This window comes from Pseudoalteromonas sp. BDTF-M6 (genome assembly GCF_018334135.1).
Taxonomy (GTDB): Bacteria; Pseudomonadota; Gammaproteobacteria; order Enterobacterales; family Alteromonadaceae; genus Pseudoalteromonas.
In genome coordinates this window covers 288,357-346,027 of the sequence record NZ_JAGXTQ010000002.1, presented here as the reverse complement: position 1 = coordinate 346,027, position 57,671 = coordinate 288,357, and the positions used below count along the sequence as shown (strand labels likewise).

Here is a 57,671-nt window from a genome sequence, read left to right as displayed (position 1 = left end):
CCTATTGCCCGCCCTGGTGCGCAGCGTATCCGACAACTACGATAAAATTGCCGTCAGCATAGACGTTCGCAACCTCCCCAAAGAAGAACAAGAATTTAGCGATATCCTCGGCTACTTGCCGGAATTCTCGCAACCGACCCTGTTTTATCTCGACAGTGACGAGCAAACCCTGATCAAACGCTTCTCGGAAACCCGACGCCTGCATCCGCTGTCGATGCAAAATCTGCCTCTGGATTTGGCCATTCGGGAAGAAAAGCAGTTGCTGGATGTCTTAATCACCCATGCCAACTTTATCATTGATACCAGTGAGTTAAGCGTGCATCAGTTGGCGGAGATGATCCGCGAAAAGGTACTGGGTAAAAAAGACAAACAATTATTGATCACCTTCGAGTCTTTCGGCTTTAAACACGGCATCCCAAAAAATGCCGACTATGTCTTCGATGCCCGTTTTTTGCCTAACCCGCATTGGGAGCCCGAGCTCAAGCCCCTGACAGGCCTCGACCAACCGGTTAAAGACTACCTGGCCAGCCACAGCATAGTGCAAAAATTTACCTGGCAAATTCAAACCTTTGTGCAAACCTGGTTACCCCATTTAGAGCGCAATAACCGCAGTTATCTCACCATCGCCATCGGCTGTACCGGTGGTCAGCACCGCTCCGTCTATCTGGCACAAACCCTGGGCGAGCGCTTTATGGACACCTACTCTAACGTGAAAATTCGCCACCGCGAGCAGGAGGGCTAGACTTGATGGAAGCCACCTTTGTTATTCAAAACAAGCTAGGATTGCACGCCCGCGCCGCCTCACAACTGGCGCAATTAGCAATGAACTTCGACGCCAAGATCACCCTCTATCAGGGCGAGAAAAGCGCCGAAGCAGACAGTGTTCTGGCCTTGTTGCTACTTGAAAGCGGCCAGGGCAAGGAAGTTAAAGTCGTATGTGAAGGCAGTGACGAAGAAGGCGCGCTCGCCGCCATTGGCCAGCTCATCGCAGAAAAATTCCACGAGCAAGAGTAATTCACCACGCTGTAATACGAAATAAGCACTCTCGGTTCAGGCCCTAGCGGTTATTTACTTTGGTAACTTAAGGGGAGTTAAGGTAAACTAATGTGGCGCCTGTAAGTGCCTGCTTATCAGGACGTTATCCATCCGCAGAAATATTTTGATAAGGGATGCCTATGCCTGAAGCCTTTGAACAAGAAAACCCGCTCCAACCACTTCAAGAGATCACTGAAGCACTCAATAGCGGTCAATTTGTTCATGTACGTCGGCTTCTAGCAAAAACGGCTCCCTGCGACACCGCCCTTTTACTCGAATCATCGCCCCATAAGACGCGCTCTAAACTCTGGACCTTAGTCGATCCCGACGTTCAGGGTGACGTACTCGAAGAACTGTCCGAAGACGTACGACTTAGCATCATTGCGCGCATGGAGCCGGAACACATTGCCGCGGCGACCGAGGATATGGACGACGATGACCTCGGTGAAGTACTACGAAGCCTGCCGGAGCCCGTATATAAAGACGTAATCGACGCCATGGATAGCCAGGATCGAGACAGGGCAACCACGGCGCTTTCCTATCAGGAGCGTTCTGCCGGGGCTTTGATGAACACGGATACCGTGACCATCCGTCCCGACGTATCCATCGATGTGGTGTTGCGTTACCTGCGTTTAAAGGGCGATCTGCCCGAGGGCACGGATGAACTCTATGTGGTCGACAAAGACAATTGCTTTTTAGGCTCACTGCCGCTTACCTCGCTACTCACCACCATGCCCGATGCCATAGTGCGCGAGGTGATGGACGAGGAATGCGAAGTCATTCCCATTACCATGGACGAGTCGGAAGTGGCGCAACTGTTCGAACGTCATAACTGGATCTCAGCCCCGGTAGTGGATGATCAGGCGCACCTGCTGGGTCGTATTACCATCGATGATATCGTTGACGTCATCCGCGAAGGCGCCGAGCACAGCATGTTGAGTCTCGCCGGTCTTGACGATGAAGAAGATACCTTTGCCCCGGTTGTGAAAAGTACCAAGCGACGCTCTATCTGGTTGGGGGTCAACCTGCTTACCGCCATGTTGGCGGCCTTTGTGGCCAGCTTTTTCGAAACCACCCTGGGTATTTTACCCTTCTTAGCCGTGCTTAACGGCATAGTGCCGTCCATGGGTGGCGTTGCCGGCTCGCAGACCCTGACCCTGGTTATTCGTGGTCTGGCCCTGGGTCATATCAACGACACCAACCAAAAGTTCCTCTTGACCAAGGAGCTGGCCATCGGTGCTCTTAACGGCGTGCTGTGGGCGATACTCATAGGCAGTGCCATTGCCCTGTGGAAATGGGATATCACCATAGGCCTGGTGATTGCCTTTGCCATGTTTATGAACCTGCTGGCCGCCGGTATCGCCGGAGCGGTGATCCCGCTGATTCTCAAGCGCATGAATATCGACCCGGCCCTGGCGGGTAATGTGGTCCTTACCACGGTCACGGATATCGTCGGTATCTTCGCCTTCCTCGGCACCGCGACCTGGTTCCTGATCTAGCATATAGAGCCTAAGCCCAGACATGCTGGGCTTTTTTGTGCGAGTTCACAGTTCATTATTACGCAGCTCTGGAATATCCGTCAGGTATTGCACAAACTCCACTTCAAAACCCGCGGGGTCGATAAAATACACATTGCGACGATAGGGGTTATCCATCCCGTCTTTGGCGATAGCAAAGCCCGCATGCTGCAAGCGCTCTATCACCCCTTCGATATCCTGAGTGACATAGGCGAAATGCGCCAAGCCGGGCTGGTGCCCCGCTAAGTCACGATTTTCACCCTCACCGTTATTGCTCAAGGCAATGTAGTGATACTCATCGCCAAAGTGCAGCCAGTTGCGCGGCTTACCGGACCAAGTCCCTTCGCCCTTGCTGCGTACCAGCCAGTGCGGGAAGGCAGCGCGATAAAAGCGCAGCGATTCATTGATATCCGTGACCACTAAATTCACATGTTCTAAATACATCACTCTCTCCTAATTTGGTTTTCATTATTTAACTTAGGAAAGACTGTAAAACCTCAACTTAAGTTAAGGTAAAGCATAAAATGAAAAAAAGCGCCCATCAGGCGCTTTAAAGCTATTCGAGAAATAGATGCTGGGATTATTCGCCGGCTATCTGCATTTGCTCAATCAGCACTGAGCCGGTGAGTACCCCACCGCGCGGGTCGATGTCGCCACCTATGCCGACGATACCCTTAAACATGTCTTTAAGGTTACCGGCTATGGTAATTTCACTCACCGGATACTGAATTTCGCCGTTTTCAACCCAGAAACCGGCAGCGCCGCGGGAGTAATCACCGGTCACTGTATTAACACCCTGACCCATCAACTCGGTCACCAATAAACCGCGTCCCATCTGTTTCAGCAGTGCCTTTAAGTCCTGGTGAGTTTGTTCCACCAGCCAGTTATGAATGCCACCGGCGTGACCGGTTGCCGTCATACCCATTTTGCGAGCTGCATAGCTGGCCAGGAGATAGGTTTTTAGCTCACCGCCGTGAATAATTTCACGGTCCTGAGTTTTTACCCCTTCAGAATCAAAGGGTGAAGAAGCAAAGCCTTTAAGCAAGTGTGGGCGCTCACTAATATTAACTATATCGCTGAACACCTTAGTATTTAGGCTATCAAGCAAGAAGCTGGATTTACGATACAAGGCGCCACCACCTATGGCCCCAACGAGATGGCCAAACAATGAGTTGGCCACATCGGCACGGAAAATCACCGGTACCTTCATGGTGCCCAGCTTTTGACTATTTAAGCGGGCCAGGGTTTCGCTGGCCGCTTCCAGACCCACTTCGCTGGCCGCCTTCAGGCCGCTTTGCTCACGGGCTATGGTGTAGGCCGAGTCTCGCTGCATGTGCTCCCCTTCCTGACCTATCACCATGGTACTGATGCTATGACGGGTACGCGGGAAACCAGCCAACATACCATGGCTGTTGCCATATACGCGCAGGCCCTGATGGCTGCTGAAACTGGCGCCATCTGAGTTGACGATGCGCGCATCAAAGTTCAGCGCTGCGTGCTCCGCTTCCTGACAAATTTCAATGCCTTGCTCCGGCGTCACCTGCCAAGGATGGTAAAGATCCAGATCCGGCGGGCTCATCTCCAATAGCTCGGCATCGGCAAGGCCATTGCATGGGTCTTCCGAGGTGTACTTGGCAATTTCAATGGCCTTTTCTACCACCGAGCGCAAGGCTTGTGGGCTAAGGTCTGCGGTTGATGCCGAGCCTTTCTTGTTGCCCACATAAACACTCACACCCAAGCCGCCATCTTGGTTAAATTCGATGGTCTCGACTTCGCCCAAGCGGGTGCTCACAGACAAACCACTGGTGCTCGACATCGCCGCTTCGGCGGCCGTGGCTCCAAGCTTTTTGGCCTGCTCTAAGACTTCACTGACGGCGTCTTTTACTTCGTCGATTTGCTGGTAAATCGCCGCAGATTCGTTTTCTTGCATAATTCGTTTCGCTCTTGAATCCAATGACCCTAGCCTACCACAAAGCATCCCACTAATTTAGTGATATCATGCCTAACCGCCAGCACTTTGCTCACGGTGTTAACCAGCCTCGCGCAATTTTCCAACCACTTACCCAAACGAATTGGTATAATAACGACAAAGTGCATTAGTCGAGACCAGTATGGCCAAAAAACCGCAACCCGAAGAAGAGATTATTTACGTATCTAAAAGCGAGCTTAAGCGCGATGCCATGGAGTACCATGAGCTAGGCATAGAGATTGCTAATCTATCGAAAAAGCAACGCGAGAAGCTGCCGCTTAGTCCCGACTTGGAAGCTGCGATGGACCTGGCCGACCGTTTGAAGGATAAAAAGGACGCCTACCGTCGGCACTTAAACTATATTGCCAAAACCCTGCGTAGCACCACCAATGTCGAAGACATTCATCAGGCAATGGCCATTATTACCAATAAGAACAACCAAAAAGACGTGATCATCAATCATATCGAGCAAACACGTGATGATCTAATCGCCCAGGGCGATGCCAGTCTTAATGCCCTGCTAGAGGAATACCCGCAGCTGGAGCGCCAACGTATGCGCCAGCTTATTCGCCAAGCGGCAAAAGAGGTTAAACAGGAAAAGCCGGGCAAGGCCTTTAAAGAGCTATTCCAGATCCTTAAAGATTTAATGCTTTAGGCCTGAGGCCTAAACGAAAAAAGGCAGCCTAGGCTGCCTTTTTCTTTTTTATTATCTTAAGCCGTGCCGCCGACGGTAAGCTGGTCAATTTTCAGCGACGGCTGACCCACGCCAACCGGCACGCTTTGACCGTCCTTACCACACACGCCCACGCCCTTATCGAGCTCAAGGTCGTTACCGACCATGGAGATTTGCTTCATCACCTCCGGGCCGTTACCTATCAGGGTCGCGCCCTTAATCGGTGTGGTGATCTTACCGTTTTCAATTAAGTAGGCTTCCGAAGCGGAGAACACGAATTTACCCGAGGTAATGTCTACCTGACCGCCGCCGAAGTTAGGCGCATAGATGCCCTTATCGACCGAGGAGATAATATCCGCCTGTGAATGCTCACCGGCCAACATATAGGTGTTGGTCATACGCGGCATGGGCAGGTGAGCATAAGACTCACGGCGACCATTACCGGTAGGCGCTACCCCCATCAACTTGGCGTTATGCTTATCCTGCATATAGCCCTTAAGGATACCCTTCTCAATCAGCACGTTATAACCGGCAGGCGTCCCTTCATCATCGATATTCAAAGAACCGCGACGATCGGCCATGGTGCCATCATCAACCACGGTGCAGAGCTCTGAGGCCACCTGTTGACCTATCTTACCGCTAAAGGCCGACGCCCCTTTACGGTTGAAATCGCCTTCCAGGCCATGGCCTACCGCTTCATGCAGCAGCACGCCCGGCCAGCCTGCGCCTAACACTACCGGCATGGTGCCCGCAGGAGCATCTATGGCTTCAAGATTCACGCGCGCCATGCGCACCGCGTCCTCGGCGTAGTGCATCCAGCGCGGCTTACCTTCAACCAACTCTTTAAAGTAATGAAAATCTGTGCGACCACCGCCACCGGCACCGCCGCGCTCACGGCGTTCGCCCTTGGTCAGCAATACAGAGCAGTTCAAGCGCACCAGCGGACGAATATCCGTAGCAAAGGTGCCATCACTGGCGGCAATCAACACCTCTTCATAAACCGCCGACATGGAGCTAACCACCTGCTCAACCTCTGGCGCCAGTTGACGGATATAATCTTCCACTTCATGAAGCAGGGCTACCTTGTCCGCATCCTTCATGCTTTGGATGGGCTGCATGGGTTCAAACTGGCGCTTTACATCCTGCTCGCTAAAGACCTGCACCTTGCCATCCTGACCGGCATCGGCAATGCTGCGCGCGGCCATGGCGGCATTATTAATGGCCTCAAGATTAATGGCATCGGAATAGGAAAAACCGGTTTTTTCACCGCTGATAGCGCGCACGCCAACACCACGCTCTATGTTGTAGCTGCCTTCTTTTACCAGGCCATCTTCCAATACCCAGGACTCGTTATAACTCGATTGAAAATACAGGTCGGCATAATCCACTTTGTGCTGGTGAATATAGGCAAGGGCTTTGGCGAGATCATCACGGTCAATATGACTCTGGGTTAAGAGATTGTGCTCTACTTGGCTCATAAAATTACTTTTCTCGCTTGGCGGTGAGCGGCCATCGGCATACGCTCACGGCATTGATTTAATTCGTTGCTATCCAGGGTGGCGCTAATCCAACCTGGACCATGGTCGCGCTCGGCGATGATCTCGCCCCAAGGCGACACTATCACACTGTGGCCATAGGTTTCGCGGCCATTGTCATGATTGTGCTCGGTGCCATTACGACCATATAAACCGGCGGCCACCACATAGGCCTGGCTTTCAATGGCTCGGGCCCGCAACAAGGTATGCCAATGGGCACGGCCGGTGGGCACGGTAAAAGCACTGGGAATAAGCAGCACATCGGCGCCTTGTTGCACTTGCGCCCGATATAATTCACTAAAGCGCATATCATAACACACACTGAGTCCCAGCCGCGCAAAAGGCGTGTCGGCCACCACGACCTGCTCGCCGGGCTGGGTATGCTTAGACTCGCGGTAATTGCCTGTGCTGTCGGCGACGGTGACATCGAAGAGGTGGATTTTATTGTACTGGGCACGCTCAACGCCCTGCTCGTCAATAAGCAAAGAGGCGGCATAATAGCGACCGCTAACGCTCATCACGGGTAGGGTGCCGGCGGCCAGCCAAATACCTTGCTCTCGACACAGCTCAGCCAAACGTTGGCGCCAGGCTTGATGCTGTTCGGCCACGGCCAGAACCTGCTCGCTGTGTTTGGCAAAGCACAGCCAACTCTCGGGTAAACACACCAGAGCGGGACGCTGCGGCGGCAATTTGGCTATCAAGGTTTGCACCGCGGCGAAGTTCACTTCGGCGTCGCTTTGGGCGCATAGTTGCAGGGCATGAATAATCACTGTGGTTGAGGCTCCAGATCGCCATCTTCCGGCGGTTCGTTTTGGGCCGCCTGGGGTAAGGTCACTTCACGGCTCTTACGGTCAAGTTCGATCACCTGTGGGTCGCTCATGGGACCACTGATCTTAAACTTAATCTCGGAGATCACCCTTGCTGAGTGGATCACCTTATCCAGCGCTAAGGCCGCCAGGCCGGTCACCGGATTGACCATCCAGGCCACGATAACCGGCAGGCTGGATGTGACCTGGGGCGCCACAGAGAGATCATAATTAAGGGTTTGGCTGTTAAGATCGGCATAACCTTGAATCGTTAAATCCGCGGGCACACCGTCCATTTTAGTGTCCTTGGTATAGGCAATACCGCTGGCCAACTGCATGCTGCCTTCCATGCTGTTGTAGAAAAAGCCTTTGGCAAAGACATCACGGAAGTCCAGTTTCAGCTTACGCACCAGTGAGTCCAAGCTCAGCAGTGAAAAGACCCGAGCACCGCCATCACTGATCTCGCTTAAATGCCCGTCTCCGAGGCGCCATTCGATATTGCCACCCAAACTGGGGATATCGAAGTCATAGGGTGCACCTTGCCAATGCAAGGCAAAATCCATGCTGGCATTCGAGTCCTGAACCGTAGAGGTGATATCGAATTCATCGAACAACTCGCCGATATCATCGCTGTTAAACTCGCCTTGCAGTGCCGTTTGACCATCTCGCCAGATACCATCGGCACGTAAGATATGCTCGCCCTTATCAACGACTAGGCTTTTAATATTAAGCTGCTGGCCGTCGCCCTCGAAGGCCATCGTCACCTTATCCAGTTGATACTGATTGAGGCGACAGTCGCTGCACTCAAAGCGCACCGCCGGCAGGCGCCCCAGCCAGCTTAAATCTTGCTCAGGCTCTTCTGCGACCTGCTCGCTATCCGGCTCCTGCGCCGTAGGCACATTAGCGCGCAGGTAATCGGCTTGAATATGAATATCTCTGGGCTGCTCACCGGTTGGGATGTCCACTCGCCCCCGTAATTCCTTGGCGGTCAGCTTTAGATCCATCGCCCCTGGGGTCGGCACCAGGGTAAATTCCAGTTCGTTAAAGGGCACAGGACCTAACTGCGCCTGACCAATTTGTCCTGCCACCTTATGTAATTGAGGCATCACGGAGGCGCCGCTTGCAGGACGACTCGAGACGCTAATAATATTGTCTATCACCGGTTGCCACTGCAGCACATCCGCCTGCGGCAGGTTTATAGACACATCGAAACCTTGTTGATTCAGGCCCAGATTTTGCTCGCCGACGATCAGGTGAGCATTGCTCATCCGCCCGCTGCCATTATCTAAAATACCGTTGAAATACAGCTGACCATCGAGCTCGGCCATGATCAAATTGGAGATATCATCACCCTGGATCAGCGCATTAAGGGGTAATACCTCTTGCGCCTGTTTATTGTAAGGCGCAGGTAAGCTGCTGCTAATGCCAATAAGGTCGCTTTGCACATGGGCCTCGTAATTAAACCCCTGTTCGCCAAACCTCAGTTGTAGATGAGCATTCAATGGCGTTTTACCCTTAAGTTGCGGCGCCAGCAAGCCATTCAGGCTTTGCTCCAGCTTGGCCGTATCCGCTTCCAGGGTAAGCTCGATATCCGTGTTATAGCTGTCGCCTTCTTGCGCCCCCAGCAAACTAATGGTGAGCGGCATTCCCTGCCAACGAGCGCTGGCTTCTTTGATCTCGATACGATCGTTAGCAAAACTCAAACGACCGTGTAAGTCTTGCAGGTTCAAACCGGGCTGCGCCAGATACACCGGATTGCCGGCAAACTCAACATCGCCCTTTGCCAGCACACCACCGCCCTTAAGGTCGATTTGCAGTTGTAACTGCCCGGCTAGGCTGCCCTGGGCCTGGATCACCTCGAACACGGTTGCCAGCGGCTTGGCCAAGGGCGTGTCGGCAAAAAACGGTTGTAATTCGGGCGCGTCGACCTGCTCGTTAATATCGATAAACAGGGTCTCAGCATTGAGCAAGTCTTCCAGGTAGACATGCACACTGCTGTCCAGGCTTAAATTTAACAACTCCCCTTCCCGGCTGTAGATATCCATGCGCTGGTTGTCGAAGTTCAGGCTAACGCCTATTTCATCCAGCGCCGGCCATTGGGGAGCAAAAGCGAATTTGGCGTTATCGACCTCGGCCTTAACAATAAAGCGGCCCTGGTTTTCGGTGTATGGGAACTCGGCGATCGGCCCCTGCATCAGCAGCTGGGCAAAGCGCATGTCACCCCCCTTAATAGCGCCGTTAAGGTAGTCGATCAAATTTTTGTGCATATAGGGCACGGGGAAATAGGCCCCGGCACTGGCGGCACTGCCACCACTGATTTCCGCGTATAAGTCCAGGTTAGGCTGCGCCTCAAGACGCAAAGCAAATTCGCTCACCAGTTGCAGATCATCATTGCTTAAACGTACGTTGTCGCTTTCAATTGACCAATAATCACCATGGTTATAAAAGGCTATTTCCGCTATCAGTTGTTGATAGGCCAGAGGCTGGCTAAAGGTATCACCGGTGAGCAGGTGGTTGTCGCTCCCTTGCACACTTAAGAGCCCTTTTTCATTGGTGATATGTGCCGTCGCGCTAAGATCCTGCGCCCCGGGAATACCATGAATACCAGACCAGCCCAGATGCTCGGCAGCAAACCACAGGCGCCACTGATCGGTGTTTTGCCAGTGAAAGAAGCCCTCGTTGATAAAACCCTGAGGCTGGATAGACAGCAACCCCTGCAAGGCTTCCCCCTTGGCCAAACGGGCAAAGGTGGAGACCATGGAGATATCCAAATCCTGCACCCATACCTTTTGCTCATCGCTAAACAAGCCATCGAAGATCAGCGGTGACCACTGGAACTGCTCGTCACTGAGCTGTAACCCGGATGTGCGTACGCGCCACCCCTTAGCCTGAGGGTGAATTCGCACCATGCCTTGTTGCAACTCAAGGTATTCTTCTTGTTCACCGTTGCGCCAGGACAACTTGCTAGGATGGGTTAATACCTGCACGTCGGTCAGGCGTCCACCGGCAAAATGCAGCCAGGATTCAATATTCAAATCCGATTGCAGTTCCTCAAGCTCGGGGCGCAGGTAATCGTTTAGCCAACCCGAAACATCCAGGCTTTGCGCCTGCACATAGAGGTCACCGTACACCCCTCCGAGAGTTTCACCGGATAATTTGAGCCGCGCCTCCAAAGAGTTCTGCTCAATCCCGGGCAGGCTTACCTGCCCCTCGGCATAATGCCCATCGAGGCGGTTTTCCCACACCAGGTTTTCTAACAAAATGCGGTGGTTGCGGTTATCCAGGCTGATGATATTAAGTTCGCTGTCTTCTATGGCAAAGTGCCCGGAGGCACCGAGGAACAGGCTTTCTATCAACGCTTGTTGCTGAGAGTTATTACTGCTTTGCTCGTTAGTAAATAACTGTCGGGCGTCGATTTTGGCCTTAAAGCCATTCAAGACAAAATAATTAGAACGTAATTGTCTGTGCAGCAGGGATTGCCACAAATTGATATGGAGGCGGGTTTGCCCCACACTGACGCTGATCGGCGCTTCGGCGTTATCGGCAAAGCCCACTTCATTGACGACCAGGGCCGGGCCATTGCCCTGCCAACTGGCGCTCAGTGAACCTATAGAGATATCGGCGTTAAGCTGCTCGCCAAGAAACTGCTCGACCTGGACTCGGTAGTCATTGGCATAGGGCAAACTGTATTTTAATAGCGATACAAGCACGGCCAACAGCACCAAAATAATGGCGCTGAGTTGCCAAATTTTTGTGACGCAAAAAAAGCAAACCGACCTGGCGTTCACTACATCATCACCACATCGAACTGCTCTTGGCTATACAGGTTTTCGGTTTGAATAATCACTTGCTTACCAATAAAGAGTTCTAACTCGGCAAGATTGTGATATTCATCGTTGATTAGCGCTTCACTGACGGCCGCCGAGGCATACACCATAAATTTGTCGGCATCATAGGCGCGATTAACGCGCACAATCTCACGGAGGATTTCATAACACACGGTTTCCACCGTTTTTAACGAACCACGACCGGCACAGGAAGGGCACACGCCACAGAGAATATGCTCCAGGCTCTCGCGGGTGCGTTTACGGGTCATTTCAACCAGCCCCAACGCCGATAAGCCATTGATATTGGCCTTGGCTCTATCCTTAGACAACGCCTGCTCTAAAGAGTGCAATACCCGTCGTTTGTGCTCATCGGAGATCATATCGATAAAATCGATAATGATGATGCCGCCAAGATTACGCAACCGCAACTGGCGGGCGATAGCACTAGTGGCTTCAATATTGGTGTTGAAAATGGTTTCTTCGAGGTTGCGGTGGCCGACAAAGGCGCCGGTATTCACATCCACCGTGGTCATGGCTTCGGTCTGGTCGATAATAAGATACCCACCGGACTTCAGCTCTACCTTGCGGTGCAGTGCCTTTTGAATTTCATTCTCAACGTCGAACAAGTCAAAAATGGGGCGTTCACCGGGATAATATTCCAGTACCTTGTGAAGGTGGGGCACAAATTCTTCGGTAAAGTTCACCAACTCCTGATACGTCAGCTTGGAGTCGACACGAATGCGCTCCATGTCCTCGCCGACGTAATCACGCAAGGTCCGAAACGCCAGCTTTAAATCTTCGTGGAGTATGCTTTCTTTGCGCGTTTTCTTGCGCTTTTCAACGATCTTCTGCCAAAGCTTCTTGAGGAATTCGGCATCATGCTTAAGCTCATGCTCGCTCGCCCCTTCGGCAGCGGTACGCACGATAAAACCACCGTTTTCATCATTGTACTGGGCGACTATGTCTTTAAGACGCTGGCGCTCCTCATCGCTCTCGATGCGTTGGCTAACACCCACATGGGTAGCGTCCGGCATAAACACCAGGTAGCGAGAGGGTATGGTGATGTCAGTGGTTAATCGAGCGCCCTTGGTGCCGATGGGGTCTTTGACCACCTGCACCATAATATGCTGGCCCTGACGTACCAGCTCGCGAATGTCCTGCACCTTTTTCACCGGCTGTTCGTCGAGCCCGTCCTCAAAGGAGGCGCTGTTGACTATGTCCGATGCATGTAAAAATGCAGCCTTATCAAGGCCGATGTCGACAAACGCCGCCTGCATGCCGGGCAATACGCGGCTCACCTTGCCAAGATAAATGTTACCCACGATACCCAGGTTGCCAATACGCTCAACCTGGACTTCTTGCAGCACGCCATTTTCGATTAAGGCGACGCGACTCTCACTGGGAGTCACATTAATAAGTAATTCTGAGCTCATGCTAAAATTCAGCTAGTAATTTTTGTGTCTCATACAAAGGTAACCCCATCACCGCAAAATAGCTACCGCTAAGGTGGGTGACAAAAGCCCCCGCGCGCCCTTGAATGCCGTAGCCTCCGGCCTTGTCATGCGGTTCGCCACTGTGCCAGTAGGCGGCTATTTCCGCTTCGCTCAGTTGCTTGAAGGTGACCTGAGTGCCTACCACCACACTCCTAGTGTGCTCTGTGTCCGCCAGGGCCACCGCGGTCAGCACCTCATGACTGCGGCCACTGAGTTGGCCCATCATGCCTGCAAAGTCGTCAAAGTCACGCGGTTTACCCATGATTTGCCCGTCGCATACCACCACGGTATCGCTGCCCAGCACCGGGCGGTCGTGATAGCCAAGAGCAACGCCGGTTTCAGCCTTGAGGCGAGCCAGTCGCTCGGCCAGTGCCAAGGCGCTTTCGCCATTCAGGGGGCGCTCGTCGGCATCCACGGAAAACTGTTCAAATTCAACGCCCAGTTGCGCTAAAAGCTCGCGGCGCCGAGGCGACTGCGAGGCAAGATAGATTGGCTTCATGATTAACGGATCCGAAAATGACGTCGGTATTTACGCAGCAGCAAAAACAGCCAGGGCCAACAAATGGCACCGGTTAATATCGGCCACAGGTATTGTGGCGAAAAGTAGACATCCAAAAGAAAGTGATGGAGCCAGAACTGCAACAGGTGATGCAAGGCCAGGAATACGGCCACTAATAAGCCTTGCTGCCAAATCGAAAAATTACGCAGCTTTTGATAATTGCTGGCGGTGATGTAGATGGTCACCGCGTAGGTGAGCGAGTGCACCCCAAGCGGAGAGCCGGTAGCCAGGTCGATGATCAACCCAGTTACCCAGGCTGCACCGATATTGACGCGGTGTGGCAGGGCCAAAGACCAATACATCAAAACCAGAAGTACCCAGTCGGGACGAAACGATTCCATGGAAATCGGCAAGGGCATCAGCGCCATCACCAAGGAGAAAAAGACGCTTAAGACAATGAGCCCATACTGCTTACTCATCGATCTTTACCTCTTGCATCTGGGGTGTATCGGTTAACACCAGCAATAGTCGAATGCGATCGAGCTGCGCCACTGGCTGCGCGTAGATTTGCGCAAAGGGGCGACCCTCATCACGATTAATATGGGTTACCACAGCAACCGGATAGCCCTCGGGAAAGCGCTCCCCAAGTCCCGAACTTAACAGCACATCGCCAATGCGAATATCCAAGCTATGGGGGACATGAGAGAGTTTAACGCTGGAGATCTTACCCATGCCCTCAACCACGGTGCGCACATTGTTTCGCAGCACTCGCACCGGGGTAGCATGGGTGGTATCGGTGATCAGCAAGACGCGGCTGGTGCTAGCGCCGACCTGGATCACCTGACCAACCACACCCAGCTCATCGATAACAGCCAGGCCTTCGCGCAAACCATCCGAGGTCCCTTTATTGATCACCACCTGGTGACTGTAAGGATTCGAGTGTACGGATAACACCTGGGCAACCAGTTTACCTTGCTGCTGTCGTGGATTTGAACCCAATAAGGCGCGCAGCTTTTCGTTTTCCTGGGCCAAGAAGGCATATTGCTGCAACTGTTCGCTTTGCAATAATTGCTTGTTTTTTAGGGCTTCGTTTTCTTTTAGCAGTTGATCGCGGGAGGTCAGATTTTTAGCGCTGGTCGAAAGCAACTCATAGGGAAGATTGGCCAGATAAAGCAAAGGGCTGACCAGGGTATTAAGCGAGGTACGGACTGCGGTTCCGCCACTGGTGTAGCGATCCCCAAGGATAAGTATGACACTAAGCACAACTGCGATGGTTAATCGCAGTTGCATTGAAATAGTGCGACCAAATAATAGATTCATTAGTCGTAGCTAAATACGTCACCACCGTGCATATCGATCATTTCCAGGGCTTTACCGCCGCCTCGAGCCACACAGGTCAGAGGATCGTCGGCCACCACTACAGGGATGCCGGTTTCTTCCATCAGTAAGCGATCCAAATCTTTCAGTAGTGCGCCACCGCCGGTTAAGACCATGCCGTGTGCAGAAATATCCGATGCCAACTCTGGCGGCGATTGCTCCAGCGCCACCATCACGGCACTCACTATGCCCATTAACGGCTCTTGTAGGGCTTCTAGGATCTCGTGCGAGTTCAGTGTGAACGAACGCGGCACACCTTCGGCCAGGTTACGACCACGCACTTCTATTTCTTTCACTTCGTCGGTCTTAAAGGCCGAACCGATCTCATGCTTGATTTGCTCCGCCGTGGCTTCACCGATCAGGCTACCAAAATTACGACGTACATAGTTGATAATGGCTTCATCAAACTTATCACCACCGATGCGCACCGATGATGAATACACAACACCGTTCAATGAAATAATGGCAACTTCCGTGGTACCACCACCGATATCGACCACCATAGAACCCGTTGCTTCAGATACCGGTAATCCGGCACCAATGGCTGCCGCCATCGGCTCTTCGATAAGGTACACCTCGCGGGCACCGGCTCCCATGGCCGACTCGCGAATAGCACGTTTTTCAACCTGAGTAGCGCCACAGGGCACACAAATTAGGACTCGTGGGCTAGGACGCAAGAAATTATTGTTGTGCACTTGCTTAATAAAGTGCTGAAGCATTTTTTCGGTCACATAAAAATCGGCGATAACGCCGTCTTTCATGGGACGAATGGCTTTAATATTACCCGGAGTACGCCCTAGCATTTGTTTTGCTTCAGTTCCCACCGAAGCCACACTTTTCGGTCCACCAGCACGTTCTTGGCGAATGGCTACTACCGAAGGTTCGTTAAGGACGATGCCTTCTTCTTTTACATAAATCAGGGTATTCGCTGTACCCAAGTCGATCGATAGATCGTTGGAGAAAAGACCACGGAGTTTCTTGAACATGGGACTGGTTGACCTTTGAAAATTCTTATTATCTGAAAGCTTGGGACACTTTACCAATGCAACTGCGTCGCGGCAACATAAAGCTTGCTTTGGTTTCTAAAAAACAGCGCGTTAAGTGCCGTATGTGCACAACTTTGACGGCATCTGGCGACATACGCATAAAGTAGTATAGTGCTGACCCGCCTGCGACAAGCTGCGCAAAGCAATGCACGACAGCTCTACCTCTTCAGCGCAGGCGCCGCCATTGGGCGCCCATTGTCCACCTCTGCGCTTAACAGTAGCTGACTCTGGGATAAAAGTGTCGGATCCTAGGTTGAGACTGGCTTTTACCCTGGTTGCAACGGATAATAGCGCAGCATCCACATTGTAAATACCCATAGCGAGTAAACAGGGTTACCCATGAACCTGGTCGAAAATACAATCCCCGAATCCCCCCTGCAGCAGATTCAGGATGCGTTGCTAACCAAACACGGTGTTCGCTTAAGTATTAAACGTGACGATTTGCTGCACCCCATTATCCATGGCAACAAGTGGCGTAAGTTAAAGTACAACCTGGTCGCCTTCGCTCACTCCGGAAAATCGGAACTGCTGACCTTTGGCGGCGCCTTTTCCAATCACCTTTACGCCAGTGCTGCCGCCGGCAAAATATTCCGCCTTTCAACGAGAGCCATAGTGCGCGGCCCGCAATTGGATCAACGTAACCCGACGCTACGCTTCGCCAAGGCCTGCGGCATGCAACTGCATCCAGTCACTCGCATCGAATATCGCCAGCGCAATAGCCCGGAGTATCTAGAGCAATTACAGCAGCGCTTTACCAAGGCTTTTATCCTACCCGAAGGCGGAACCAATGCCGCTGCCTTAAAGGGGGTCGCTGAGCTGGCCAATAGCCTGCCGGAACATCAGTTTTTAGTCTGTGCCACCGGCAGTGGCGGCACCCTGGCGGGGTTGCTGTCCGGGCAAACACAGACCCAGGTCATGGGCATAGCGGTATTGAAAAATGCCGAATACCTAAAAACGCAAATCGCCAAGCTGCAACCTAGTCCCAACTGCGATTGGCGTTTACTCTGTGATCATCACGATGCTGGTTATGGACGTTTTAGCCCCGAGCTATGGCGCTTTTGCCAATGGTTTGAACGCACCCACAAGGTGCCCCTCGAGCCCATCTACAGCGGTAAAATGCTCTATGCCCTCTGGCAATTGATAGAGCAGGACTACTTTCCCAGTGGCAGTCATATTATTGCCATTCATACTGGTGGTTTGCAGGGCAAGGACGGGCTCAGGTATCGCGGTCTTATTGGGACAAATTGAAGGCGCTAAGTTGATTTATGGTACCGGTAAAATAAAAACCTTGCGCGCCTTGCACTCCCAGCTGTTTAAGTACCTCGGCCTGTTGATGGCGCTCAATGCCGACCGCGTAAACAGTGATCCCCAAACGCTGAGCATTGGCGACATAAGATAAAACCCGGCGCTGAATATGCCTGTCCGTATCCACATGACTGATCAATTCGCTGGCCAACTTAATCGCCTTAATGGGCACCTTCAGGGTGTTTAAAGCATCGGTGGGCCACTTGCTTAACTGATCAACAATAACGCCACGCTGGCAGGGCGGAGTACTTTTTAAACGCTTAGCGATCAGCCTGGGTTGTTTGGCCAACAAGGCCGCCGGGCATTCCAAGCAGACCCTGGGGTGTTGCTCTAAAAACTCCCCTAAACGCCGCCAAAAATCGTCATCAAGCCAGGAGCTGGGGTGAATATTTAAACTAATATCGGCCTGGAGCTGCTCGCTCTTAAGCATGGTTTCTAAACGCCTGAGTACGGCAATATCCACGCTGCGCGCGGCACTTTCGGGCGTGCTGTGACTGAGTAAATACTCGGGAGAAATAAGCCCAAGCTGAGGGTGGCGAATGCGCAGCAGGGTTTCGTGATGAATAATTTCCTCATTGTACAAGTCGAACACCGGCTGGAAGAAACACACGAATTGCTCGTTGTTGATGGCATCGACCAAGGAACACGACTTGGCGGCCAGTAACATGGAGTGATTATGACTAAAGGGAATGCGGTAACAATGTTTATGTTCACTCTGGCGAGCCAGTGCTAGTGCCGATTGGCAAAGCTGGTACACCACCGCCTGATCGGCACCACTGCGATAGTTACAGAGACCGACTTTGACCTCGGAACGACGTAGATCGGGCAATAGACTACGGCAGCATTTTAGCGCCATGGCACTGAAATTTTGCAGGTGACTCTCCAGCTGCTTATAGGCCACCTCTTTAACCGTAATGGCAAAGCAACCCGAATTAAGTATGCTCACCGACACCCGTTGCTGATGCTGCAACTGTTCTTGCAGCAGGGCTTCGAATAAACTGGCAATCCCGGACGCCACCGAGCTCAAACGCTGGCAATAAACAATGGCAAAAACGCTCTGATGAAGCTGGTTGACTCCCAACATATTGGCACTGGCCGGGGGCGTGTCTTTATCAGCGGCTTCTTTTTTCTGTCCGCCGTAACGAGTCAGCGCCCTGGCCGAACGCCACTCGGTCTCGCGCAGCCAATGTACCGTGCGCCATAAGAAAATAAGCAACAAGACATTAATGGCAATAAACCAATGGCTGTGCTGCAGCCACAATGGCTTACTGTAAACCTTGAGCGACCCTGAGCTCAATGCCAGATCAAATTGCACCGGCATCACAAAGCTGCCCTTTTGCGCCTTGCTCGATAAGCCATAAGGCGCCAAGGCCGAGGACACAACCTGCTCACTGACACTGCCCAATTGCTCAAGCCGTGTTTCCAGTTGCTGTAATTGTGATTGCCGTTCCTGCATCAAGGCCCACACCAAAATGGCGTTGATCAACACCATCACCAGCGCCCCAATCATGCAGGTTAAGCCAAGCCTTTGATACTTTGTAAAAATGGACAAACCCAAGGTCTATTAGTCTTAGTTACTCATGACTAAAGTGTTGTCCATGTATAGGGGAAGCTCAAGTGCGAGACCATAAAAAAGCCCCGTATTACGGGGCCTTCAGAAGAAACTATCTAGATTTCAATAAGCTTGCTTAAGCAAGCCGACTCACCTTAGAACGGAATATCGTCATCGAAATCGATTGGTGGTTCCATTGGGTTAGCAGCGCCACCTTGAGGAGCATTTTGTGGCTTAGGAGCAAAGCCGCCTTGTTGGCCACCTTGTTGGCCGCCCTGCTGGTTGCCATAACCACCGCCTTGTTGGCCACCTTGTTGTGGGGCAGCTTGCTGCATGCCTTGGTTACCCTGCTGTGCATAGCCTTGCTGTTGTGATTGGCCATAACCACCACCTTGCTGGCCACCCTGGTTTTGTGCCTGGCCGCCACCGAAGCCGCCTTGCTGTTGACCACCTTGGTAACCGCCTTGGCCGCCACCTGGATTCTCACCACGACCGCCCAGCATCTGCATTTTGCCGTCGAAACCGTCGACCACGATTTCCGTGGTGTATTTTTCCTGACCGCTTTGGTCGGTCCATTTACGAGTTTGTAATTTACCTTCAATATAAACCTGTGAGCCTTTACGTAAGTACTCGCCGGCTACCTCGGCCAATTTACCGAACAATACCACGCGGTGCCATTCGGTACGCTCTTGCATTTGACCCGTGTTCTTATCCTTCCAGCTGTCGCTGGTCGCGATGCTAATGTTAGCAACGCCATTGCCGTTAGGCATGTAGCGAACTTCAGGGTCTTGACCCAGGTTGCCCACTAAAATCACTTTATTAATACCGCGCGCCATGGATATATACTCCTACTTTTTACGCTGAGGCGACCAGCTCTTGAGCCGCCTGTAAATCAAATTTCTTCTCGTCTACCTTAAGGTAGCTACGGTTTTCATCACATACCACCGTGGCTTCAAGCACGCCCGGTAGCTCCACCAATTGCGCCGCTAATTGTTGTGCATCCTGTTCGCTGCCAACTGCACTTAGCAAACTGATAATTTTACTACGCGGCGGTACTCGCATTTTTACAGCAATGACGAACCATATTAACCCAACCAAGGCGGCGGCCGCAAACACCATCTCAGGGGTGCCACGCTGAGCCACAAAACCACCCAGAATACCGCCCAAAAAGGCCCCGATAAACTGGGATGATGAGAACACGCCCATGGCCGAACCCTTTTGGTTAGCCGGAGACTGACGCGATACCAGGGCAGGCATGGTCGCCTCTAAAAAGTTAAAGGCGATAAAATACAACACCATACACAGGGCTATCATATAGACAGAGCTGGCTCCAATCACCAAGCCCAGCATACTGGCAATCAACATCAGGATGGCCACCAAAAACAGTGTTTTTTCCTTTTGCTTGGCCACCGCTACTATCATCATAGGCACCATAAGCACAAAAGATAAAATAAACACAGGAATATACAGCTGCCAATGCTGAGCAGCTGGTAAACCGTCTTTAATTAGCTGCGGCGGCAAGGATACAAAAATGGTGGTCAGGGTTAGGTGCAAAAACAACACCCCCAAGTCCAAACGGGCCAGATCCGGATGACGGATCAACTTACCCACATCCGCCAAGGTCACCGAGGTTTCCCCCTTTGGTGCCCGGTTAACCGCACTCGGTACCAGCCACACAACAATGGCCATTCCCACCAGGGCCAGTGCTGCCGTTAACCAAAAAATACCGGAGACACCAAAGCTGGCCGCCACCATGGGACCGAGCAACATGGCTATCGCAAAGCTCATGCCGATGCTCATGCCAATCACCGCCATCACCTTGGGGCGCTGTTCGTCGCGGCTTAAATCGGCGGCCAAGGCCAATAAGGCACTGGCAATAGCACCCATGCCCTGCAGCGCTCGCCCCAGGGTCAGCATATACATGGACTCTGCTAAAGCCGCGATCACTGAGCCCAGGGTGAAGATAATTAATCCGGCAATAATAATGCGTTTACGACCGAAGCGGTCGGATAGCCAGCCCATAGGAATTTGCAGCAGCGCCTGCGTGAGGCCGTAAGCGCCGATGGCAAGCCCGATCCACAAAGGCGAAAAGCCACTGAGATCCTGACCATAAATGGCCAGCACCGGCATCAACATAAAGAGGCCAAGCATACGAAAGGCAAAGACGCTCGCCAGCGACAGCGCGGCGCGCTTTTCAACACTATTTAAATGGGATGCAGACATGACGGATTAATAATCAGCTGATGACAAATACTATCTTGGCCGGCGATGATAGCATAATCGCCCGCCATTAGGACATGCCTGGCAACGAATTTAGCCAGAGCCAAGGCATGAATAAGAGCCGCTTTGCGGCGCCTTAAGTTGCCACCCGGATCATTCAAGAGTGATCCAAATCTCCCGGACTTGCTTATAAGCTAAGCGCGTGTCGGCCAGACGAAAGGACAAGAAAGCGTCGCTAAGTAATGCCAAACTATGCGATACTTACAGGTTAATAAGCAGCTCGGGAAACAGGCGGAGAATGGATAATATCGAAGTTCGCGGTGCACGCACCCATAACCTCAAAAACATCAACCTAACCATACCTCGGGATAAGTTGATCGTCATTACCGGATTATCGGGCTCGGGCAAATCGTCCCTCGCCTTCGACACCCTGTATGCCGAAGGGCAAAGACGATATGTGGAGTCCTTATCGGCCTACGCGCGTCAGTTTTTGTCGCTGATGGAAAAGCCAGATGTGGATCATATCGAAGGCCTGTCGCCGGCTATTTCCATCGAGCAGAAGTCGACTTCCCATAACCCGCGTTCAACCGTGGGCACCATCACCGAGATATACGATTACCTGCGTTTGTTGTTTGCCCGCGTTGGCGAGCCACGCTGTCCAACCCATCACCTGCCGTTGGCGGCGCAAACCATCAGCCAGATGGTGGATCACGTCCTAGCCCTGCCCGAGGGCAGCAAGCTGATGTTGTTGGCACCCGTGGTGAAAAACCGTAAGGGTGAGCATGTTAAGCTGCTTGAGCAACTGGCAGCACAAGGCTATATCCGCGCTCGCATCGATGGTGAAGTCTGTGACCTGTCCGATCCTCCGCCGTTAGAGCTACATAAAAAGCACACCATAGAAGTGGTGGTTGACCGCTTAAAGGTGAAAGAAGGGCAGCAACAACGTTTAGCCGAGTCCTTCGAAACCGCGCTGGAGCTCTCCGGTGGCGTTGCCCAGGTGGCCGCCATGGACGACTCCCTTGAAGAAGAGCTGGTGTTCTCCGCCAACTTTGCCTGCCCAAGCTGCGGCTATGCCATGAGCGAGCTTGAGCCAAGACTATTCTCCTTCAATAACCCGGCCGGTGCCTGTCAAACCTGTGATGGTCTAGGTGTACGCCAGTATTTCGACCCTCACCGTGTGGTGCATAACCCCGAGCTAAGCCTCGCCGGTGGTGCCATTAAGGGCTGGGACAAGCGCAGCTTCTACTATTTCCAAATGCTGCAATCTGTGGCCGAGCATTATCAATTTGATTTGGATACGCCCTTCCAAAATTTAAGTGATGAGGCCAAAAAGGTGGTACTGGAGGGTTCTGGCAAGGACAAGGTCGCCTTCCATTATCGTAACGACCGCGGCGATCTAATCACCCGTAATCATGAATTCGAGGGCGTGCTCAATAATATGCAGCGCCGCTACCATGAAACCGAGTCCAATTCGGTGCGTGAGGAGTTGGCCAAGTATCAAACCTCACAGGCCTGCCCCAGTTGCAGCGGCTCACGCTTACGTCAGGAAGCACGTAACGTCTTTATCGACGAGACTAACCTGCCTAAGGTGACCCTGATGAGCATAGGCCAGGCCTTCGACTATTTCGACAGCCTGGAATTCAGTGGCCAAAAAGCACAGATTGCCGATAAGATCCTTAAAGAAATTCGCGACCGCTTATCCTTCTTAGTCAATGTCGGCCTGAACTATTTATCCCTGGAGCGCAGTGCCGATACCCTCTCCGGGGGCGAAGCCCAGCGTATTCGTCTAGCCAGCCAAATCGGTGCCGGCCTAGTCGGGGTTATGTATGTGTTGGACGAGCCTTCTATCGGCTTGCACCAGCGCGATAACGACCGCCTGCTGCAAACCCTGACGCGCCTGCGCGACCTCGGCAATACAGTACTAGTGGTGGAGCACGATGAAGACGCCATTCGCGCCGCCGACTACATTATCGATATCGGCCCGGGCGCCGGTGTCCATGGCGGCCACGTGGTGGCCGAAGGCTCGCGCGACGACATCATGAATAATCCGGACTCGTTAACCGGCCAATACCTCAGCGGCGTCAAGGAAATCGCCGTGCCCAAGGAGCGCCACCCGACTAACGAGAAATGGCTGGAACTGTTTGGCGCCACCGGCAATAACCTCAAGAATGTCGACTTGCGCATCCCATTCGGCCTGATGACCTGTATTACCGGAGTCTCCGGTTCGGGTAAGTCGACCCTGGTTAATGACACCTTGTTTAAGGTGGCACACACCGAGCTCAACGGCGCCACCGCGGTTGAGCCGGCGCCGCATAAAGAAATTACCGGCCTGGATCATTTCGATAAGGTTATCGATATCGACCAAAGCCCTATCGGCCGTACGCCACGCTCAAACCCGGCCACCTATACGGGTATTTTCACCGCCATACGTGAACTTTTCGCCGGCACTCAAGAGTCACGCTCGCGTGGCTACAAGGTAGGTCGCTTTAGCTTTAACGTTAAGGGCGGACGCTGTGAGGCCTGTCAGGGCGATGGCGTGATCAAGGTGGAAATGCACTTCCTGCCGGATGTGTATGTGCCTTGCGATGTGTGTCAGGGCAAACGCTATAACCGCGAAACTCTGGAAGTCCTCTACAAGGGTAAAAACATCCATCAGGTGCTGGAAATGACGGTGGAAGACGCGCGCGAATTTTTCGATGCCATTCCTGCTATCAATCGTAAGCTGCAAACCCTGATGGATGTGGGCTTGTCCTATATTCGCCTGGGACAGGCGGCAACCACCTTATCCGGCGGTGAGGCGCAGCGTGTGAAACTGGCCCGAGAGCTGTCCAAGCGCGACACGGGTAAAACCCTGTATATCTTGGATGAGCCCACTACCGGCCTGCACTTCCATGATATTCAGCAACTGCTGACGGTATTGCACCGCCTGCGCGACCACGGCAATACCATAGTGGTGATTGAGCATAACCTGGATGTGATCAAAACCGCCGACTGGATTGTTGATTTGGGGCCGGAAGGCGGCAGCGGTGGCGGTGAAATTCTCGTCGCCGGTACCCCGGAAGAGGTAGCTGCGCATGAGCGCTCCCATACCGGGCACTATCTCAAGCCATTGTTGGCAAAATAAGCAATTAGGGGGTAAAGTCTGAATAAATAAAGAAAATATTCAGGCTTATCATGACGGCCCCCTTATTACGCCTCAAAGCAAAAACAGCCCGAAATACGAGAAACCTTAAACTAGGCTTTAAAAAATTTTGGCAAGCATTGACCCTAGCACAACGCCTGTACGCGGTCGCTTTGTTGCTCTCTCCCGTCAGTATCTGGCTGACAACGGCATGCACAGTGGCGGCTTTAACCATTGAGTTCTGGCCGGGCTTTCTTCAGCTTTTTCACTCACTTCCCGGTAAAGCCATTCTCTTACTGTTTTACGGTACCATAGCCAATTTTGTGCTGGCGAATGCAGCTGGCACGGTAAATGAAGTCACCGGCGTGGCGGCAAGCCATTTCGACTATACCCATAACTTTGCTATCTTGCTGTACCTGCCCAGTTGGATGTTAGCGCTTTCGGTTATCGCCTTGCTTCTTCTCCAGCTGGTGCTTCCCCTTTACATCTTGGTGTTACTCTTACTCAGACCTTTCCAGCGCTTTGGCTTGCACTTTTTGGACAGCACGAAACGACCCATTCAAACCGCCATCGCCCGCTTTGTTTTATGTGTTATTGTCACGGCCAACCTAGTGGTAACCTCAGGGGATTTCGACAACGCCGGTGATGTCATAGATCAGGTCAGTGCGAGCTTTGAAAAAGAGATGAGTAAGGAGCAAGAACCCAATGCAGAACAAACACAAGAGGCACCGGCGACCATGCACCTTGAAGCAAACATTGCCGAGCCGGGCAAGGATTCCGACAAATGGATCAAAATCCTGGTTGCCCAGTTTGCCTACAATTGGGAGGCAGACAGCTTCTCGCGCTGCGCGAAAAGCAAAAATAGTAAGGTGGTTGAGCTCAATGATTATGAAATTGTTGAGCTCTTCGAGGATGATCAAGCGCAGTATGGTGTTCGCTTTGAAACAAAACGGTGTGTTTCTCCGGCCTTTCCCGCCACTCCCTAACGCTCTTGCGCCGTCTCGAGATGCTGGCTAAGTTGCGACTTTTCGTCTTCGCTTAAGGCTTGTGACGCTTTGTTTTCGAAGTTATAACGCACCATCACCGTCTTACCCTCGGCACAACACTGCCCATGCTGCCAAGCTTGTTGTTTGATCACAAAAGAGCTGGAGCCGATGCGCTCGATCATGGTTTTCACTTCCACTTCCTGGCCATAGAAAAGCTCGCCCAAAAAGGTCACTTCCACCTTAGCAACAATCAAGCGCCATTGATGTGGATTAAGATCTGGGGTAAAGATTTTAAAAATAGGCGTGCGGGCGGCTTCAAACCACACCGGTAGTACTGTATTGTTAATGTGCCCGAGGACATCCGTTTCACTAAATCTGGGCTGAACTTTTTCAATAAGCATAATAATTCCAATAGGTAAGGTTGCAGTCATGACAGACTTCATTGGCGTTTATGATAACGCGCTTAGTGACACTTTTTGTAGTCAGTTTATCGACCTGTTCGAGCAGAGCCCGCATTTGAAGCAGGGTACCACCTCTGGCGGCATAGATTTAAGTAAAAAAGACAGTAAAGACCTTTACCTCAATGCCCACCCAGAGTACCAGCAGCACTTGCAGCATATTCAGCAGGTCACCGCGCAGCACGTGATGCGTTATGTTGAAGAACATTTGTTTATGATGATTGGCGCCTTTGGCTTACAGGTCTTCCACCCAAAAACCGGTAAACCGGTGGCGCTGAACCAGGACAACTTTGAAGAGGTGGCGAAACCGCAACTGGGTACCTTGATGCAACAGCTGTTTCGTTTAGGCAGTATTCAAGCGCAGAAATACGAGATCAATAAAGGCGGGTATCCTTACTGGCACAGTGAGGTCTATCCACAAACCGGCCATAACGAAGCCTTACACCGCGTCCTGCTGTTTATGTTCTACTTGAACGATGTCAGCGAAGGCGGCGAAACCGAGTTTTACTATCAAAAGCGTAAAATCGCTCCAAAACGCGGCACCATGGTGGTCGCACCGGCCTACTTTACCCATACCCACCGCGGCAACAAACCCTTGTCGAATGACAAGTACATTCTTACCTCTTGGGTGTTGTTTAATCGCGCCGAGCAAATCTACGGCCAACCACAAAAATAACCCATCGCCCAAGATCAAAAAAGGCTGCCTAGGCAGCCTTTTTTGATCTTGGGCGAAGCGCTATGAGCCGAGTAGCTCGCCGAACAGGGTAAATAAGCGATCGATTTCTTCGATGCTGTTGTAGTGCATACAACCGATACGCACCACACCGCCCTTGTCCATTACACCTAATTGCTCACACAAACCCTGGGCATAGAAATTACCGTCCCATACACAGACATGCTGCTTGCCTAAGAACTCGGATACCTGACGTGGCTCTAAGCCGTCAAAGGTAAGGGCAAAGGTCGGCGTACGCTCGGCCAGACGCTCCATATCATCAATACCGAACAGCGAGATCTGTGGAAACTCTTTTAGCCGTGTAAGGAAGTGCTTGCTTAACCCCATTTCGTGCTCTTTGCTGTTGGCAAATGCCGCTTCAAGACGCTGACGACGCGGCAGTTGCGCATCCAGGCCGCTCAGCGAAGCAATATACTCAACGGCGGCAACCACACCGGCCAGGCCTTCGAAGCTTTGCGTGCCCGTCTCCCAACGACCCGGTACTACATCTTTCGCCGGCTCTACCTTGTAGGGGGTGAAGTTTTCCAAATGCTCACGCTTACCGTAAACGATACCCACATGAGGACCGAAGAATTTATAGGCCGAACAAGCAAGGAAATCACAATCCAGCGCCTGCACATCCACCAGCTCATGTGGAGCATAGTGAACCGCATCCACGTACACTAAGGCGCCATGCTGATGCGCCAACTCGATAATACGCTTCACATCATTGATTGAGCCCGTGGTGTTCGACGCATAGGTTACGGCGACCAGCTTGGTATTGGCATTAAGCAATGACTCGAAGTGCGCCATATCCAGGGTGCAATCCGCTTCGTTAATACGTAGCGCATGCACAGTGGCTCCTTTATCCTCGGCGGCCTGACGCCACGAAGACACATTGGAGAAGTGATCCGCATTGGTCACTATGATCTCATCACCGCCCTGCCAGCCGCGTGAGAGTGCACGACTAAAGCTAAAGGTCAGGCTAGTCATATTAGCGCCGAAGACGATTTGCTCCGAGCTAGGGCTGTTAAGCAGGTCAGCAATGGCCTGACGAGCCTCGCTCATCACCGCCACGGTTTTATCGCTGGAGAAAAACGCGCCGCCCAGGTTTGAATTATAAAAACCCAGGTAAGCCGCCATGGCATCTAATACTGATTGGGGTACTTGCGCGCCACCGGGGCCATCAAAAAAGATTGGCGATTCGCCGTTTACTTGCTGCATTAAGGCTGGAAACTGGCTACGTAGAGAGACTAGATTCATCATCATTCCTTACGCAGTCAGCACAAAACAATCAAGGTAGCCGATCTTCGACTCATCCAGCTTATTCATGGGGGTGGCGTTGTGCCACACCTGGCGATCGTCGATAAGTGCGAACATGCCGTCTTTGATTTCCATCTTGAAACACGGCTTGGCTTCTTTGTGCTCATACACCAATAGCTCGCCACCGGCGATGTTTTCATGAGACACACCGCATATACACACATGGTCAAAGCCATCCTGATGAATACCTTCTGGAGCCGGCGGCGTATCGCTGTCGATGGCCAACATACGGAACTGGTGAATTTCGATATCACGATCGGCGTCGATACCTGTCATGGCAATAAACTCGGCCACAATGCGCTTCATGCCTTCGCTGGCGAGCAAGTCTGCGTCGAGGTTTTCGTAGGTACGCTCAACATTGCCCTGGAAGGTATTGATGGAATCATCTTGTACAAAGGCTTTAGTAGGCTGAAGGGTGAGTTCACCCTGTTGCACCTTGATCACTGAATAACGACGCTTACGGAAGGCACCATCGGCATAGGGGTTATCGGGAAGATGGTCGAAAGAAGGCTTTACCGCGTCAATATGAGACTGGTCAATGAAACGAAGTTGCAGAAGGTTCTGGTTATTTAACGAAGTCATAAAGATCCTGCCTTGATAAGAAAATTGGCGGGGATTTTAAGCTATTTCCGTCGCAGGTTTGATTTCATTTAGCGACAATTTTGATATCAATTTGAATAAAAAAACCTTTAAATTTAAGTTAAAAGAATTACACATTAACAATATGAAAAATTACGAAAATCCATATTCTATTTTAACGAATTTTAAACATAAAAAAGCCCGCTAGGTAAGCGGGCTTTTATCACCAATGCTGATTACACGGCTTGCTGGATAATCACGTTATCCGCTTTCTTCGTGTATTGAGGCATCTTGTGGAAGTTCAAGTAACGGTAAGTATCAGCCGCTGTTGCGTTGATCTTCTCCGCGTATTCTTGATATTCCGCAGGTGTAGGTAGCTTACCTAGAATTGCGGCTACCGCTGCAAGCTCGGCAGATGCTAGGAATACGTTTGCACCTGTACCTAGACGGTTAGGGAAGTTACGCGTAGAGGTAGAAACAACCGTTGCCTTATCAGCAACACGTGCCTGGTTACCCATACACAATGAACATCCTGGAGTTTCGATACGCGCGCCTACACGACCGAAGATACCGTAGTAACCTTCGTCGGTAAGTTGGTCTTTATCCATCTTAGTAGGTGGTGCAACCCAAAGTTGGGTTGGTAGACGACCACCGAAGTTGTCTAGCAGCTTACCAGCGGCACGGAAGTGGCCGATGTTAGTCATACATGAACCGATGAATACTTCGTCGATCTTCTCGCCAGTTACGTCTGAAAGAAGACGTGCGTCATCCGGGTCATTAGGAGCACAAAGAATTGGCTCTTTGATTTCCGCCAGGTCAATTTCAATTACGTGCGCGTATTCTGCGTCTTTGTCGGCTTCCATAAGCTCTGGGTTAGCCAACCACTCTTGCATCGCGTTGATACGACGCTCGATAGTACGTACATCACCGTAGCCTTCAGCGATCATCCACTTAAGCATAACGATGTTTGACTCTAGGTACTCAGAGATAGACTCTTTGCTTAGCTTAACGGTACAACCTGCGGCTGAACGCTCGGCAGAGGCATCTGACAGCTCGAACGCTTGCTCAACGGTTAGGTGCTCAACACCTTCGATCTCTAGTACGCGACCAGAGAATTCGTTGATCTTACCCTTCTTCTCAACGGTAAGCAGGCCTTGCTTGATACCGTAGTAAGGAATTGCGTGTACTAGGTCACGTAGGGTGATGCCCGGCTGCATTTCGCCTTTGAAACGTACTAGTACCGACTCTGGCATATCCAGTGGCATAACACCTGTTGCCGCTGCGAATGCAACCGCACCAGAACCCGCTGGGAATGAAATACCTAGAGGGAAGCGAGTATGCGAGTCACCACCTGTACCTACGGTATCAGGAAGAAGCATACGGTTTAGCCATGAGTGGATTACACCGTCACCTGGACGTAGCGATACACCACCACGGTTCATGATGAAATCAGGTAGTGTGTGGTGCGTGTTTACGTCGATAGGCTTAGGATACGCAGACGTGTGACAGAAAGACTGCATAGTTAGGTCAGCAGAGAAGCCAAGACAAGCAAGGTCTTTCAGTTCGTCACGAGTCATAGGACCTGTGGTATCTTGCGAACCAACCGTGGTCATCTTAGGCTCACAGTATTGACCAGGGCGAACGCCAGGCATGTTACATGCTTTACCAACCATCTTCTGAGCCAGGGTGAAGCCCTTACCAGAATCGGTAACAAGAGCAGGCTTACGGAAGATGTCTTCGGCTTCCATACCTAGAGATGCACGTGCTTTGTCTGTTAGACCACGACCGATGATGAGTGGAATACGGCCACCGGCGCGCACTTCATCAAGGATCACGTCTGACTTCATCTTGAACGTAGAGATAACTTCGTCGGTACTGTGACGCTTAACCACACCTTCATACGGGTAGATATCGATTTGATCACCCATATTCATGTCATCAACGTTCAACTCGATAGGTAGTGCACCTGAGTCTTCCATGGTATTGAAGAAAATAGGTGCAATCTTACCGCCTAGACATACACCGCCAACGCGCTTGTTTGGTACGTGAGGAATGTCATCACCCATGAACCAAAGTACCGAGTTAGTCGCCGACTTACGTGATGAACCCGTACCCACAACGTCACCTACATAGGCTAGTGGTAGACCCTTGGTTTTAAGCTCTTCAAGCTGGGCGATTGGACCGATTTCACCGGCTTTATCAGGGTTGATACCATCGCGCTCGTTCTTAAGCATAGCCAGTGCATGCAGTGGGATATCCGGACGAGACCAGGCATCTGGAGCAGGAGAAAGGTCATCTGTATTAGTTTCACCGGTTACCTTGAACACGGTTACAGAGATCTTCTCTGGCACAGCCGGCTTCTCAAGGAACCACTCGGCGTTTGCCCAAGACTCGATGACTTGCTTAGCAAATTCGTTACCCGCTTTGGCTTTTTCTTCTACGTCGTAGAAGGCATCAAACATAAGCAGGGTGTGTGATAGGCCTTTAACGGCGATCGGCGCTAGCTCAGCGTCGTCTAACAGACCAACCATAGGCTCGATGTTGTAACCACCTAGCATGGTGCCAAGTAGCTCTGCCGCTTTTTCTTTATTAATTAGTGGCGACTGCGCTTCACCTTTTGCAACGGCGGCTAGGAAGCCCGCTTTTACATAGGCGGCGTCATCTACGCCAGGCGGTACACGGTTAACAAGAAGGTCTAGGATAAACTCTTCTTCACCGGCAGGTGGATTTTTGATTAATTCGATCAGGTCAGCAGTTTGCTGAGCATCTAATGGTGCAGGCACAATACCTTGGGCTGCACGCTCTTCAACATGTTTACGATATTCTTGAAGCACAATTATGCCCTCTTGGTGACGTGAAAGTAGCAGACTTCGACGCGTCCATACTACTTATAGAATTTTGACACGATAGCAATTATAAAGGCTTTAAAGATAGAAGAAAATTGGCGTCGCCGCCTAGTAGCAAAATAGTCGCTATAAATGGTGTGAATGTAAGAGGCAGGAAAACTATATGCCTGTGAATGTTGAGTAATAATTATTTGCAAAAAGCCCGGCATCCGCCGGGCTTTTCATTATAGGTTGGTAATAACCTACTATTAGTTACGTTTGATGCTTACACGCTCAGTAACTGAGATGTGCGCTTCAACGCGACGGTTTTCAGCGTGAGCTTCTTTGGTGTTTGCAGGGTTAAGCAAACGCTCTTCACCCATACCAACGGTCTCAACACGAGAAGCCGAGATACCATCATTGATTAGTTGCTTAGCAACGCCGTCAGCACGCTTCTTAGAAAGCTTTTTGTTGTAACCGGCATCGCCTACCGCTGAAGCATGGCCTTCAAGTAGTACGTTAGTTTGTGGGTACTTATTCATGAAATCAGCTACTTTCTGGATATCATCCAAGTAACGCTGGTTTACGTCAGAGTTGTCGTGCGGGAAACGCACTAACAAGCTAACCTTGTCACCCTTTTCCATGTAACGAGTACAACCAGACGCATCTACTGCATCTTCCATAGGTGTGTTTGCACACTTATCGTTGGCATCAAGTACGCCGTCTTTGTCCGTGTCTTTTGGCTCTGGCTTAGGAGCAACAACTACCGGTGCTGGCTCTACCTTTTTAGGCTCGGGCTTGTCACCGAAGTGATAGCTAACGCCCAGTTTTAGACCGAAATCTGAATGGTTCTGGTTTAAGCCTTCGTAGTAATTGGCTTCACCGAAAAATGCCCAGTTGTAGCGGAAGTGGCTACGGAAACCGAAACCTAGGTTCGCCGCGTTAAAGTCGTCGTATACGTCAAACTTCTTCGCACCTAGTACACCGTAAAAAGTGTCGTTGAAGTGATACAGTACATCGGCACCGTAACGCTCACCGGTTTTGTGGTTATCTGAATTTTCTTTATCAAGTTCCAGAGCTGCAAATTCTAGACGTGCAGTCCAGTACTCGTTGAAGCGGTAGCCTACTTCGATACCTGAACCGAAAGACTCACCAAGAGCTACATTGGCAGGGGTTGCGCCCTGAATGTTATCCCAGTCAGCCCAGAAGTAATCGGCAAACACACCAATGTGAATACCTTCGTGAGGGTTTTTCTGTTCTTCAGCAACGGCCGCTTGTGATGCCATTGCTAATACGATAGCTGCAGAAAGTGATTTGATTTTCATTGTTTCCATCCCATTTTACGATTATCGATTATGCACATTAAGGCAAGGTCATTTACATGCTTAATGCGCCAAGTAAGGGGTCCATCTTGTGCCTCTTACTTAGTTATATTCCGATGATTCATTAATCTATCAGCCGACATTTCTTGCTTTTATCGCAGGTGCTATACACACCAGGTCTAGATCCGAGCTAACAGGTTCCAACACATCTACATTGTAGACTAATTAAGTAACTTCGCTTCTTAACTTAATCAGGTACGCTATATTAAAGCATTATGTTCCTGAATATAAGATGATTTTAGTATAAAAGTAGTAAAAATCCTGGCACTTTGCAAAGTGCTATTTATGAGCAAAGCCACTTGCCACCGGCCCTGTCCAAGAACTGAGGTTTATTTAACCGCAGCCGTTAAACCTAAGTACCAAATTTGAAAACATGCACCTAACGGAGGTAATAACAGCTAATAACGATTAGACCCGTTTGCCAGGTTTATTCATTAAATGCATTTCGACACATTAGTTTACACGCAAGGTATTCAGGCAGGATAAGGCCCTTGCTAAACCCTTCAGCCCTGGAGTTCGAAAACAAAACTGTAGAAAAAACGCACAAGAATATGGCACTTGTTACTGGACAATTGGGCGCAGCTACCTACAATAGCGGCGCACATACATTAGTAGAGGTTTTCATGCCAGTAATAGAAATCGACGAGTCAGGGTACGATCAGCAATTAACAGAAAAAGAAGAGCGCATTCTTGCCCAATTTTCTCGCTTTGGTGTCAATAAGTTAGAAGTATTTGCCTCGGCCCCGAAACATTACCGGCAACGTGCGGAATTCCGCGTCTGGCACGATGGCGATGACCTTTACCACATTATGTTCGATCAACAGAGCAAAGAAAAAGTGCGCGTTGAGCGCTTCGACCCGGGTGCCGAGCTGATCAATGAGCTAATGAGCGCTATGATCGCCGAGCTCAAAGATAACGAGGTGATGCGCCGTAAGCTGTTCCAAATCGATTATCTAACTACCCTTAGCGGTAACGCTCTGATCAGCCTGCTCTACCACAAGCCGTTAGATGAGCAGTGGCTAGCCGCAGCACAGGAGTTGCAAACCCGACTGCAGCAACGCTTTAATGTCGAGCTTATTGGTCGCGCCCGCAAACAAAAGCAGGTACTGGCCACTGATTACGTGATTGAAGAACTTGAGGTTAATGGTCACAGCTATACCTATCAGCAGGTAGAAAACAGCTTTACCCAACCCAATGCCAAGGTTAATGAGCTTATGTTGGCCTGGGCTCAGGATATCTGCGCCCCCTTGAGCAATGACCTCCTTGAGCTCTACTGTGGAAATGGTAACTTCTCAATCGCCCTGGCAGGTTCGTTTAATCGCGTGCTGGCCACGGAAATTTCCAAGTCATCGGTACACTCGGCGCAATATAATATTGCCGCCAACAAGGTCGAGAACCTGGATATTATCCGTATGAGTAGCGAAGAGTTTACCCAGGCAATGCGTAAGGAACGCACCTTTACCCGCTTGGGCAATATCGACCTGCATAGCTATGACTGCCAAACCATATTGGTCGATCCACCGCGGGCCGGCATGGATGAGCTGACCTGTAAGCTTACCAGCGAGTACGACAATATCATCTATATTTCCTGTAACCCGGAGACCCTGGAACGCGATCTGGAGATACTGACGCAAACCCATGAAATCGCCCGTTTTGCTATTTTTGATCAATTCCCCTACACCCATCATGTGGAATCCGGGGTCTACCTAACACGTAAATAAAGACATAAAAAAAACCGCATCAAGATGCGGTTTTTTTATCATGGGCTGTACTTACTTCTTGGCTAAGAAGTTGATCAGCTCGGCAATATCTTCCGGCTCGGTAACGCCAGAATCACGGCCTAAGATCAAACGATATTTACCGTTTACGATAAAGGTAGGCACGCCTTTAAGGGCACCCTTTTCTTTATAGTATTCTTGATCGCGCTGCATCTTTGAGGCTTTAGTGCGTACCGCAAAGCCTTCAAATAACTTGTCGAACTTTTCGGCATCAACGCCATTGGCCACAAATACGTCTTTCACATCGGCCACTTCATTAAACTTGGAGCGCTTGTTGTGAATATGGTTAAAGATGGCGGCAACCAATAATTCTTTTTCTGGTAAAACACTGGCCGTTGCCAGCGCTTGTGAAAGCATATCCTGGTTTTCCGGGGTGCGGCCACCCATAAAGTTTACATGGCTGCGCTTAAAACTCACGCCTTCGTTAATTTTAGGCTTAACATCTTTAAGCAAGCCCTCGTAGGCGTTACAAGCCGGGCAATAGAAAGAAAAGAACTCTTTTACTTCCGGTTTACGGCTGGCACGCTCGGAGACCACTTCATAATGAGTGCCCTCTTCGAACTGAGCTGCCAATGCTGTCAAAGGTAATGCCAGCACCATTAGGGCTAGGGCGATAAACTTCTTCATACCTTTATTCTCCAAATTATTTTTCTAAAAGGTGGTTAACGAGCTCATTAAGCTCTTGTTGCGACTTCACAGTGTGTACGTGCACCTTGTATTTGTCGTTAACAATAATGGTAGGCACGCCCGTTAGGGCACCGGCCTTGGTATAGGCTTCTTGTGCTTCCAGCGCCGCTTTCTCACCGGCTAATACCGGCATGCTGGTCGAAAGCATGGCATAACGCTCGGCGCTAATTCCCTGCTCTGCCAGTAATTTTTCTACCGCTTGTTGAGATTGCAGGGGCTCACGTTGAAGGTGAATACTTTTGAAAATAGCGGCGGCAACCTGATCGCCCTTACCTTCCTGCTCAGCAATTAGGTAGGCCGTAGTCAGACGGTTTTGCGCCGCTTTGTCTAAACGTAAAAAGTTTACATGACTTTTAATCAAGGGCACGTCTTTTGGCAAGGCGTCCTTAAGCGCATCGACCGCCGGCTCAAGGCGATAGCAATGAGGGCAGTAAAAAGAAAAGAACTCGGTTACCTTGTCACTTTCCGAGGCCTTGGTGTCGAGCACTTGGTAATGCTCACCTGCTTTAAAGTCCGCTGCCCAGGCGGCTACGGGTAAACAAAGTAGTAATAACGAACGTGTTAGTGTTTTTATCATAATCGTCTCTTTTAAATTCAATTTGGCTGCGCGCTTATGGCATCAGTTTAAGCGCCGGCTCGTCTAACGCCGCCAGTTGCTCTTTTAATGCCAGGGTTTGCTGCTCCCAGTATTTGTCTTGTGCAAACCAAGAAAAGTTCCGTTCAAATGCCGGGTCCTGCCAACGTTTGGCAATCCAGCCCATATAATGCACCATACGCATGGCGCGCATCGGCTCGATCAAACGCAACTGGCCGTGCTCAAAATGGGCAAATTCCTCATAGGCATTGACCAGGGTATCAAGCTGGATCAACTGGTTATGCCTATCACCATTGAGCATCATCCATAGGTCCTGCATTGCCGGGCCCTGACGGCTATCATCAAGGTCGACAAAGGTCAGCATGTGATCTGCAGACCAGAGAATGTTGCCAGCGTGGCAATCGCCATGCAAGCGTATAGTAGCAACACTCTGGTATAAGCGGCTAGCTTTGTCGATAACCTGATCGAGCACGGTGTAAAAAGGTAAAGACATTGCCTCACTTACCAAGTTACTGTGCTGCAAATGAACCTTGGCTTGATGAAGGTATTCGTCACACCCCAACACCGGCCGTGTGACAAAGGGTTTTGCCGCCGCCACCTTGTGCATTCGGCCAATTAAACGCCCAAGTTGCTCCAGCTGATCAAGATTATCCATCTCAAACTGACGACCGCCGACGCTGGGGAACAGCGTAAAACGATAGCCCTTATGCTCAAATAGCGTTTGACCTTCGATGCACAGCGGTGCCACCACCGGCACCTCGGCCTCTTGCAGCTCGGCACTGAAACTGTGCTCTTCAAGAATTTGCTCGTTACTCCAGCGCTCAGGGCGATAGAATTTAGCCACATAGCGGCGCTTATCCTCAGCCATAAACTGATAAACGCGGTTTTCGTAACTATTGAGCGCCAACAGGCCAGACTCGGCGTAGATGCCCACTTCATCGAGGGCATCTAAAATGGTATCCGGGGTCAGGGAGGCAAAACTAAATTCGCTCACCTCAGCGCCCCTTAAAGAAATTACTGCTTTGCTTAATTTTCGTCTCGGGATCGGTCACCGGGTAGAGCACAAAATTAAACTCTGTCATCGGCTTTTTCAGATCATATGGGTCGATAACCACAGACAAGGGCACATCGTGAGAACGTCCAGGTGCGACGCTAAACTCAAGCTGACCTATAACCTGATAATGCTCCAACCCTTCAATTTCAATACGGAACTGCTGGGGCACCTGCGCCTTATTTAATACCTTAAGGGTGTAGGTGTTTTCTACTAACCCTTCAAAGGTTGTGCGATAAAGCTGGTTACGGTCACGAATAATATCCAAATCCATGGGCACCCGCATGGCAATGTTGACGGCCAGCGCACCAATGAGAATTAGGAGGATAATAGAGTAACCCACCAACTTGCCGCGTACCGGCTTAGTTTTCTCGGCAGAAGCCTCAAGGTTGCGCTCAGTGGTGTATGAAATAAGCCCGCGAGGGTAATTCATCTTATCCATAACGCCATCACAGGCATCGATACAGGCACCACAGTTGATACATTCGTATTGCAGACCATTACGAATATCGATGCCGGTAGGACATACCTGCACACACAGGTTACAGTCGATACAATCACCCAGGCCTAACTCTTTGGGATCTTGCTTGCGGCCTCGAGGGCCCCGGTTTTCACCGCGCTTAGCGTCATAGCTTACGGTAAAGGTGTCTTTATCGAACATCGCCGACTGGAAGCGTGAATAAGGGCAAATATGCAAACACATAATTTCCCGCATCCAGCCCGCATTACCATAGGTACACAGAGCAAACACTACTATGCTTAAGAGTGCATACCCCCCCACCGACAAGGTCACAAAGTCGGGCACGAGTTCACGCATGGGAGTGAAATAACCGACAAAGGTGATGGCGGTATACAAGGAAAACAGTAACCAACTGCCATGTTTGGCACTTTTACGCCAAAACTTATCAAAGTCCATGGGGCGTTGGTCCAGCTTTTTACGTTGGTTGGCGGTACCTTCGAATTTTTCTTCAAACCAGATAAAGATAAAGGTCCACACCGTTTGTGGGCAGGTATAGCCACACCAGACACGGCCATAAAAGGTGGTAACCAAAAACAGTGCAAAGGCGGCAATCATAAAGATAAAGGCCAGGATGGTTAAATCTTGCGGCCAGAAGGTCAATGCAAAGATACTGAACTGTTGGTTATCAATATCGAAGAGTACCGCTTGCTGGCCATTGTAGTTAACCCATGGCAACAACATAAAGGCAAGCATGCCGATTAAGCCTATACGCTGCCTCAGCAACTGGTGTAGTCCGGTGACGGCGCGCACATAAATGCGGTTACGGGGATTAAATCTATCGTATTCGGCCCCACTGGGCTTTTCGATTTTCACGTCACTGGGTATATTTTTTACCTTGATCCGCTGCTCTTTTTCCATCTTAGTTCCTCAACACCAGGGATATAGGAATGGGCAAACTCACCTAACTCGTGATTAGGTTTGTGCTTTGGCGCAAGTATATCAATTCGGCCGCCAAAATGATGCAGGTAAGGCGTTATATTTCGCCCTAAGCGCCTTATAAAGCTTGCCTTTAAAACACAGAGTTTACTACACTATCAGCGTAACCATAGCCACCTAGATCAAGGTTTACTCATGAAGAAGTTATTACTGTTGGTCGTTATTTTGCTAGCCCTGCTGAGTGTCGATCACCCTTTGATCAAAAACCCCCGAGACAAGATTCTTGGTAAGGTGGTTTCGGATTTAAGTGACTCGACTCAGGTACAGCGGGAAGTGAGGGCAAAACATGCATTAACCGAAATCCGCTCACAACTGAACTTAGACAAAGAGCAAGACGCCCATCTCGCCGAAAATTTTAGAACTGTTCGCAGTATGCATCGCTGGGAGCAGCTATATTGTAAGGATAGGAATCTTAATCAATATTTTTATGGTGACGATCTGCTACAAAGCTGCACCATTATTGCAGCTACTCACTAGGTAACCATGGACTTTTCAGCACTCAATAAAAAGCAGGGCGACTCTTTTGCCGAACATAAACGTCTGCTGCAGCAACTGAGCAAGGGTAAAACAGTTCTCTGTAAGCATTGCCAAGGCACCATCAGCCTGCAACTTGCCGAGCCAGGCTTTGCCAAGGTCAGCTGCGCCAAGGGTTGCACCGACCTGCTACTGCAACTTGGATAAGCTACCCTCTTAGCCTATACAGGTTATACCCTCAATAGCGAGTTAGGCTTCCCAGTGCGGCTCATCGTCAAACAAACCACTTTGCACCGCAGCCAACTCAATGAGTTCGGCAAACCCCAGACTAAAATCGGCCATCATATCAATAAGCGAGTCGTTAAACGCCTGCTCACCCTGACCGCTGTTTGCCGCGTGCGTGTTAAATTGCTCGGCATCGGCAAACAACCCAAGCACAGTCACCGCCTGAGCGAGCATTTCTTTGCATTGCTCGGAGCAGGAAGAAGCACTTAGCAAGGGCTCGAGGTAGTAAGTCACACCAAGTACAAAACCTTTAGCCCACAGGTGCAAGTCGGCATCGGCAACCAAGTTATCCTGCCAGCGCTGTGCTACCCGAATATTGTCGGTGAGTTTAAAGCCGCTCTCATATACCTGCTCGCTGATCTGCTGATGCAAACTCATCAACGCAAACAAAACACTTTCATCGCAATCAACAGCGCTCTCACCGAGCACCTCTTGCAACCATACTTCTTCTTCAATGGGTGCTGGCGCACAGATCAGGGCAAAGAGATAGCCCTTAACCTGAGCCAATGGCATTGCCCCACGGGCCTCACCAAGGTATTCGCGCAAAGGCGTTAACAACTGCTCAAGCATTAGAAATTGATCCGATAGCGACCATCAGCTCCCTGTGCACCAAGGAACTGCACCGCATCATGAACATCCTTGGGTAGGCTGGCATCCGGTTTGATAAAGCCGTTCACACTGAACTGGCCACGCTCATCAAAGCCGGCGTCAACCTGTAAGCCCAAACGGTTTTCCTTGGTAACGGTCACCTTAGCAGCGCCATTCACACAACCAAGTTCACCTTCAAGTTCACCAATACTAAACCAACCGTTACGACCCTTCACATTGATATCCGCAGAGCTGATGGTACCAGCCAAGGCCTGGCAATGGGGCTCACCAAGCTGGTAGTTATCCAACTCCACAAACACGCGCCCCTTGGCCTCTGTCGGTATGGGTAGGCGCACTCTTTGTAACACTTGCTCGAGCGATAATCGCGCTTGCGCATCATGCAGTTGCAACTCTTTGTTAAACAGGCCATAAACCAATTGACCCTGAGCCGAAAGCTCATTGGCATTACGCTTATTACCCAGCACCAGGTCCGTATTAAGCTTAGCCTGCAGCAGCGCCAGCGGCTGCACCTGCCATCTCACTGTACTCACATACTGACCCTGATAGCGCACGCCATGCACCTGGCCCTGCCAGATGGTTCCCGTGGCCGGCCCCAATTGCAAGCCTGGGGGTAGGTCCTTTTTAAACCATTCCAAGGCCACCGACGCGGGTAACAAAGCGATGGCGAAAACCAGCAAAAATACTACAAATACAACGGCTAGACCGCTGATTTTCTTAACAGACATAGTTACTCCAGAACAATACGACTTACGCGGACATAGCCCGGTTTAGGGTCCAAAGACAGCTCGATATTACTAATGGTCACGCCATGATTCTTGACTATGTCGTCCAACCAGGCCAAGAGTTGATTAAAGGGCACGCTGTCTATATTTAGACGCAAACCTTCACCACTGGGCTGCATTCGGCTTATCTCAATTTGATAGCGCGAACGCGTGCTGTTCACCACCTGGGTAACATTGCCACCAGACACGGCTTTAACGGAGCCGCCCTTAGCCTTAATTTGAACCACACTTTGCTGCACAAACTGCAGCAGCTCTTGTTGTTTACTCAGTTCTTGTTTGGCGTCGGCAACGGCATTATTGAGCGGTCGATAGATCACCATAACAAAGAAGAAGATAATAAAAATAACACCGGCAATGCTTAGCAAGCGCTGTTCTTGTGGCTTCAATGATTGCCAATAATTCGTTAATGCACTCATTGTTCGCCCCTTATGCGTAACTCACCCACCACGCTTTCGCCATCGTTATTTAAAGATCCCTGATCAACGCTAAAACCACGCTGCTCTAATCGCGCTTTGACCTGCGCAAAACTTTGGAAATCTTTGGCTCTGGCGCCAACCCGTAATTCATTCCGGCGCTGGTCAAAACGCAGCGTTTGCGTCACAAACTCGTTGCTCTGCTGCACAATATCGGCGAAATCCTGCAACATCATCAGGAATTCGGCACCGCCATCCTGGCTTTGACCGCCTAGCGCATTTTTAATCTGGTTACGAATAAGGTGTGGGCGCACCTTAGTGCCGGGGAAGACCGACTCATAGCTGCTTACCACCTGTTGCTGCACCGACTCGGCCTGGGTGGCATAGTGGTACCACTGCGCACCCTTTACGCCAAGCATAAAGACCAAGGTCACAGCCGCTGCCACCATGGCCGGACGCCATATCTTTATCCAACCGCTGCTTTTTTTCTTGTAGGCAAACGCGCCTTGACGCAGATTGATAGGTGACGTGGCCTTGGCAAACATGGCCAAAGGCAATTCGAATTTATCTTCATGGCTTTGGGTTTCCACCGCCAATTCGCCGCTAGGTAATGGGCTGAATAAATCCAGGACTTCCACCCCGGCCGCGGTCAAGTAACTCGCCGCCCAGCCCGGTTCCAATTGTGCCCCCTGCCACTGGCCACTGCGCACCAAGAAGCTGTCATCGTTAATGGCTATCGCACTGGCTCTTTGCGTTGCGGGCTCGGGTAGCAACAGGGCATCGACGTAGACATTTGCCACCTCTATATCGGCCTCGGCAAATAGCTCCAACCAGTTTTGCAACCACTGTCTATTGACCAAGGCGATATTGATAAAATGGTTTTCTGCCTCGCTATAGGCATTACCATGAGCGATAAACAGGCTGTCGATATCGACCGTAACCTGCTCTTCCACCATAAATGGTAAGGCCTGTGCCAGCTTGCGATTCCACTTTGCCGGCAGTTTAACGCTTTGCAGCTGTACCTGAGCGCAGGGGACCACCAAAGTGCAATCGCGATTGCGCGCCTTGTCCGTAAGTCCGGATAAGGCTGCGGCATCGGCCAAGTGGCCGCTGGCGATAATTTCATCCTCTGCGGGATTATATACCAGCCAGTGAATGGGCTGGTCTGGGCGCTCGCCCACGTGGATCAGTAAGGATTCTCTCACTGCACGCCTCCAAATTTTCGCGCCATAATTGAAATTTCTTTATTATTTATTTGTAATAGCGACGTCATAGTAAACTCAAACTCGACAAAAGTTGCGGTTGTTTGTAATTGAAAATACGAACTTTTCAGCACAAACTGACCATTATCCGCGTCAACATTTCGGCCCCCTTGCTGGGTTACCTCGTTAACAAAGTCGCTCAGCGAATCAAAGCCTTTTTCCGGGCGAGCACTGATCACCGACTGCGCCGATGACTCGTCCAACCCTTCAATCATAGCAGCAAGAAGCAAGGCCTGATCTTCGTTAATGGTATTTACATTCAGAGCAAATACCTCACTGCCCGGGATCACACACACATAGGGTGCCAATTTGCGCATTGCCAGGGGGTTAAAGCCCTTAACCAAGCGCAGCTCGGAAATGTCGGCAAAAAAGTTATTGGCGGTTAAATAAGGCACATCCCGCGATAAATATTCGTCTTCCTCGGCACCTGAGCGCATGGTAATACTGTCTTCATCCACCCAATCGAAGACACTGTCGGCCATCGCCTCTTCGGACTCATCACTGGGCAAATCATCAATTTCTTTTAATAACTCGAGCAGGGCCTTATGGGCCGGATTAGATTTTACATAACCACCGTTTTGCGACTGGGGCTCAGCCCGTAGCGCATTTAAGTTTAAACAGGCCTGCAAGTCTTTTATTTCACCCTCAATGGTGCCGTTATCCACCGGGAACGGGGTGTTGGCCGCCAACGCCCAGCTTTGCTGCAGGTGCATTTTATCCGGCTCTTCTTCGATACTTTCGCGCAACACCTTTTGCGCCAGGGCCTCCGCCGCATAGGCATACCATTTAGCCTGGCGAAAGTCGTTGAGATTCGAAGACTTTTGCACCTGAACCATAAGGTTAATGCTCATTTGTGCGGCAATGGTCGCGGCCAGTGCCACAATAAATAAAACAATTATCAGGGCCGCGCCGCGGTTATGACGATTAGCTGCCATAAGAGCCTCCCGTCGAACCACCGTTACCTCGGTTATTGCCGCCTTGATTATTATTTCCGCCCTGAGAACCACCCTGGCTACCGCCTTGGCCGCCACCCTGGTTACCAGCGCCTGAATTGTTTCCTGAGCCGCCTTGCTGCACTGGGATATCCGCTCCCTGACCCGCCAGTAAAAATAGACGACGAATTGGGTCACCTTCTTTTAAGAGCAGATCCACCGCTACCGCCTTGGGCAGCTGCTCTTGCTGCCACTGCTCCTGCCATTTTTGTGACTGGCCGTCGAAGAACTCAAAGCTAAAATCTTCGACGTCCTGCAACAGCACCTGCACGCGTGGCTCACTGCTATCCAGCTGGTCGACATAAAGGCGATATAAGCGCTCTAAACGCCCTTCCTGCACGCGGTAGGCTACCGCTTGTAATTCACTGCGAGGTAATAAATAGCCGGGATTGGTCCAGCCATTGCGAACAAAGGCAATGCCATCGAGTTCGCTGCCGAATAAGAAACGTTCGTGTAACAGGTATTTTTCCTGAAAATCGCCGGCTTCATTGCGCACCTTGCGCTTACTAATCTGACTAAAGTCCTGCTCCATCACCCGAAAAACCGTCTGCAAACGCGATATCTGGTCCAGGGTCTCTTCTGACATATCCTTGGTGCGCGTGCTGACCTCAAAAATCTGATGAGTGGCAGCGATAATGAAGGCCATGACCCCTAGCGCCACAAGCACTTCGACCAAGGTAAAAGCCCGTTGGCTATGGCCACTGGCTGAGCGGCTCTGCATTTTCATCACGTCCGGCTCGCCTCTTTATCGATATAGGTGGCAAGCTCGTAGGCAAATTGCTCATGCTGTTCATCGGTAAATACGGTGATCACCACCTTCACAAAGCTGCTGTCGGCGGTGCGTATGACTTCCTGTTGCCAATACCAGGTCAACCCGGCCAGCTCTGTTTTACCTTTGGCACCGCTTTTGGCGTTCCAGTTATCCCCTTGGGCGCGAATTTCCACCAGCTGGTTTTCCGCCACCCAGGAGCCATAGGTTTGCTCTTCAATGGCACCGAGGTGATTAATATGTTCGCCACTGATCTGCATGGCGGCGATCCCGGCCATGGCGCAGATACTCAGTGCCACCAGGACCTCGATAAGAGTAAAGCCACCGCAGCGGTTGGCCAGACGAGAAATATACTGAGCCATCATTGCAGCTCTTCTTGGTACAGGCTTACCGGCGCCATAAATTCCCCTTCAATAATGTAAGGGGCAAGATCTTCATCCGTATTCTGTAAGGCAAGGCGCAGTTGGAATGGACTGATTTCACCGGAGGAGAGGATCATCACTTGGGGAATTTGCATTTTTTGCAGCTCAAGAAAGTCATCATCGTCGGCTCCCAATAACTGCTGCCAATCAACCTCATTGAGCAGACTATCCTGCGCCCAGGGAAGGTCTTCTTGATTCAAAGTCAGAGAGAAATCGGGCTCCAGCTTTTTACCTTTAAGCACGCCGTCACTGTCATCCAACGGCTGCCATTTTTGCTCGCCATAAACCATAAACTCATAACCATTGTCGTCATCGATAAACAAGCCGAGCTGACGCTGATTAAGGATGGCGTATTCGGAAGCAAAGTTAATGCTGGTTTGCAAAGCAAACGCCGTTTGTTCTAATTCGTCGTGGCGTGAATCATCAATGCTGTACACAATCATGTTGGCGCTGAACGCAATAATTGCCAGCACCACCAGGATTTCGATTAAGGTAAAACCGGCTCGATGATTCACCGCCTTCATGCTTAGCGCTCTTCTTCGTCCCAGTTACCGATATCGTCCTCGGTGCCCGCTTCACCGTCCGGGCCCATAGAAAACACATCGATCTTACCGATTTCACCTGGGTAGATTAGCTGATAAGGATTACCCCAAGGGTCCAACGGCAATTCATTGATAAAGCCGCCTTCAGGGAAACGCTTTGGAATCGGCTCAATGCTGGTCTTGGTTACTAACGCTTCCAAGCCCTGCTCCGTTGTTGGATAGGTATTAACACGCAGCTTATACATGTTTAGCGCGTCTTCAATTTGTTGAATATCCAGGTGCGCCTTATCCAGATCGGCTTCTTCTTTTTGGCCCATGATATTCGGGGCTACAATCGACATGATCATACCTATGATGACCAATACCACCATCACTTCAAGTAATGAAAAACCAGACTGCTTTCTCATTGTTCGTACCTCTAAATTTACTGAAATCTGTGTTTGTTTGGCCACTATAAGCCAATTGCCTTGTTCATTGCCATGATTGGCTGCAATATTGCCATTACGATAAATAGCACAATAAGCGCCATGCTGGCTATCATTGCCGGCTCTAAGAGTTTTAATGACACATTCACCATGGTCTCAAACTCGCGGTCCTGGTTGTCGGCGGCACGCTCCAGCATTTGCTCCAGTTCACCGGATTTCTCACCACTGGCAATCATATGCAGCATCATTGGCGGGAAGAGTTTAGACTGTTCCAACGAAGCGCGCAGACTGGCGCCTTCACTGACCCGGGTCGCCGCCTCTGCCACCGCCTGTTTAATCTTATCGTTTTCCAACACCTGGCCGGAGATCTTCATGCCTTCAAGCAGGGGCACCGAACTGGAAGAAAGAATACTCAAGGTGCGGGCAAAACGCGCCGTGTTCAAGCCGCGACTGACCTTGCCTAAGCCGGGCATGGCCAATAATCGGGCGTGGTACCAAAAGCGAATATGCGGACGCTTCAACGCCTGTTTGATGGTCACCACGATCGCCACCACGACCACCAGGGTCAACAACCAGTAATTCTGTACGAACTCACTGGCCGCCATAACCCATTCCGTGGTCCAGGGCAGGGCCTGTTTGGATTTCTCAAACGTCTTTAAGATCTCGGGCACCACGGTACCTAGCAAGATAGAGACAATGGCAATGGCAAACACCACCAGTATGGTGGGATACACCATGGCCTGCACGATTTGCGAGCGCATATACTGACGTTGCTCGGTGTAATCCGCCAGGCGATTCAACACCTGATCCAAGTGTCCGGATTTTTCCCCTGCGGCCACCATGGAACGATAGAGGTTATCGAAAACATGAGGAAACTCCGCCAGTCCATCGGCCAGGGTATACCCCTCGACCACCTTGGAGCGGACCGCCATCAGCATCTTCTTTAGACGAGGCTTTTCACACTGTTCGGCCACCGCCATTACCGCAGCTTCTACCGGCAGTGCCGATTGAATCAGGGTCGCCAACTGGCGGGTGATAAGGGCCAGATCTGCAGTGGCGATTTTCGCCTTAAACAGGCCGCTGAACATGCCAGTTTTTGCCGCACTGGCTTTCTCCTGCGAGGCCGCCAGCTCAACCGCTAAAGGCATCAAGCCCTTATCGCGCAGTTGTTGACGTACCTGTTTTGCGGTATCGGCCTCTAAAATGCCTTTTTTTTCTTTGCCTTTGCCATCCAGAGCTCGATATTCAAACGCCGCCACTATTGCTCCTCACGGGTAACCCGTAATACTTCTTCGAGAGTGGTTTTGCCGGCCAGTACACGGGTACACCCGTCGCCGCGAATACTCGGGCTATACTGGCGAATGTATTTCTCAACCGATTGTTCGCCCTTACCATTGTGGATAAGCTCACGAATATGGTCGTCAACAATCAATAGCTCATGGATACCGGTTCGGCCCTTGTAGCCGTTGTAATTGCATTCTTCACAACCGACGGCGCGGTAGATGATGGGCGCCTGCTCAGCACTTACACCTAGCAATTGGCATTCATTGGCATCGGCCTGATGCGGCTGTTTACAACTCTTGCACAAGGTACGCACTAAGCGCTGCGATAAGACTCCAAGCAAGGAAGAAGAAAGCAAGAAGGACTCAACGCCCATGTCTTCCATACGGGTAATGGCACCAGCGGCAGTGTTGGTGTGCAGGGTCGATAATACCAAGTGACCGGTTAATGAGGCCTGCACGGCGATCTGCGCCGTTTCTAGGTCACGGATCTCACCAACCATCACCACATCCGGATCCTGACGCAAAATCGCACGTAGACCACGAGCAAAGGTCATATCCACCTTAGGATTAACCTGTGTCTGGCCGATACCCGGAATTTCATATTCGATAGGATCTTCAACGGTTAAGATATTACGATCTTTACTGTTGATGGCGCTCATCCCAGCATACAAAGTCGTACTCTTACCTGAACCCGTTGGACCGGTAACGAGAATAATACCGTGTGGCTTGCGGATAAGTTCGGCAAACAATTCCTGATTGCGCTCCGTCATGCCTAGATCGTGCAAATTCAGGCGGGCGTTATTTTTGTCTAATAAACGCAGTACCACACGCTCGCCAAAGCTTGAGGGCATGGTTGATACCCGCACATCTACGGCGCGTCCGGCAATTCGTAAACTAATACGGCCATCTTGTGGCACCCGCTTTTCGGCGATATCCAGCTTGGCCATAACCTTAATACGCGACACCAGTAGCGACGACAATTTACGGTTTGGCTTAAGCACTTCTTTGAGCACGCCATCGACACGAAAACGAATCACCAGATCCTGCTCAAAGGTTTCGATATGAATATCCGAGGCACCTTCTTTAATGGCTTCGCCGAGCATGGCATTGATCAACTTGATGATCGGTGCATCGTCGTCGCCGGCCAACAGATCTTCGGTTTGCGGCAGCTCTTCGGCCAGGGAGAAAAGATCGGCCTCGTTGCCGATATCTTCCATGATCTGCTGGGTTTCAGAACTGTCTCTTTGATAAGACGCTTCCAACAGCAGCTCAAATTTATCTTCTGCGAGCTTTTCCACCACAAAACCGCGGCCGGCGAAGCGGCGCACTTCTAACATCACCTGTGCGTCCAGTTCATTGGCGTAGTACAACACCAATTGCTCGTCAGTTTCGACCAGCAACACCTGGAAGCGCCGAGCATAAGCAAAGGGAAGTCGCAAAGGCGCTGCGGCGAGCACCTCGGATACTTCCATCAGCTCTTCGTCGCTAACCAGCGCCTCAGGTGAGGCATCATTGGCCACTTGCTCAGTCATTGTTACGCTCAGCCTTATTCTGTTCTCTCAGGTATTCTTCGTACGTCGGTGGCAGCACCAGGGCGTCGTCCCACTCAGGAAGCATAGGTACCTTCTCGAATGGCATAAGGTCGATGCCATCATCGTCCTGCTTTAACTGCTCGCCGCGAATAAAGTTATACTTGCTGTGGCTAAGGCGGTTCATGCTTTCGCTGTCGCGTAAGATGGTCGGGCGAATAAAGACGATTAGGTTACGCTTACGCTTGGCCGTACTGGTCGACTTAAACAGGTGGCCCAGCACCGGAATATCACCCAGCAATGGCACCTTAGAAACACTCTCTTGCACGTCTTCATCGATTAAGCCGCCAAGCACCACCATGCCGCCGTCATCGGCTAGTACGGTCGTAGTGATGGCACGCTTGTTGATAGAGATATCCACTGCGGTAGAACCGGCCACGTTCGATACTTCCTGCTCGATTGTCAGTTGTACCGCCGAGCCATCGTTGATTTGTGGTGTTACTTTCAGTTTCACACCCACTTCCTGGCGCTCTACGGTCTGGAATGGGTTATCGTTATTACTGCCGGTGGATGAGCCGGTGATGATCGGAACTTCCTGACCCACGATCATGGACGCTTCTTCGTTGTCCATGGTGGTGATCGACGGCGTCGCCAGAATGTTCGAGTTGGTATCATTGGATACCGCTTGCACAATGGCGCCCCAGTCGTTTCGGACAATACCCATGGCCAGGCCATTGATACCGCCTAGCAGCGCGGCCAACGGGCCTAGATCACCTTCTTGCGTACGTTCAATCGGTGTAACCGTGCCATTCTCTGAACCAATCACGTTATCAATAATGGTTTCATCTCGCGCTTGCTCGGCGGCCACGGCCAATGAACCCACGGGCACAGTAGTACCGTTATTAAACTGCAGCATGCCACCTTCTTCGGTGATCCATTGCAGACCAAAGTTAATGCCGTCGCCTTCCGATACTTCAACGATAATGGCTTCAACCAAGACCTGAGCACGGCGGATATCCAAGCGCTCTATCACTTTCTCAAGCGAGCGCATCATATCCGGCTGCGCGGTAATAACCAATGAGTTAGAATCGCTATGAGCTTCGATGCTGATGTCACCGCGGCTTCGGCGCGATGCACGTTGGTTGGTGGCGGCGCCCTGTTGTTCTTCGGTCAGTGATTTACTCACACCTTGCAGTACGGTGACCAAGTCTTCGGCCTTAGCGTAGTTCAGGTAGAACACCTTGGTGTTACCCGTGCTTTCCAGCTCGTTATCAAGGCGCTTTACCAATTCGATGGCACGGGTACGGGCCTGGCCCTCGCCGCTGACGATCACGCTATTGGTACGCTCATCGGCCACTACCCGCGGGATTAGAAAGTCCGGCACACTGCCCTTGCCGTTATCTTTAAAAATATTGTCGACCACAGACACCACATCACCGGCGGTCGCGTGCTTAAGGCGGACGATGTCAACGCTCTTATCACCGGCTTGGTCAACCAAGCGAATGATCTCTACCAGACGGTTAACCGACTCGGCATGGCCGGTCAGCATCATAACGTTCGATGGGTTGAAGTTGGTAACATGGCCGCCGTCTTTTTGGTCGCTGAATTGGCGAATAAGCGGGCCCAGCTCTTGCACGGTTACGTTTTTCACTCGCACCACGCGAGTCACCAGCATATCGCCGCCGATACCGTCTTGTTCGCCGATCACGGGAACATTAGACTTTTTCGCGTCCGAGCTTTTTTCTACCTTGAGAATACCGTTTGGCATTTCAACCGCAGCAAAACCGTGCACTTCCAGTACATTGAGGAAGAATTGATAATACAGCTCTTCATCCATTAATTCGTAGCTGCGGACATTGATCTTACCCCTAACATTGGGGTCGATGATTACGGTTTTATTGAGGTTTTTACCGACGATATTAATGAATTCATTAATATCCGTTCCTTTAAAATTTGCCGCATACTCAACTGCATACAGGTTTAAACTAATACCAGCGGCAAAAAAGAGCGCACCGTATTTGGCCAGCCCTTTGAAAATTTTTGTGCGAAATTTCGCGCCCATTATTCTTCTCTCCACACTTGTGATTATTGCAGGCTAAATTGCACGTCGATAAGCTGACCATTACGGTTGACCGTAATCGCCGCGTCTGTACTTGAACGAAGCTCCTGCAAAGCCGCCATTGCTTGTTTCATATCGGTGAGTTGATAGCCATTAATCGCAACAGCAATATCATTATTCTCTAAGCCCATCTGCTTAAACAGTTGGGGATCTTTACCCGGGCTTAACTTGTATCCCTGCAACTGCCCTTGGTTGCGCACCGGACTAACACGAATATAGTCCGTTAGCTTGCCAGGATCCGCCAATACCTCTTCGCGTTTTTGTTTTATCGCTGCTTTGAGCTCGGGATTGGTGGTGGCATTAACACTTTGCTTTGCCTGCTGCCGGCTAGGACCGGAGCGTTGTGGCTCCTTGCTTGCCGGAACCGGCATACTGACCGTTTTAGTAAAACTGATACCATCAAGCATCAGGGTTTCAAAACGACCATTAACGTCCAAAATGGCACGATCGGGCATAACCTTCGCCAGTTTCGCTCGGGTGCCCTTAATTACATCATCTATTCCGTAGGTTTCCTGACTGCCTTGCGATTCGATAATGGCCAAACCGGCACTGTTATCATCGGTGGCCGCCACAACCCCGGTCAGATTAATGCTTAAACGTGTTTCGGGAGCGTCGCTGATGACTTCTTGCTTGGGCTGCTCCTGCACTACCGCCGCAGCATCACCAAATAATTTCACCGCCTTGATAGCGGCAATATTGACGCCATTTTTTGCCGTCGACGAGGCCGTCGCCGGCGGCATAACCGCCGTAACTTGCGGTTGTGGCCACAGTAACCACACCAACGAAGCCGCTAAATAGCCACAATATATTGTCGTAGCCAGCACTATAGCAGTCACAATCTTCGTCTGTGGAAGCTGTTTAAGCCTTTGTTGTAGTTGGGCTAAATCCAAAACTGTTCACTATTATCATTATGTTAACTAACGCCACATAGTACATTCATCACCTGCGTTCAACAAGCGCGTACTGTAGCAATATGTAAAATTGGGCAACGACTATATAAACTAAGTAAGGCATCTGTATTACAATCTTGCCAACTTTTTTTACACTTGCTTATATGTTAACTTTGCCCCTCTTTATATGGGCTTGCAATTAGGCCAAACACAGTGACTAAAACCCCCGAACAAAAAGCCGACCAGGTACGCATAGACAAGTGGCTCTGGGCGGTTCGTCTTTATAAGACCCGCGCCCTTGCTCGCGAGATGGTGCAAGGCGGCCGAGTGCATTACAACGGGCAACGCTGTAAACCGAGTAAATTGGTTGAAGTAGGTGCTAAAATTCGCCTTGCCCAAGGCTTCGATGAAAAGCAAATTACGGTGCTTAAATTACTTGAAAAACGCGTGGCCGCCCCCATTGCAGTGACTTGCTATGAGGAAACAGAGCAAAGTAAGCAACAACGCGAAGAAAACGCGCTAGCCCGGAAAAATAACGCCTTCTTTGCACCGCATCCAGATCACAAGCCGGATAAAAAACAGCGCCGTGAACTGATCAAGTTTAAAGCCAGATAGAGATACACATGCAGCAAGACTTATTATATCGATATATTTTTGAGCAACTCGACGTACGCGGCGAGTTGGTGCAAGTAAGTGACGCTTTCACCAAAATGGTGGAAGGACGCAACTACCCGGACCCGGTTAAAAAGCTGTTGGGCGAGCTCTTTGTAACGACTTCTTTACTCACGGCAACCTTAAAGTTTCAAGGCCATATTAATGTGCAGATCCAAGGCGATGGCCCGGTTAAATTTGCCGCTATTAATGGTGACCACGAGCAAAATATGCGCGGCGTTGCCCGTATGCAGGGCGAGGTAAAAGGCGACAACCTGCTTGAGTTGATGGGTAAGGGTCATATGATCATCACCATCACCCCGGTCAAGGGCGAGCGTTACCAAGGCATAGTACCGCTGGAGCACGAGACCCTGGCTAAATGTGTTGAGCAGTATTTTGCTCAGTCTGAACAACTGCGCACGCGTCTGTGGTTTGCCACCGATGTGAGCGAAGGACACGAGCGCGCCGCGGGCTTGTTCTTACAGGTATTGCCTGTGCATCAGGGAGATAAATCGGAAGCCGATTTCAGCCATTTGGAAACACTCAGCGACACAGTCACCGACGAGGAGCTACTGACCCTCGATGCCCAGACCGTGCTGACCCGCCTGTATCACGAAGACAACCCGCAGCTGTTCGAACCCCAGCCGGTTCGTTTTAAGTGTACCTGTAGCCGTGAAAAGACCATGGATGCTCTGGTTAACATCGGCCAGGATGAGCTGCTCGCCGACGTAAAGGAAAACGGCGAGATAGTGATCAGCTGTCATTATTGCTTAACCGATTACCGTTTTAACGAAGAACAAATCAAAGCGATTTTTAATTAATCCGGGCTAATTAGAGCCCATAAAAAAACTCGGGTCGGCCAAACCCGAGTTTTTTTATGGGTAAATATGACACCGGTATCAATAAAACATGCATTTTTCATGACACCGGTATCACTGAAATTATTCATGTTTTTTCACCTAAAACGGGCATTTTTAGCGACTTCAAAGCTCGTATATGCACAAACCATCTGTTACTATAATTTGCATATAAAGCACTCTCACACAGCTTTAGATTAACCGTTCAATCTCTCACAACTTTTAGGTAAAAAAATGACTTCAAGCGCTACTCGTTTTGTTGATCTTACAACCGCAGAACTAATCGAGCAGGCAATTCGCCGTGGTGAAGGTTCTCTTGCTGCTAACGGAGCTTTCGTGGCCAAAACTGGTCGTCGTACCGGTCGCTCTCCTAACGATCGTTTTATCGTTAAAGAGCCTAGCACCGAGAACGATATCCAATGGGGTAACGTAAACCGTCCTTTCGATGCCGATAAATTCAACGCCCTTTGGGAGCGAGTTGAGAATCATGTGTCTCAAAACGACCACTTCGTTTCTCACCTTGAAGTAGGTGCAGACCCAGAGCACTACCTACCAATCGTTGTAACCACTGAAACTGCTTGGCACCATGTTTTCGCTAAAAACATGTTCATCCAGCCTGAGCACTTCAACAAGGCCAACATGCCACAGTGGCAAATCCTTAATGTACCTTCGTTCGTATGTGAGCCAGAGCGTGACGGTACTAACAGTGACGGAACGGTAATCATCAACTTCGCAGAGCGTAAAGTACTACTTGCTGGTATGCACTACGCGGGCGAAATGAAGAAATCTATGTTCTCAGTACAGAACTTCCTACTTCCAGCAAAAGGTGTATTACCAATGCACTGCTCTGCAAACGTAGGCGAAGCTGGCGACACCGCCCTATTCTTCGGTCTATCTGGTACTGGTAAAACAACTCTATCAGCGGATCCAAGCCGTTTCCTAATCGGTGATGACGAGCACGGTTGGGCACCTGGCAGCGTATTTAACATCGAAGGCGGTTGTTACGCGAAATGTATCGACCTGTCACAGAAAAACGAGCCAGTGATCTGGGATGCTATCCGCTTCGGCACCATCCTTGAGAACGTTGTACTTGATGACAAGCGTACTCCTGATTACACCGACTCATCACTTACGCAAAATACTCGTGCCGCTTACCCACTTGAGCACGTAGCCAAGCGTAAAGAAGAAAACCGTGCCGGTGAGCCTAAGGCCGTGGTATTCCTTACTTGTGACGTAAGCGGTGTACTACCTCCTGTTTCTGTACTAAGCGAAGAAGCAGCGGCTTACCACTTCCTAAGCGGTTACACTGCGAAAGTAGGTTCAACTGAAATCGGTTCAACGTCTGATATCGAATCAACCTTCTCTACTTGTTTCGGCGCACCTTTCTTCCCTCGCCCAGCTGGCGTATACGCAGAGCTTCTAATGAAGCGCGTACGTGAGTTCGGTGCCAAGGTATACCTAGTAAACACAGGTTGGACTGGCGGTCCTTACGGTGTTGGTAAGCGTTTCGACATCCCGACTACCCGTGCCGTTGTTGATGCCATCGTATCGGGCGCACTAGCCGACGTTGAAACTCAGCACATCGACGTACTAAACCTAGACGTACCGGTAGCCGTACCTGGCGTTGATAGCGCGGTTCTAAACCCAATCAACACTTGGAACGACAAAGAGAAATACGCAGAATACGCACAGAAACTAGCGAACGACTTTAACGAGAACTTTGCTAAGTACGACGTATCTGATGCCATTAAGCAAGCTGGCCCTAATAGCTAAGGGTCAACTTCTTTAACTTAGCCATTGCGCTGAGAATTCGCACCAACGCCAGCTTTATGCTGGCGTTTTTGTTATTAGACTCTGGCGCAATCAGTGGAAGGAGTGCCCGGCGCAAGGGCAAAAGGAAGCAAAGAGGGTGTAAAAACGACTTTATTCAGACGTTTTTATGGGTAGGTAGATGGTGGCACACAAACCGCCTTCCTTGCGGTTTCTTAACTCCACCCGACCATTATGCATGGTAATAATGCGCTTAATTATCGCCAGGCCAAGGCCACTGCCCTCACTGCCACGAGCCTGATCGCCCTGGGTAAAGGGTGCAAACACCTTTTCCAGCTCCGACTCGGGAATGCCTGGGCCTCTGTCCTTAACGCTGACACACACATGGGTCTTCCGGGCGTTATAGTGGGTCACCACCTGGATATCGTCATCGGAGTACCGCAGGGCATTTTCGATCATATTGGTCAGCACCCGCTTAATGGCCACATGACTCATGGGCACATTGGGCAAACTGGGGTTAAGATGAGCGCTAATTTCCCGCCCCTGCACCCGACCATGCTGCTGCTCCGCATGCACCACTTCTTCCACGAGGGCGTTAAGGTCTTCGCTTTGATAATCACCCTTATCGTGGTGACGCAGGTATTCGATAAACTGATCGATAATGGCATTCATGTCTTCGATATCATGAATAATGCCTTCACGCAGGTAGTCTTCGTCGTCGGACATCATTTCCGTCGCCAGGCGAATCCGGGTTAGGGGGGTGCGCAAATCATGGGACACACCGGCCATCAATAAGCGTCTGTCCTGCTCGAGGGCGGCAATGCCGCGGGACATTTTATTAAACGCCCGAGTCACTTCCACCATTTCCGTGGAGCCCTGCTCATCGACCTCGGTACTGAAATCGCCCTTACTCACCTTGATCGCCGCCTCTTGCAAAGCCTTTAACGGGCGGTTGAGGTGACGGGCAAAGAGCCAACCACCAAGCACACTGAGGAAGCCGATACTGGTCAAGTAGAAGGTTAAAAACTCGATATTGGCTTCGGTAAAGCCGGAGAGCGGCACCCGCACCCAATAACCGGGCGCTTGTGGCGGCTCTATCCAATAAACCAAGGGGTCGGTTTGGCTGATACGCACCCGCGCCGAACCATTGAGCTGTTGCGACATGATGTTTGAGAGCATGGAGTACTCCCGCGCCTCACCTAAGCCATTAATGTAGGCGTCGCGCTGGGTTAAGATCTCGATGCCGGTTTCCTCGAGGAAACGCTTAGACACCTCATCGCTTACCTCAACGCCATCATTAACGCCAATAAACACGGTTTTTACCTGCTTGGCGAGCATGATATTCACTTGCTCTATGGTCGGCTTCACCACATAGAAGCTCACCGCCACATAGGACACCACCTGGTTGATCAGCAACAGGGCGCCAACCAGGAAAACCGTTTGTCCAAAGGCGCTGCGAGGAAGTAAATGCATCTATTTATTGCCGTCGGGTACGAAGACGTAACCTAGCCCCCACACGGTTTGGATATAACGCGGATTGGCGGCGTCCACCTCGATCATTCGTCTTAGGCGCGACACCTGCACATCGATACTGCGCTCCAGGGCGCTGTAATCACGACCTCGGGCCAGGTTCATCAACTTATCCCGGCTTAATGGTTCGCGGGGATGCGATACCAAGGCCTTGAGTACCGCGAACTCGCCACTGGTCAGGGAAATCACTTCATCCCCTCGGGTCATCTCACGGGTCGCGAGATTAAGGGCAAATTCACCGAATTTCACCAGGTTTTCTTCGGCGGACGGAGCACCGGGTACCTCTTTGGCTCGACGACGCAAAATCGCCTTTACACGGGCCAATAACTCACGGGGATTAAAGGGCTTAGGGATATAATCATCGGCACCAAGCTCGAGCCCGATAATGCGATCCACCTCGTCCCCTTTCGCCGTCAGCATGACAATTGGAATTTCGTTTTCCTTTTGCCGTAAACGACGACAGATCGACAGGCCATCTTCACCGGGCAGCATTAAATCAAGCACCATGAGGTGAAAGTTTTCTCGCTCCAGCAGCTTATCCATCTGTTCGGAGTTGGCGGCACTGCGCACAATAAAGCCCTGCTCAACCAGGTATCTTTCTAACAGGCTGCGCAGACGCATATCATCATCGACAACGAGGATTTTGGTGGTTTCTTGTCCCATGTTCTTGCTTAATTGTTCTTGTTGTAACCTTAACTATATGCGAAATACCCGAGTTGGGAAACGCCCAAGGTTAAGAAGATTGTTACATTTGTTTTCCGCCTTACTCTTCACCTTGCTGATAGCGAATACTATTGATATACCACAACTTTCGACCATTAGGCGTGTTCACCCAGGCCTCGTCATCGACTTCCTTTTTCAACAGAGCGCGAGCCATGGGGGCATCAATGGAAACCACGGCCTTGTTATCGTAGATTTCATCTGGGCCGACGATTTGAAAGGCCAGCACTTCGCCTTGCTCGTCTTCAACCTCCACATAGGCGCCAAAAAACACCTTACCCTCTTGCTGTGGACTGTAATCCACCACCCTAAGCTCATCTAAGCGCTTGCGTAAGTATCTCACTCGGCGATCAATTTCTCGTAATCGCTTCTTATTATATTGATAGTCGGCATTTTCAGAGCGATCGCCAAGGCTTGCCGCCCAAGCCACTTTTTTGGTCACTTCGGGGCGCTCGCTGCGCCATAAATGATCGAGTTCGCTCTGCAGTTGTTGATAGCCGCGACGGGTGATTAATTTCGTTTTCATAAATAATGTTCAGTTTTCGTTCATATAAAAAGGGTCATATTTACCCTATGTGGTAATTTTAAAGGCAGGTAGTGGTATGCAAAAGTACAACTTAAAGTACAACCTGCTATTTGTGTTTGCGTTATTCGCCTTAACCGGCCTGCTCGCAAGCCAACACCTCTTTACCTCAGCCGCCAATACCAGTGACCAGTATAGCCTTACCATCAAGGTCGATACGGCACAAACTATCAATCATGATAGTGACGACGATCACGACCCCGAGTATCCGTTAGCACCCTCAATCAAGCAACATGCGTTAGTTAATACGCCTGTGGTTGTTGTGCCTAGCGTTGTGCTTAATCGTCGCGTGATCACAGTAGCACAACAAAGAGCACCGCCCTACTTCTCTTAAGAAACTGTTTTATTTACAATTTTTTTGGAGAAAGATCATGACTAATTTTAAATCACTACGTACTCACCATGTTGTCGACGGCGCTCAATTGGCGACCGCAAATGAACCACATTTACAACTCGATGCTAATAGCGGCGCATTAAGCCTTTTACAAGACTTCACCTTGCAAAGCCCCATTTGTGTTCAAGCCAACACCCCGCTCACAGCGGCACGTAAACTGGCCAGCAACACACCCACCGATGCCTTGATGGTGCTGAACGAGCAAGGCCAGGTGATCGGGGTCACTTCCAGCGTCGAGCTACAAAGTATTCGCGTAACCACACAAGCCCTGCAACTCGGGCTAAAACCCAGCGAGCTGATGGTGCATGATGTAATGCGCTCCCTGCATGTGTTGCCCTGCATTTCCATGCTGGCGGTGCGCAATACGTCGTTAGGCAACGTGCTTAGCACCATGGAGCAAACCGGTAGCTTCTATCTGTTGGTAACCGAGAATGAGCAAATCCGCGGTATTCTCTGCGCCCGTAAAATCGCCAAGACCCTGAATATGGGCTTGGATATTACCCCGGTGGCACAGTCATTTCAGGACGTGGTTGCCAGCGTTGAACACCCTCACTAACAGGGCG

54 protein-coding genes (1 of these 54 only partly in view) are annotated in these 57,671 nt (G+C 50.7%); 16 read left to right on the top strand and 38 right to left on the bottom strand.

The window, feature by feature from the left end:
• From rapZ to mgtE, 3 genes are all read left to right on the top strand, one after another.
• Positions 1-742: the 3' portion of an RNase adapter RapZ gene (rapZ, locus tag KD147_RS05860; protein WP_105188012.1), read on the top strand. The gene continues 104 nt to the left of window position 1, outside the view; the window shows 742 of its 846 coding nt (coding positions 105-846); its start codon lies beyond the left edge, outside the window; its stop codon occupies positions 740-742.
• A 5-nt stretch (positions 743-747) separates the two neighbouring features.
• Entirely contained in the window at positions 748-1,014 is a 267-nt protein-coding gene (locus tag KD147_RS05855; protein ID WP_105188013.1) for an HPr family phosphocarrier protein, read from the top strand.
• Between the two features lie 161 nt (positions 1,015-1,175).
• A complete protein-coding gene (gene mgtE / locus KD147_RS05850) occupies positions 1,176-2,534 on the top strand; it encodes a magnesium transporter (protein WP_212547216.1) in 1,359 nt (452 codons plus the stop codon).
• 45 nt (positions 2,535-2,579) lie between these two features.
• Here mgtE and KD147_RS05845 read toward each other — a convergent pair whose 3' ends face one another.
• Both KD147_RS05845 and pmbA read right to left on the bottom strand, forming a co-directional pair.
• Positions 2,580-2,996, bottom strand: coding sequence for a VOC family protein (locus KD147_RS05845; protein ID WP_212547215.1), 417 nt, complete (start codon positions 2,994-2,996; stop codon positions 2,580-2,582).
• Positions 2,997-3,132: 136 nt separating this feature from the next.
• Entirely contained in the window at positions 3,133-4,482 is a 1,350-nt protein-coding gene (gene pmbA, locus KD147_RS05840) for a metalloprotease PmbA (RefSeq protein WP_105253634.1), read from the bottom strand.
• 181 nt (positions 4,483-4,663) lie between these two features.
• Between pmbA and yjgA the strand changes: the two genes are divergently transcribed.
• The gene (gene yjgA, locus KD147_RS05835; RefSeq protein WP_105253633.1) at positions 4,664-5,176 is read left to right on the top strand and encodes a ribosome biogenesis factor YjgA; all 513 of its coding nucleotides are present in this window, start codon (positions 4,664-4,666) and stop codon (positions 5,174-5,176) included.
• Positions 5,177-5,232: 56 nt separating this feature from the next.
• Here the strand turns inward: yjgA and tldD are convergent, their stop codons facing one another.
• The 8 genes from tldD to KD147_RS05795 are packed head-to-tail and all read right to left on the bottom strand — an operon-like array spanning position 5,233 to position 15,717.
• Positions 5,233-6,672, bottom strand: coding sequence for a metalloprotease TldD (gene tldD, locus KD147_RS05830; protein WP_212547214.1), 1,440 nt, complete (start codon positions 6,670-6,672; stop codon positions 5,233-5,235).
• Entirely contained in the window at positions 6,669-7,499 is an 831-nt protein-coding gene (locus tag KD147_RS05825; protein ID WP_212547213.1) for a carbon-nitrogen hydrolase family protein, read from the bottom strand. The genes tldD and KD147_RS05825 overlap by 4 nt, the downstream gene beginning before the upstream one ends.
• Positions 7,496-11,323 carry a YhdP family protein gene (locus tag KD147_RS05820; protein ID WP_212547212.1) on the bottom strand — a complete coding sequence of 1,276 codons (3,828 nt, stop codon included), beginning with the start codon at positions 11,321-11,323 and terminating at the stop codon, positions 7,496-7,498. Before KD147_RS05820 ends, KD147_RS05825 begins: the two co-directional genes overlap by 4 nt.
• The gene (rng, locus tag KD147_RS05815) at positions 11,323-12,795 is read right to left on the bottom strand and encodes a ribonuclease G (protein ID WP_212547211.1); all 1,473 of its coding nucleotides are present in this window, start codon (positions 12,793-12,795) and stop codon (positions 11,323-11,325) included. Before rng ends, KD147_RS05820 begins: the two co-directional genes overlap by 1 nt.
• 1 nt (position 12,796) lies before the next feature.
• Positions 12,797-13,354, bottom strand: coding sequence for a Maf family protein (locus KD147_RS05810; RefSeq protein ID WP_212547210.1), 558 nt, complete (start codon positions 13,352-13,354; stop codon positions 12,797-12,799).
• A 2-nt stretch (positions 13,355-13,356) separates the two neighbouring features.
• Positions 13,357-13,833, bottom strand: coding sequence for a rod shape-determining protein MreD (mreD, locus tag KD147_RS05805; protein WP_212547209.1), 477 nt, complete (start codon positions 13,831-13,833; stop codon positions 13,357-13,359).
• Positions 13,826-14,674 (bottom strand): rod shape-determining protein MreC, encoded by an 849-nt coding sequence (gene mreC, locus KD147_RS05800; protein ID WP_105253627.1) that lies wholly within the window; start codon positions 14,672-14,674, stop codon positions 13,826-13,828. The genes mreD and mreC overlap by 8 nt, the downstream gene beginning before the upstream one ends.
• Positions 14,674-15,717, bottom strand: a complete 1,044-nt coding sequence (locus KD147_RS05795) for a rod shape-determining protein (RefSeq protein WP_105253626.1) — start codon at positions 15,715-15,717, stop codon at positions 14,674-14,676. Before KD147_RS05795 ends, mreC begins: the two co-directional genes overlap by 1 nt.
• Before the next feature lie 399 nt (positions 15,718-16,116).
• Here KD147_RS05795 and KD147_RS05790 point away from each other — a divergent pair, with 399 nt between their 5' ends.
• Entirely contained in the window at positions 16,117-17,025 is a 909-nt protein-coding gene (locus KD147_RS05790) for a 1-aminocyclopropane-1-carboxylate deaminase/D-cysteine desulfhydrase (protein WP_212547208.1), read from the top strand.
• Here the strand turns inward: KD147_RS05790 and KD147_RS05785 are convergent.
• The 3 genes from KD147_RS05785 to KD147_RS05775 form a co-directional block, all read right to left on the bottom strand.
• On the bottom strand, positions 17,009-18,592 hold the full coding sequence (locus KD147_RS05785; protein WP_212547207.1) for an EAL domain-containing protein: 1,584 nt from the start codon (positions 18,590-18,592) through the stop codon (positions 17,009-17,011). The two genes, KD147_RS05790 and KD147_RS05785, sit on opposite strands and share 17 nt — an antisense overlap.
• A gap of 197 nt (positions 18,593-18,789) precedes the next feature.
• The gene (ssb, locus tag KD147_RS05780) at positions 18,790-19,470 is read right to left on the bottom strand and encodes a single-stranded DNA-binding protein (RefSeq protein WP_212547206.1); all 681 of its coding nucleotides are present in this window, start codon (positions 19,468-19,470) and stop codon (positions 18,790-18,792) included.
• A 19-nt stretch (positions 19,471-19,489) separates the two neighbouring features.
• The gene (locus KD147_RS05775) at positions 19,490-20,857 is read right to left on the bottom strand and encodes an MFS transporter (RefSeq protein WP_212547205.1); all 1,368 of its coding nucleotides are present in this window, start codon (positions 20,855-20,857) and stop codon (positions 19,490-19,492) included.
• Between the two features lie 295 nt (positions 20,858-21,152).
• On the opposite strand from KD147_RS05775, the gene uvrA reads away from it, so the two are divergent.
• Together uvrA and KD147_RS05765 are read left to right on the top strand one after the other, a co-directional pair.
• Positions 21,153-23,978: an excinuclease ABC subunit UvrA gene (gene uvrA / locus KD147_RS05770; protein WP_105253620.1), complete on the top strand. Its 2,826-nt coding sequence runs from the start codon at positions 21,153-21,155 to the stop codon at positions 23,976-23,978.
• 50 nt (positions 23,979-24,028) lie between these two features.
• Positions 24,029-24,961, top strand: coding sequence for a hypothetical protein (locus tag KD147_RS05765; protein ID WP_212547204.1), 933 nt, complete (start codon positions 24,029-24,031; stop codon positions 24,959-24,961).
• Here KD147_RS05765 and KD147_RS05760 read toward each other — a convergent pair.
• Positions 24,958-25,362 carry an acyl-CoA thioesterase gene (locus KD147_RS05760; protein WP_212547203.1) on the bottom strand — a complete coding sequence of 135 codons (405 nt, stop codon included), beginning with the start codon at positions 25,360-25,362 and terminating at the stop codon, positions 24,958-24,960. The two genes, KD147_RS05765 and KD147_RS05760, sit on opposite strands and share 4 nt — an antisense overlap.
• A gap of 28 nt (positions 25,363-25,390) precedes the next feature.
• Here KD147_RS05760 and KD147_RS05755 point away from each other — a divergent pair, with 28 nt between their 5' ends.
• A complete protein-coding gene (locus tag KD147_RS05755; protein WP_212547202.1) occupies positions 25,391-26,095 on the top strand; it encodes a 2OG-Fe(II) oxygenase in 705 nt (234 codons plus the stop codon).
• 60 nt (positions 26,096-26,155) lie between these two features.
• Here the strand turns inward: KD147_RS05755 and KD147_RS05750 are convergent, their stop codons facing one another.
• From KD147_RS05750 to KD147_RS05735, 4 genes are all read right to left on the bottom strand, one after another.
• On the bottom strand, positions 26,156-27,394 hold the full coding sequence (locus tag KD147_RS05750) for a cysteine desulfurase-like protein (RefSeq protein ID WP_212547201.1): 1,239 nt from the start codon (positions 27,392-27,394) through the stop codon (positions 26,156-26,158).
• 9 nt (positions 27,395-27,403) lie between these two features.
• Entirely contained in the window at positions 27,404-28,036 is a 633-nt protein-coding gene (locus KD147_RS05745) for a 2OG-Fe dioxygenase family protein (protein WP_105253616.1), read from the bottom strand.
• 233 nt (positions 28,037-28,269) lie between these two features.
• Entirely contained in the window at positions 28,270-30,867 is a 2,598-nt protein-coding gene (gene acnB, locus KD147_RS05740; protein WP_212547200.1) for a bifunctional aconitate hydratase 2/2-methylisocitrate dehydratase, read from the bottom strand.
• 260 nt (positions 30,868-31,127) lie between these two features.
• Positions 31,128-32,183 (bottom strand): OmpA family protein, encoded by a 1,056-nt coding sequence (locus KD147_RS05735; protein ID WP_212547199.1) that lies wholly within the window; start codon positions 32,181-32,183, stop codon positions 31,128-31,130.
• A gap of 680 nt (positions 32,184-32,863) precedes the next feature.
• Between KD147_RS05735 and trmA the strand changes: the two genes are divergently transcribed.
• Positions 32,864-33,961 (top strand): tRNA (uridine(54)-C5)-methyltransferase TrmA, encoded by a 1,098-nt coding sequence (trmA, locus tag KD147_RS05730; protein ID WP_212547198.1) that lies wholly within the window; start codon positions 32,864-32,866, stop codon positions 33,959-33,961.
• Between the two features lie 51 nt (positions 33,962-34,012).
• Here the strand turns inward: trmA and KD147_RS05725 are convergent, their stop codons facing one another.
• Genes KD147_RS05725 through ccoG form a run of 4 tightly spaced genes read right to left on the bottom strand, consistent with a single transcriptional unit; the run spans position 34,013 to position 37,729 of the window.
• Complete coding sequence (locus KD147_RS05725; protein ID WP_105253611.1) at positions 34,013-34,645, bottom strand: thiol:disulfide interchange protein DsbA/DsbL; 633 nt, start codon at positions 34,643-34,645, stop codon at positions 34,013-34,015.
• 16 nt (positions 34,646-34,661) lie between these two features.
• Positions 34,662-35,282 carry a thiol:disulfide interchange protein DsbA/DsbL gene (locus tag KD147_RS05720; RefSeq protein ID WP_212547197.1) on the bottom strand — a complete coding sequence of 207 codons (621 nt, stop codon included), beginning with the start codon at positions 35,280-35,282 and terminating at the stop codon, positions 34,662-34,664.
• Positions 35,283-35,316: 34 nt separating this feature from the next.
• Entirely contained in the window at positions 35,317-36,294 is a 978-nt protein-coding gene (locus KD147_RS05715) for a serine/threonine protein kinase (RefSeq protein WP_212547196.1), read from the bottom strand.
• Position 36,295: 1 nt separating this feature from the next.
• Positions 36,296-37,729, bottom strand: coding sequence for a cytochrome c oxidase accessory protein CcoG (gene ccoG / locus KD147_RS05710; RefSeq protein ID WP_105188040.1), 1,434 nt, complete (start codon positions 37,727-37,729; stop codon positions 36,296-36,298).
• Positions 37,730-37,942: 213 nt separating this feature from the next.
• Here ccoG and KD147_RS05705 point away from each other — a divergent pair, with 213 nt between their 5' ends.
• A complete protein-coding gene (locus KD147_RS05705; protein WP_212547195.1) occupies positions 37,943-38,284 on the top strand; it encodes a hypothetical protein in 342 nt (113 codons plus the stop codon).
• A gap of 6 nt (positions 38,285-38,290) precedes the next feature.
• Entirely contained in the window at positions 38,291-38,488 is a 198-nt protein-coding gene (locus KD147_RS05700; protein ID WP_105188042.1) for a hypothetical protein, read from the top strand.
• Positions 38,489-38,530: 42 nt separating this feature from the next.
• On the opposite strand, the gene KD147_RS05695 is transcribed toward KD147_RS05700, so the two are convergent.
• From KD147_RS05695 to gspC, 13 genes are read right to left on the bottom strand one after another with little or no spacing between them, the layout of a single operon-like run.
• Entirely contained in the window at positions 38,531-39,136 is a 606-nt protein-coding gene (locus tag KD147_RS05695) for a UPF0149 family protein (RefSeq protein WP_212547194.1), read from the bottom strand.
• Positions 39,136-39,900 (bottom strand): type II secretion system protein N, encoded by a 765-nt coding sequence (locus tag KD147_RS05690; protein WP_212547193.1) that lies wholly within the window; start codon positions 39,898-39,900, stop codon positions 39,136-39,138. The genes KD147_RS05695 and KD147_RS05690 overlap by 1 nt, the downstream gene beginning before the upstream one ends.
• A gap of 2 nt (positions 39,901-39,902) precedes the next feature.
• Complete coding sequence (locus tag KD147_RS05685) at positions 39,903-40,373, bottom strand: type II secretion system protein M (RefSeq protein WP_105253603.1); 471 nt, start codon at positions 40,371-40,373, stop codon at positions 39,903-39,905.
• Positions 40,370-41,575, bottom strand: a complete 1,206-nt coding sequence (gspL, locus tag KD147_RS05680) for a type II secretion system protein GspL (protein WP_212547192.1) — start codon at positions 41,573-41,575, stop codon at positions 40,370-40,372. The genes KD147_RS05685 and gspL overlap by 4 nt, the downstream gene beginning before the upstream one ends.
• Positions 41,572-42,567 carry a type II secretion system minor pseudopilin GspK gene (gspK, locus tag KD147_RS05675; protein WP_105253601.1) on the bottom strand — a complete coding sequence of 332 codons (996 nt, stop codon included), beginning with the start codon at positions 42,565-42,567 and terminating at the stop codon, positions 41,572-41,574. Before gspK ends, gspL begins: the two co-directional genes overlap by 4 nt.
• Positions 42,557-43,345, bottom strand: a complete 789-nt coding sequence (gspJ, locus tag KD147_RS05670; protein ID WP_105253600.1) for a type II secretion system minor pseudopilin GspJ — start codon at positions 43,343-43,345, stop codon at positions 42,557-42,559. The genes gspK and gspJ overlap by 11 nt, the downstream gene beginning before the upstream one ends.
• Before the next feature lie 5 nt (positions 43,346-43,350).
• Complete coding sequence (gene gspI, locus KD147_RS05665) at positions 43,351-43,758, bottom strand: type II secretion system minor pseudopilin GspI (protein ID WP_234399078.1); 408 nt, start codon at positions 43,756-43,758, stop codon at positions 43,351-43,353.
• A complete protein-coding gene (gene gspH, locus KD147_RS05660) occupies positions 43,755-44,339 on the bottom strand; it encodes a type II secretion system minor pseudopilin GspH (RefSeq protein WP_105253599.1) in 585 nt (194 codons plus the stop codon). The genes gspI and gspH overlap by 4 nt, the downstream gene beginning before the upstream one ends.
• A gap of 2 nt (positions 44,340-44,341) precedes the next feature.
• Entirely contained in the window at positions 44,342-44,764 is a 423-nt protein-coding gene (gene gspG, locus KD147_RS05655) for a type II secretion system major pseudopilin GspG (protein WP_105253598.1), read from the bottom strand.
• Positions 44,765-44,808: 44 nt separating this feature from the next.
• Complete coding sequence (gene gspF, locus KD147_RS05650) at positions 44,809-46,041, bottom strand: type II secretion system inner membrane protein GspF (RefSeq protein ID WP_105253597.1); 1,233 nt, start codon at positions 46,039-46,041, stop codon at positions 44,809-44,811.
• Positions 46,041-47,537, bottom strand: coding sequence for a type II secretion system ATPase GspE (gene gspE / locus KD147_RS05645; RefSeq protein WP_502710222.1), 1,497 nt, complete (start codon positions 47,535-47,537; stop codon positions 46,041-46,043). Before gspE ends, gspF begins: the two co-directional genes overlap by 1 nt.
• Before the next feature lie 52 nt (positions 47,538-47,589).
• Positions 47,590-49,656 carry a type II secretion system secretin GspD gene (gene gspD / locus KD147_RS05640; RefSeq protein ID WP_105253595.1) on the bottom strand — a complete coding sequence of 689 codons (2,067 nt, stop codon included), beginning with the start codon at positions 49,654-49,656 and terminating at the stop codon, positions 47,590-47,592.
• A gap of 23 nt (positions 49,657-49,679) precedes the next feature.
• Positions 49,680-50,549: a type II secretion system protein GspC gene (gspC, locus tag KD147_RS05635; protein ID WP_349304670.1), complete on the bottom strand. Its 870-nt coding sequence runs from the start codon at positions 50,547-50,549 to the stop codon at positions 49,680-49,682.
• A gap of 267 nt (positions 50,550-50,816) precedes the next feature.
• On the opposite strand from gspC, the gene hslR reads away from it, so the two are divergent.
• The 3 genes from hslR to KD147_RS05620 all read left to right on the top strand — a co-directional run bounded on the left by hslR (position 50,817) and on the right by KD147_RS05620 (position 53,884).
• Positions 50,817-51,218: a ribosome-associated heat shock protein Hsp15 gene (gene hslR, locus KD147_RS05630; RefSeq protein ID WP_105253594.1), complete on the top strand. Its 402-nt coding sequence runs from the start codon at positions 50,817-50,819 to the stop codon at positions 51,216-51,218.
• An 8-nt stretch (positions 51,219-51,226) separates the two neighbouring features.
• A complete protein-coding gene (gene hslO / locus KD147_RS05625; RefSeq protein ID WP_105253593.1) occupies positions 51,227-52,075 on the top strand; it encodes an Hsp33 family molecular chaperone HslO in 849 nt (282 codons plus the stop codon).
• Between the two features lie 270 nt (positions 52,076-52,345).
• Positions 52,346-53,884: a phosphoenolpyruvate carboxykinase gene (locus KD147_RS05620; protein WP_105188056.1), complete on the top strand. Its 1,539-nt coding sequence runs from the start codon at positions 52,346-52,348 to the stop codon at positions 53,882-53,884.
• Positions 53,885-54,034: 150 nt separating this feature from the next.
• On the opposite strand, the gene envZ is transcribed toward KD147_RS05620, so the two are convergent.
• The 3 genes from envZ to greB form a co-directional block, all read right to left on the bottom strand.
• A complete protein-coding gene (envZ, locus tag KD147_RS05615; protein ID WP_212547189.1) occupies positions 54,035-55,354 on the bottom strand; it encodes a two-component system sensor histidine kinase EnvZ in 1,320 nt (439 codons plus the stop codon).
• Positions 55,355-56,074, bottom strand: a complete 720-nt coding sequence (ompR, locus tag KD147_RS05610) for an osmolarity response regulator transcription factor OmpR (protein ID WP_105188058.1) — start codon at positions 56,072-56,074, stop codon at positions 55,355-55,357. It abuts the gene before it with no gap.
• A 100-nt stretch (positions 56,075-56,174) separates the two neighbouring features.
• Positions 56,175-56,657 (bottom strand): transcription elongation factor GreB, encoded by a 483-nt coding sequence (greB, locus tag KD147_RS05605; RefSeq protein ID WP_105253591.1) that lies wholly within the window; start codon positions 56,655-56,657, stop codon positions 56,175-56,177.
• A 76-nt stretch (positions 56,658-56,733) separates the two neighbouring features.
• Between greB and KD147_RS05600 the strand changes: the two genes are divergently transcribed.
• Entirely contained in the window at positions 56,734-57,048 is a 315-nt protein-coding gene (locus KD147_RS05600; RefSeq protein WP_212547188.1) for a hypothetical protein, read from the top strand.
• Positions 57,049-57,085: 37 nt separating this feature from the next.
• The gene (locus KD147_RS05595; protein ID WP_105253589.1) at positions 57,086-57,664 is read left to right on the top strand and encodes a CBS domain-containing protein; all 579 of its coding nucleotides are present in this window, start codon (positions 57,086-57,088) and stop codon (positions 57,662-57,664) included.
• Positions 57,665-57,671: the final 7 nt, after the last annotated feature.

Coding starts and splice junctions, on each gene's coding strand:
- tldD (WP_212547214.1), bottom strand. CDS start 6,672: ATGAGCCAAGTAGAGCACAATCTCTTAACCCAGAGTCATATTGACCGT.
- gspD (WP_105253595.1), bottom strand. CDS start 49,656: ATGGGCGCGAAATTTCGCACAAAAATTTTCAAAGGGCTGGCCAAATAC.
- KD147_RS05745 (WP_105253616.1), bottom strand. CDS start 28,036: ATGACTTCGTTAAATAACCAGAACCTTCTGCAACTTCGTTTCATTGAC.
- rng (WP_212547211.1), bottom strand. CDS start 12,795: ATGAGCTCAGAATTACTTATTAATGTGACTCCCAGTGAGAGTCGCGTC.
- KD147_RS05725 (WP_105253611.1), bottom strand. CDS start 34,645: ATGAAGAAGTTTATCGCCCTAGCCCTAATGGTGCTGGCATTACCTTTG.
- KD147_RS05695 (WP_212547194.1), bottom strand. CDS start 39,136: ATGCTTGAGCAGTTGTTAACGCCTTTGCGCGAATACCTTGGTGAGGCC.
- KD147_RS05700 (WP_105188042.1), top strand. CDS start 38,291: ATGGACTTTTCAGCACTCAATAAAAAGCAGGGCGACTCTTTTGCCGAA.
- gspK (WP_105253601.1), bottom strand. CDS start 42,567: ATGGCAGCTAATCGTCATAACCGCGGCGCGGCCCTGATAATTGTTTTA.
- ompR (WP_105188058.1), bottom strand. CDS start 56,074: ATGGGACAAGAAACCACCAAAATCCTCGTTGTCGATGATGATATGCGT.
- KD147_RS05705 (WP_212547195.1), top strand. CDS start 37,943: ATGAAGAAGTTATTACTGTTGGTCGTTATTTTGCTAGCCCTGCTGAGT.
- ccoG (WP_105188040.1), bottom strand. CDS start 37,729: ATGGAAAAAGAGCAGCGGATCAAGGTAAAAAATATACCCAGTGACGTG.
- KD147_RS05810 (WP_212547210.1), bottom strand. CDS start 13,354: ATGAAGCCAATCTATCTTGCCTCGCAGTCGCCTCGGCGCCGCGAGCTT.
- KD147_RS05855 (WP_105188013.1), top strand. CDS start 748: ATGGAAGCCACCTTTGTTATTCAAAACAAGCTAGGATTGCACGCCCGC.
- greB (WP_105253591.1), bottom strand. CDS start 56,657: ATGAAAACGAAATTAATCACCCGTCGCGGCTATCAACAACTGCAGAGC.
- KD147_RS05760 (WP_212547203.1), bottom strand. CDS start 25,362: ATGCTTATTGAAAAAGTTCAGCCCAGATTTAGTGAAACGGATGTCCTC.
- hslO (WP_105253593.1), top strand. CDS start 51,227: ATGCAGCAAGACTTATTATATCGATATATTTTTGAGCAACTCGACGTA.
- pmbA (WP_105253634.1), bottom strand. CDS start 4,482: ATGCAAGAAAACGAATCTGCGGCGATTTACCAGCAAATCGACGAAGTA.
- gspG (WP_105253598.1), bottom strand. CDS start 44,764: ATGAGAAAGCAGTCTGGTTTTTCATTACTTGAAGTGATGGTGGTATTG.
- KD147_RS05790 (WP_212547208.1), top strand. CDS start 16,117: ATGAACCTGGTCGAAAATACAATCCCCGAATCCCCCCTGCAGCAGATT.
- ssb (WP_212547206.1), bottom strand. CDS start 19,470: ATGGCGCGCGGTATTAATAAAGTGATTTTAGTGGGCAACCTGGGTCAA.
- KD147_RS05595 (WP_105253589.1), top strand. CDS start 57,086: ATGACTAATTTTAAATCACTACGTACTCACCATGTTGTCGACGGCGCT.
- mreD (WP_212547209.1), bottom strand. CDS start 13,833: ATGAGTAAGCAGTATGGGCTCATTGTCTTAAGCGTCTTTTTCTCCTTG.
- yjgA (WP_105253633.1), top strand. CDS start 4,664: ATGGCCAAAAAACCGCAACCCGAAGAAGAGATTATTTACGTATCTAAA.
- KD147_RS05720 (WP_212547197.1), bottom strand. CDS start 35,282: ATGATAAAAACACTAACACGTTCGTTATTACTACTTTGTTTACCCGTA.
- mreC (WP_105253627.1), bottom strand. CDS start 14,674: ATGAATCTATTATTTGGTCGCACTATTTCAATGCAACTGCGATTAACC.
- KD147_RS05785 (WP_212547207.1), bottom strand. CDS start 18,592: ATGATTGGGGCGCTGGTGATGGTGTTGATCAACGCCATTTTGGTGTGG.
- gspI (WP_234399078.1), bottom strand. CDS start 43,758: ATGATGGCTCAGTATATTTCTCGTCTGGCCAACCGCTGCGGTGGCTTT.
- envZ (WP_212547189.1), bottom strand. CDS start 55,354: ATGCATTTACTTCCTCGCAGCGCCTTTGGACAAACGGTTTTCCTGGTT.
- KD147_RS05765 (WP_212547204.1), top strand. CDS start 24,029: ATGACGGCCCCCTTATTACGCCTCAAAGCAAAAACAGCCCGAAATACG.
- KD147_RS05795 (WP_105253626.1), bottom strand. CDS start 15,717: ATGTTCAAGAAACTCCGTGGTCTTTTCTCCAACGATCTATCGATCGAC.
- KD147_RS05690 (WP_212547193.1), bottom strand. CDS start 39,900: ATGTCTGTTAAGAAAATCAGCGGTCTAGCCGTTGTATTTGTAGTATTT.
- KD147_RS05775 (WP_212547205.1), bottom strand. CDS start 20,857: ATGTCTGCATCCCATTTAAATAGTGTTGAAAAGCGCGCCGCGCTGTCG.
- gspE (WP_502710222.1), bottom strand. CDS start 47,537: ATGGAAGTATCCGAGGTGCTCGCCGCAGCGCCTTTGCGACTTCCCTTT.
- KD147_RS05845 (WP_212547215.1), bottom strand. CDS start 2,996: ATGTATTTAGAACATGTGAATTTAGTGGTCACGGATATCAATGAATCG.
- KD147_RS05750 (WP_212547201.1), bottom strand. CDS start 27,394: ATGAATCTAGTCTCTCTACGTAGCCAGTTTCCAGCCTTAATGCAGCAA.
- mgtE (WP_212547216.1), top strand. CDS start 1,176: ATGCCTGAAGCCTTTGAACAAGAAAACCCGCTCCAACCACTTCAAGAG.
- KD147_RS05755 (WP_212547202.1), top strand. CDS start 25,391: ATGACAGACTTCATTGGCGTTTATGATAACGCGCTTAGTGACACTTTT.
- gspH (WP_105253599.1), bottom strand. CDS start 44,339: ATGAAGGCGGTGAATCATCGAGCCGGTTTTACCTTAATCGAAATCCTG.
- KD147_RS05600 (WP_212547188.1), top strand. CDS start 56,734: ATGCAAAAGTACAACTTAAAGTACAACCTGCTATTTGTGTTTGCGTTA.
- uvrA (WP_105253620.1), top strand. CDS start 21,153: ATGGATAATATCGAAGTTCGCGGTGCACGCACCCATAACCTCAAAAAC.
- trmA (WP_212547198.1), top strand. CDS start 32,864: ATGCCAGTAATAGAAATCGACGAGTCAGGGTACGATCAGCAATTAACA.
- KD147_RS05685 (WP_105253603.1), bottom strand. CDS start 40,373: ATGAGTGCATTAACGAATTATTGGCAATCATTGAAGCCACAAGAACAG.
- KD147_RS05735 (WP_212547199.1), bottom strand. CDS start 32,183: ATGAAAATCAAATCACTTTCTGCAGCTATCGTATTAGCAATGGCATCA.
- gspJ (WP_105253600.1), bottom strand. CDS start 43,345: ATGCAGAGCCGCTCAGCCAGTGGCCATAGCCAACGGGCTTTTACCTTG.
- KD147_RS05620 (WP_105188056.1), top strand. CDS start 52,346: ATGACTTCAAGCGCTACTCGTTTTGTTGATCTTACAACCGCAGAACTA.